Below are 55,155 nucleotides of genomic sequence, written 5' to 3'. Positions count from 1 at the left end.
GGTGTACTTCGGCGGTACGGGGATGTCTAGCCGCTCGCCGGTACGGTCCTCCTCGCGCTGCTGCTCCCAGGCCTTCTCCCACTGAGCGCGCTTGCGCAGGCCGGTGTCCTTGTACCGGTAAGCGGCGAGGTATGGGACGTGCTCGGCGTCCACCACGTCGGTCAGGACCTGGGTGAGGGAGAGGTTCGGCTTGCCGAGGTGGGTGGCGTAGAGGTGGGCTGTGTTGAGGATCGCTTTCGCGTCGGGGAGCCTCTCCAACTCGTCGGCGAGCTGGCCGACGGTGAGGGTGCGGGGCTGCACGAAGTTGTTGAGGACGTGGAACCAGAGTGACTTGTCCTCACAGCGGTCGAGTAACCAGGTGCGGAGCGCGGCCTTTTCGCGCTTCTCCCAGGGGCCGGTGGCCCAGCGTCGCTTGCACTCGGGGCGCTCGATGAGCGCGAGGTCGCGGCGGGCGGAGATGGTGTCGATACGGGCTTGCACGATGGCCTGGTACCAGTGCGGCCAGTGGGTCGGGATCTCGGTGACAGGTGTGGAGTTGTGGCGGTCGAACCAGGCGGTCTCCAGTTCCCCGGCGGCCTGCTTGCGCGCGAGGACGATCTCGAACGCTCGCTCCCCGAGCTTGACTTGGGGAATGGTGGTGGGCGCGGGGGAGGAGGCGGTGAGGCGGGTCTTTTCGGCGTCGGTGAGGAGCTCGTAGGAGTGGTAGACCTCCCAGTCGAGCTCCTCTTGGAGTGCGATCATGCGCTGCCGGGTGTGGGTCCAGGCGTCGTGGGCGGTGTTGAGACGGGCGCGGGTGGGCGGCTCGTCGGCGGCACAGATGGCGGAAGGCTCGTGGGTGGCGAGCTCCTGGGCGAGGGTGTCGAGGGAACGGCCGAGGGGGAGAGGGAGCAGGGCGGGGAGGGGGAACGCCTGGAGCTTGGTGCCGGTGAACTCGTAGAAGCGTTCCCACTCCTGTGACTTGAATCCCTCATTGATTCCCTGGCTTCCCTTGTCATGGCTGACCTGTTTGAGCCAGAAACACGCCGTTGACGAGTTGAGGATCCCGAGCAACGCCAAGTGCTCGTCCTCAGTCGCTCCCTCCGGCAACTTGATCACCGGCGCAGTGCGGTTGAACAGACGCGACTGAGTGTCGAGCGTGAAGTGATTGTGCGTGGAAACAAAGGCGAAGGAGATTCCCTTCGCGGTGGTGAGTTTACTCGAATAGTTTTCGAGATGGCAGTACCAGGGATAGTCGTTCTCGATCACCGTCTTGCCGAAGATGACGCGGTTTGTTAACTGCGTTCGGAACGGCCATAAACTGTGCGTCACAAGGTGACTGTCATGATCAATAGATATTCGGTTATCTTGTCCCGAATAAGGATTCCGTACAGTGACAGACCCAGTGAACCGGAAGTCTCGTACGACGTCACCTGTGATCAGCGTTCGGATGGTGGACTCGTCACCGAGTCGCTGTGCGGTACCAAGGTCTGGGAGGAAGAAAGCGTCGTCAGCTCCAGTTGCAGTGGTCCGCCCGATGCTGACGGCTCTAGAGCCAAGCTTCTCCCGACCTGACGCAATCCCGTCGGCGAGTTCTCCAGCTCCACCTCCACTCAGAGACCACGGGAACTGAGCGAGCTTGCTACGTGGAGAATCGATCGCTGAGACCCATGCGCTCCCGCTGCCAGGGCGATCGTGCTGATCGACGATGGCTGACCAGACGAGCCCCTCAGCCGCGTTCTTCGGCTGAGACGGTTCACCTCGGATTCCGAGAACGGCGCGAATCGGTTCGCCCTGGTAAGCTACTCTATTTCGCCCGACCAGAATGACAGTTGGGGTCCCATGCCCGGGGATGTAGGCTCCAGAGGTGTCGATGACCTGCGTCAGATCGACCTTTTGGTGGAACCAATCGATCAGCTTCCTGCCGAACTCCCGCTTCATGAAGGAGTTGGCCGTGATCTGCCCGGAAAACCCCGCCGCGCGTTCCGACCCGCTTGCACGCACTGCCAGTTCAAAGATGCGCTGTGCGAACGGAACCGACAGTGCGTATGTACCCCCGCACGTGTCGTATCGGTCACGATAGTTCTTGTTCTCCTGCTTGTCCTTGACCGTGATATACGGCGGGTTTCCGACCACCACGTGATACGAGCCTCGGCCAAGGAGATCGCATCGCTCAATGAAGGTGTCGATGTCCTCGGTCCGGTACAGGAACGGCTCGGTGTCTCCATCCTCCGGTAGAGTGTCGTGTTCCCGACCCGCGTCCCGTCCATGCAGCAGCGAATCCCCCACCGCGATGTTGATCGGGAACTCTTTCAGTGCGTTCAGCCGCCGCTTCTCCGGGGCTTCCTCAGCCGCCTTCAATACCGCGACCAGCAGCCGGAACCGGGCGACCGCCACCGCGAACGGGTTCTTGTCGCAGCCGTGGACCGAAGACAGCGCGCGCCGGATCAGGGTCCACTCGTCCGCGACCTTGTCCGTATCCCGCCACTTCTTCAGTAGCCGCTCGAACATCCCCAGCAGGAAGTGTCCTGACCCGCATGCGGGGTCGATTGCTCTCAGGCCCGCCGGGAGTTCGCGCACCCTGTCCCGGCCGTCACGGATCTTCACAACATGCTCTAGCCCGAACTCCGCCACCGCCGGTTCCAGCGTCAGGTCGAGGATGAACTCCTCCACGAACACCGGGGTTTGGAGCAGGGCGTAAGTCTTCCGGGCGTGTTCACTCAGGTCCTGGTACAGGTCTCCCAGGAAGCGTGTGTCCAAGTCCTCGTCCGCGAAACTGTGGACGATCTCACCTTCCGCTCCGACCCGCCGCCAGAACTTCAACAACCCCGTCGCCGCCTCGTACGACGGCTCGATCTCCCACATCGGGTTGTGTGCGCGGTCGAAGAGGCCCGCGACCGTCGGGTTGGTGCCGGCCAAGTGGTCGAATGCCGCGATGATCCAGTCGCGGTCGTTCTTCTCCGGGTTCGCGGCGAAGAACGCCGCGTCGTGGTCCTCCGCGTCCTTGAGGCGTTCGCCGACACCCGCTAACCACGGACGGGCGATGAGCCCGTTGTCCTCGCAGAAGCGTACGAAGACGCAGCCGAGTACCCACGCCGCCGCGACCTGCGTGACCCGCTCGTCCCGCCACGCCTCGTACGTGGCCGCCGTACGCCCTGCGGCGTATGCCCTCCCGTACTCGGCACCCAGCCGCTCCCGGTACTCCTCCACCGAGTCGCTGCGCGCCCGCAGATCGTCCTCCAAGCCCGAGACCTGCTTGCGGAGGTCCTTCAGTAAGCCGTCCTTGCCACTGCCGCGCGTGCTCACTGTGCCAATCCCCCTTGAAATGCAGCCAAGTTCTTGAGGAAGTCCTCCGTCAGCACCACGCGTTCCGCGTCGCCGCCGGTCACCTCCACTGTTCGTCCGTCCAGCTCCGGTGCGCTGTGCGCGTTGTGCGAGGGGGTGAGCAGCCATAGTCCGTGCGGTCGGCCGCCCGGTTTGCGGGCCTCCCGCTGGAGCCCCACCAGCAGCTCGTGCCCGCCCGCCTCGTAGTAGTGGGCGAGCAGTCCGGCCGTGTGGACGAACAGAATCGTCCCCCGCTCCCGACCGGCCGCCTCCTCCAGCCGCTCCGCGACGCGGGGCCATATTCGAACCACGAACGACCGCAGCCCGCCCGGCAGTTCACCGCTCCTGGTGTGCCGGGTGTCCGCGCCCAGCACCCTGGACCAGTCCGTGCCGTGCTCGGTGGCCAGCGCCCGGAACTCCTTCAGGAAGACCCGCGCCAGATTCACCGACACCACCGGAAACGCACTCGCGATCGCCTCCGGCACCGATCCGTTCTCGCTCCGCATCCGCTTGACCGCCACGTTCAGCGCGAGGAAACCGCCGTCCCGTACCGCGGAGTTGAGTTTCGAGGTGAGCAGGGCCACCGGATCCCGCCCGGCCCCCGCCCTCGCCGCCTGTGCGCGGGAGACTGCCGTCACCGTGCCCGTGGAGGACGAGTACAGCCAGCTGCTGCCGCCGCCCACCGGGGCGACCGGCATCGGCGGCTTGAAACGCTGCTCGGCTGTCTCGTACGTCAGAGGGAAGCCGGCCTTCTTCAGCGCGTCCTCGACCTCGACATACGTGGGCTTGCCGAGAGCCATCTCGGGGAAGCGCGAACGCAGCCGGGCCAGCAGCCCGTCCAGGCTGATGCCGACCTCGCGCCGCACACCCGCCGCGGCTTGCGAGATCTGCAGGGCCCGCCATAGCTCCAGCGACTTGGGATACACCTCAAGGCGCGGTGAGGCGGCTGCCTCTGCCGAGGTCGCCGCAGCGAGTGTGACCAGCCGGGCGTCGGGCAGCGGATCCATGCCCTCGGGCGTGCCCACGGCACGCAGGTCGCGCAGCGCCGCGCTGCGGTCGGGAAGGGGATCGGCAGCGGCGATCTTCTCGGCGGCGTCGCCCAACGCTATGGCGTATGCGGCGAGTTCGTCCGACGTCGGGTCGTCGGAGCCGTCAAGCGACTCCAGGGCCACGATCAGCCGCCCCCGGCGCCGGAACTGTGCGAGTCGAGGCTCGTGCTCCTCGTCGCGGCCGGTGAGCAGCGTCTCGGCGGTGACCGCCGCCCGGACGACAGCGAGTGCGACGGCCTCCGTATCCTCGTTCGTCTCGCTCTCCGAGCCGTGGCCGGCGGCGAGTACTCGAGCCAGTTCGCGGGCGGTCATCACGCGGCCCGCATCCCGGACCGCGTCGACCAGTTCACCGCACAGGATGTCCATCCAGCCCGCATCGGCCCAATCGCCGATGGCTGAGCCTAGGTGCCTGGAGACGGTGTATTCAGAGGCTTTGACCGCTGCAGCGACCTGCCGGTTGGTCGGCCAGGCACCGGCTTCCGAGTTGCCGTCGAGCCCGAGCCAGGCCGCGACCACTTGCGGCCGTTTGTTGTCCTTGCGGCCCGTGGGTTCAGGGTTGAGGAGGGATGCGAGTCGTTCCACGTTCTGCCGGGCCTCGTGTTGCGCGCTGAGCTTTTTGTCTGTGACTGGCCCGTCAGTCTCAATCGGCTTTACTGGCACGGCAGTCGTGGTCTTGGACTTCTTCGGACGGAGCGCCGCTGTCCACTGTCTGTGCCGCCGGTTGAGTTCTTTCTTGACCACCGCGCCGATCCCGCGCTTGTTGCGGAAGCGTGGCAACGGCACGTCCAGCAGTTCGCCGACTGTCACCGCGCCGAGTTCCTCGGCCACCGCCGCCGCCCGTTCGGTCAGCCCCGCGTCCCTGAGCGTGGTGGAGAGTTTCGCCTTGTCCGCGTACAAGTCGCGGATGTCGTCCTCGGACAAGCCCTCAGGCAGACCGCCGACCCCGAGGAGCGACACGGTGTCCGTGGTCGGAGGCGGTTGGGTGCGGTCGGCGTCGGTGAAGATCGCCCGCCAAGCATCCCGCATCTGCCGCAGTGTTTCGAAGCGGCGGTTGACGTCCCGGTGCAGTGCCCGCTCGAAGAACGCCTCAAGCCCCGGACGCAGTACGGCTACGAAGGCATCGGAGGCGAGGAGCGGGGTTTCGTCCTTCATGGCGGTCAGCGGGTCGTCGGTGCCATTGCCCCACGTGGGCCGCTCGGCGGCGGCCAGCTCGTGCAGGACGACGGCGGCCGCGTACCGCTCCGCGTAGTCGTCGTACACAGGCCGTCGTGCGTCACCCAGGAACGGGTCGAGGTAGCCGCGGGTGCCCGCCTTGATGTCCCGGTCGGAGACGGCTGCCAGAGAGAAGTCGAACAGCATCAGCTGTTGCTCGCCGTCCTCCCTGACCTTGATCCCGAGGTTGTCGGGTTTGAGGTCGCGGTGGCGCATGCCCCTGGCAGCCAAGTCGTCCAGCGCCGTGAAGAGGTCCTCGCCACAGGTCGCCAACTCCTCGTAGCCCAGCGGCCCGTGGCTGCGCAGCCGCTGGCCCAACGTCTCGGGGCCCGCGTACTCCAGGGCCAGTACGGTTCGGCCGGCGAGGGTGCGAGGACCCTCGTACAGTTTGACGATGCGGCCGCTGCTCACCTGCTGCAGGGCTGCGGCCTCGGAGGCCAGACGCTCGTTCTTCTCCGCGTCCAGAGCGACCTTGAGGACCCGTTCCTCCTCCACCCTCCGCCCACGTTCGTCCTCGCTGGCGCGGGTCACATACAGGGCGCGCGCGGTGGAGCCCGTGCCGAGCACCCGCTCCACCGTCCAGTCGCCGTCGACGGCCTGTCCGGGTGTGGCGTCGAGAGGGTCGGCCTCCACGGCGATGGCCTGGGCGGCACGGGCCTGCTCGGCTTCGTCGAGCCGGGCGAGGAAGGCGTCGGCGGAGTCGAGGCGCTCGTCGACCGAGGCCCGGGTGGCTGCGTACACCAGCTCGTCGAGGCCGGAGTCGACGGCGTCGCTGACCGCGTACATGTGCAGTCCGCCGTCGGCTTGGAGCCGCTCCTTGAGCGCGGTACGGGTTTCGGCGGGCGGCATCCCCGTCAGGATGTGGTGGGCGACCGCGCCGAGGCCGAAGACGTCCAGGTCCACTGGGTCGGGGTAGTCGGCGTCGGTCTCGGGCGCGAGGAAGCACTGGGCGGCGTCCTCGATGTGCTCCCCGGTGAAGGAGGACTCGCCGAGCGAGCGTAGTGAGGTGGTGTCGAAGTCGCGTGCGGACGCTTGCCAGTCGATGATCCGCAGCACTGGATTGCTGCCGTTCTCCCGCGCGCTGACGTACACCGAGCGGGCAGCCAGCGCGCGGTGGTAGAGCGAGCGGCGGTGGGCGTAGCGGACGGCCTCGGCAAGCTGGCGGACCATGTCGCGGCGCACTGCGTCGGTCAGCTTCGCGCCGTACACAGCAAGGTAGTTGTCCAGACGGAGATCGCTCTCACGGTGGCGGAACAGGATCGCCGGACCGCCCTGGTGCTGGCGCAAGGTGACGGCCTGGGCGATGCCGCGGTGAGCGATGCCCTGGAGCACCTGGTACTCGCGCTCCGCGGCCCGGGTGGCGGAGCGGCGCTGCTCTTCGCTCGCTAACTGCTCGACGAGGTAGACCCGGACCCGGCCCTCCTCGTGGATCATCTCCTTGCGCTCCGCGAGCCTGTCCTCCCAGGTGGGGCCCGCGTCCAGGGGGCGGGAGGAGAGCTTCCAACCGTCGCCGAAGTCGAGGTGGGCCGTGGAGGCTCGCACCCCGATCTTCTTCATCAGAGCGGGGAGGTGTCGGGCGAAGTTCTCGGTTATTCGCCAGTTCTCGCGCTCCGGCGGGAGGCTCAGGAAGTCGTCCCAGATGCCGGGCAGCTCTGTCCTGGAACCGTCACGCCCGTACACATGAGTGCGCTGTACCGTGTCCAGCTCGCTGTCGAGCAGCGGATCGGAGAGGAAGACGGCCGGGTCGATGCGCGGGATCCGTTCTCCCGGACAGATCTCGCGGGCGGCTTCCTGGAGACGGGACTTGAGCTCCTTGGACTTGAGGTCGGTGAGGTGCAACGGATTGCGGATCGTGCGGATCCGGCCGTCGGGTGCGTGGAAGCTCCAGGTGTCGCCGCTGTTGACGACCCGGCCCGGGTGCCCCTTCAGCTCGACCAGGTACAAGCCGCGGGGTACGGCGATGAAGAGATCGCACTCATTGATCCGGCCGCTCATGGCAGTGAAGGAAAAGGTCGCCCAGGCGTAGTGCGGGGCGGTGAGCGGCATCCGCTGCTTGATGTGATCGAGGGCCGTCTGCTCCCAGGGAAACGGAGAGGGCCGCGTCTGATACCAGCGTTTCACCTGAGGTGGACCGGGCCTGGGGGTCGCCTGGCCGGCTGCTGCCGCCACCGCCGTTCACCGCACCTTTCGTCTGCCCGATCCACCCGCCTATCGATGTGATCCGTGGGAAGCGTGATGGGATGTGGTGAATCGCGACATGGTCATATCATCAGATAAATGAGTGGGACATCTTGCCAGGTGGGAGGAGGTGTCGCAGGGGCCAGACGCCAAGTTGGGGCGGTTTGGACGTGAACCAGATGAAGATTGTCGCGATCAGGCCATTCTGTGGCCGGTATGCCATGCGTCACGGCGCGTCTGCCTATGATCATGTGGCACTCAATGAGCCGCAGGCGGGGAGACGAATATGGCCGGGGCGGTGCGCCAACGGACCGTGTATTTCTTCGAGGTCGTCGAAGCCAAAGACGGCCAGCCCCGCATGGAACCCCAGCCCTGGCGGGACTTCCTTGACCGTGTCGCGGCCTCGGAGCCGCACGAGCGGATCGTGCGCAGCGCGGACGACCAACTGGTCGGGATCGTGGATACGGCCACCGAGGCGGACCATCTCCAGCTCGCCAAGATCACTGGTGAAGTACCGCACCAACTCGACCACAGCAACGGCACCATTGAAGCCTTACAGCTCGCGGCCGGCACGGATGTCGTCCACGTGACCACGCTCTGCTTCCTGCCCTACGGAAACATCATCGGCGCCCTGCCCGGCGGCTTCTCCGCGCCGCGCGTAAGCGCCATCACCAAGTGGCTGAACGGGATCGGACTCCCGTGCGGCGAGGTCGTACTCAAGCCGGTCATTCACGCGCGAGCCCGTGAGAAACTCAACCGCATCGAGGCGGTGTCGGAGTTCACCGTGCAGCTCGAAGGCGCCCCGGCGGACACGGCCAGTGCCTTGAGCGCGCGAGGCGACCTCGCGGACTCGTTGCGGAGCTTCGGGCAGCGTCATCCCGACACTTCCATCACGCTCTCGTTGAAGGTTCCCAGGCGCGGGGGACGGCTGAGCAAACTCCGCAGGAACCGTGCCGCCACCCAACTGCGCAGTGATGTACTGCAGTTCATTCCCGACCTCGATGAGTGGATGGACGAGTCGGGTGTGGTGCGCTCGGTCAGCGGCCAGGTCGCTATACGGGACGCACACCGGCAGTCCCTGGAGTACGAGCCGCTCGACTTCCTGGCACACCGCATCACAGCGCAGTGCGAAGTGCCGATCGCGTTCACCGACGGCCGATCGGTCGATCTGCATTACGCCGTCGACGCGATCTTCGCCGCGGCCCGTACGCATGAACGTGCGCTCCAGGAAGCCTGTCAGTACCGGCCGCTAACCTGAGCAGCAGCGCAGGAGTTGGGGGCCGACGTGCTGGATTGGCTGTGGCGGCGATGGGTGGGGCGGCCGGCGGTGGACTGGATCCTTGCGCTGACGGTCACTGGCGTGCATGCGGCGGCTGTGCAGATCGCAGGTGGCGGGGATGTGCTGGCCTGGCCCGACAGGGAGCAGAGGATCGCTGTCTACACCGCGACGGCGACCGTCGCCGCCGTCGTCGGCAGCTTCATCACTGCGGCCGTTACCCTGTACGCCGCATCCACCGGGCAACGTATGCGCACGCTGCGCACGCATCCTGTACAGGGGCCGCAGTTCCGCCGGAATTGGATGAGCATCCTCAGTGCGACGCTGGTGATCTCTGGGCTGTGCCTGCTGGCCATCATCCTCGATACGACGCAGAGGGACCCAGGCGGGACACACTGGTTGGCCGAGGCGGCCATGGCGCTGGGGGTGGCACGGGCGACACGGCTGGTGTGGCTGTTCGGCAAAGTCATCGCGGGGGGCGATATCGATCTCGCGGATGTCACGCTCACTCCGTCGGGGCCGGCCCCGACATCGCCGCCGGCGCGGCGGCCGGGAGGGTGAGAGGTGTAGGGGCGGAGCCTCGGTGCATCCGGAAGGGGAATCCGCTGTGCACCGTTTCGGAGCGCGTCTCCCAGTTGAGGGAGACGGCCCCTGGGACGGCCGGGTTTGTCCATCCGGGACGCGTTCTGGACGCAGGTTGGACACAAGGATCGGAAAAGACTGACAAGGGCTGAGAAGGGCTGAGGCGTCAATCCCCGTCTGAGCTGGGGAAACGGCCAGGATTGGCATTGATCGACAAGGGCCGCCAAGATCCTCAAAGGACTCATAATCCGTCGGCCGTGGGTTCGAGTCCCACCCGCCCCACCTGTGCAGGTCGCTGACCTGCGGAAACGTTCACTTTTTGGGGTGGCGGGGCGTCAACTCTGCCTGAACGGACCGAATCCGCGTGCCGACACCGGGAGTGTCACCGGTGCCGCGTCGTGACCAGCTCGTCGGTGTACCGGGCGAGGGTGTCCTCGGCCGTGGGGACGGGGCCGAACAGCTGCTCCTGGCGGCGCGGGTCGGCGACGTAGCGGCCCGTGTCGAACCAGGCGAACATCGCGGTCATGTCCTTGACGAGGGGCATGAAGCGGCCGGCGACGGCTCCTACGGCGCGGGCGACGGCGGAGGGCACGGCCCACACCTTGATCTTCTTTCCGGCCCGGCTGCCCATCAGGTCGGCCATCTCGCGCATGCTGACCGGGCGGTCCCAGCCGATGTCGATGCGCTCGCCGTTGGCGGCGTCGGCGTCGACGGCGGCCGCCAGGTAGGCCGCGAGGTCGGAGGTGTGGACGAAGGTCAGCGGGACGGTGGTCTTGCCGATCCACGTCAGGCGGCCCTTGTCGATCGGGTTGCCCGCCATGGTTCCGATCTGGTCGAGGAAGGCCCCGGGGCGCAGTGCGACGAAGGGGACGCCGAGCTGTTCGAGCTTGTCCTCGGCGATCTTCTTGTGCCAGAAGTGCGGGACCTGGGGCGTCCGGTCGCTGGTGAGGATGCTGGTCAGGACGAACCGCCGGATGCCGGCGCGGTGGGCGGCCTCGGCGAGGTTGGCGTTGCCGACGGTGTCGATGTCGTGCGCGTTCTTGCCGCCGCGGGTGTAGCCGGCGGCGGTGGTGATCATGGCATCGGCGCCGTTCATGGCGGCGACGAGCGAGTCGAGGTCGAGCATGTCGCCGCGGGCGATCTCGACACCCCGCTTTTCGAGCCTGCTCGCGTCGGTGGTCGGCCGGACCAGGGCGCGGACGTTCTTGCCGCGCTTGAGCAGTTCGTCGACGACCTTGCCGCCGAGGGAGCCGGTCGCGCCGACGACGAGGACGGGGAGGGTGGTGGTCATGGGGGGTCTCACTTTCCGTCAGGTCAGTGGTGGGGGATGCGGGGCGGGGCAGTGTCGGCCGCGGGCATGGCGCCGTCGGCCTGCGGGAGCCTGGGGAGGGTGAAGGTGCCCTGGGCGTGGGTGATGCGGCCGTCGTTGAGGTGCGGCCGGCCGGCGAAGCGGTAGGGCTCGCCGGCCCCGCGAGGTGTTGCCCGGCACCCGAACGGGTTCCGTCCTGATGAGCGGGAGGGTTCGCACTCCAGGACGGAACCGGGGCGCTTGCCGAGGGGAGTTACTCGGATTCTTCCCGCGGAACAGCGCGGCTGTTGATCGCGTCGGCGATGACGTAGGCCGTGCGGACGAAGGACTCCGCTTCCTGCGCCGACAGGTTCAGCGCGGAAGTCTCCTCCAGGGCCCGCCACATGGCCGTCAGGGGCTCGCGCATCGCCCGCCCCTTGTCGGTGAGGTGGACGACCATGACGCGCCGGTCGTGTGCGGCCGGCTCGCGCACGAGCAGACCGGCCTCCTGCATGCGGCGCAGGGACTTGGAGACGGTGGAGTGGTCCAGGCCGACGCTCTCGAGCAGTTCGGACTGGGTCTGGCCGTCCCGGTCGAGGAGTTGCATGAGCAGCAGTTCCTGTCCGGGGTGCAGGTCCATCTCGCGGAGCATGACGGCGGCGCGGGCGCGGTGGGCGCGGGCGAGTTGGAAGATCGCGTAGCTCATCGGTCCCTCGCCGGCCGTGGAAGGGGTGCGGTGGGTGGAGGCGGGCATGCGGTTCCTCAGACGGTGTGGGTGGGGTAGTCGGTGTAGCCGGCCACTCCGCCGCCGTAGAAGGTCGCCGGGTCGGGGGTGTTCAGCGGCGCGTCAGAGCGTAGCCGCTCAACCAGGTCCGGGTTGGCGAGCGCGAGGGCGCCGACGGAGACCAGGTCGGCCGTGCCGTTGTCGACGTCCTTGGCGCGGGTGGGCAGGTCGGTGCCGCCCCGGTTGAGGATCAGCGTGGTCGGCCACAGCGCGCGCAGGGTGCCCAGCAGCTCCTCGTCGCCGGCGTGCATCACGTGGAGGTAGGCGAGGCCGAGCGGGCTCAGGGCGCGCAGGAGCGCCGGGTACAGCTCGGCGGTGTCGGACTCGGCGATGTCGTTGAAGGGGTTGCCGGGGGAGATGCGCAGGCCGGTGCGGTCGGCGCCGATCTCTTCGGCCACGGCGGCGGCGACCTCGACGGCGAAGCGGATGCGGTTTTCGATGGAGCCGCCGTAGTGGTCGGTGCGCTGGTTGGTGTTGTCGGCGAGGAACTGGTGCAGGAGGTAGCCGTTGGCACCGTGGATCTCGACGCCGTCGGCGCCGGCCGCGATGGCGGCCGCCGCGGCGCGGCGGAAGTCGTCGACGGTCGCCGCGACCTCCTGTGTCGACAGAGCACGGGGCGTGGGCATCTCCTGGGGCCCGGACATGGTGAACATCGCGCCCTGCGGCTGGATCGCGGAAGGGGCGACCGGCTGACGGCCGTGCGGGGTGTTGTCGGGGTGGGCGATACGTCCGGTGTGCATCAGCTGGATGACGATCCGGCCGTCGGCCTCGTGCACGGCGTCGGTGACCTTGCGCCACCCGGCGATCTGCTCGTCGTTGTGGATGCCGGGGGTCAGGAGGTAGCCCTGGCCGTCCGTGGAGGGCTGGGTGCCCTCGGTGATGATGAGCGCGTGCGAGGCCCGCTGGGCGTAGTACTCGGCGTTCAGCTCGGTCGGTACGCCTTCGGGTGTGGAGCGGTCGCGGGTCATGGGGGCCATGACCAGGCGGTGCGGGAGGGAGATGTCACCGACGGTGGTCGGTGTCCACAGGGCGTTCAGCATGAGGGGTCCTTCGGTGCGGTGATGGCCGAAACAGGGGAGAGGCGGGCGTGGTCAGTCGACGGTGAGGACGAGCTTGCCCCGCACGTGCCCGGCGTCGCTGACCTGCTGGGCCGTGGCGGCCTCGGCGAGCGGGTAGGCGGTGACAGTGGTGACGACCTTGCCGGTCGCGGCGTCCTGCGCCAGCGCGGCCAGGCCGGCGGCGGAGCGTTCCCGGGGACTGCTGGAGAAGGTGATGCCGAGCTGGTGTGCGCGGAAGTCGGAGATGGTGACGATGCGCTCGGTGCCGCCGCGCAGGGTGATGGAGTCCTCCAGGGCGCCCTTCCCGGCCAGGTCGAACACCGCGTCCACGCCGTCGGGGGCGAGCGCCCGGACCCGCTCGACCAGGCCCTCGCCGTAGAGGGTGGCGGTGGCGCCGAGGGAGGTGAGGTAGTCCTGGTTCGCGGCGCCGGCGGTGGCGATGACACGCGCTCCGCGGGCCGTGGCGAGCTGGACCGCCAGGGTGCCGACCGCCCCGGCCGCGCCGTGCATCAGTACGGTCTCCCCGGCGACGACACCCAGCAGGTCCAGAACCCGCTCGGCCGTCGCGCCCGCCACCGGGAGTGCGGCCGCGTGCCGCCAGTCGAGGCCGGCGGGCTTGGGGGCCACGGTGGTGGCCAGCGCGTACTGGGCGTACGAGCCGGTGTCCGACCAGCCCAGCACCTCGTCACCCACCTGCACGTCCCGCACGCCCTCACCCAGGGCGTCCACCACGCCGGCGAGCTCGCCACCGGGGACGGCGGGCAGGGCCGTGGGGAACGCGGCCTCCATGGCCCCGGAGCGGATCTTGCCGTCCAGCGCGTTCAGCCCGGCCGCCCTGACACGGACACGGATCTGCCCGGGGCCGGGCTGCGGGACCTCGACGTCCGCCTCGTGCAGCACTTCCGTGCCTCCGAAACGGTCGAACAGGATGGCTTTCATGACGACTCCTCTCGTGCCGTCACCCATTTAGGTGGCTGGACACATAATTAACGTAGCAGCAAACATGTGGCTAGCCAAGTATTTGCTTCGTGTGGGCCACGCAAGATCGATCGCGGCCGCCTCGACCGGAAGCGCGCGTCGCAGGAAGTCAGGCGCCTTCCCCGAGGAAGTGCCGCGGCGCAGCCGCCCAGTTCATCGAAGCTCTCGCCGTGGGAGATGCCGACGCCGGCGGAGGAGTGCGTGGCCGGTGTGGCGGACCGTCGTGGACGGCGGCCGTGGTCCGGTCGGGAGGCCGGATGTGATTGCCGTGGCGCGGAGTCCGACGGGCTCCAGCCCGGTACTGATCAACGGGCTCCATGCCCGGACAGCGAGTACGGATCCGCATGCCGAGGCGACCGGGAGCCACGTCGGCGCCCCGGTCCGGCTGACGGCTCCGCCGAACTCGACAGCACCGCCCCGGGGCTTGTTCATCGACGGCCACCCGCTTGCACTCGTCGCCCCCTGCCCGCCCTGGTGTCAGTAGCGGGACGAGAAGGATCACACCCCGGACGGGCTGCTCGTCGTCGACGTGGTGTTCGGCCGGGTCGGGGGTGTGAGCGCCGGGAGGGCGACGCTGCCGGTGTGCGGGGGTCGGTGGGGGGTGTTGCCGCAGCTCGTCAGGCGGCACGCCGCACGCTTGGAGCCCCGGGCGGTTTCGGAGCCGCCGACCGGACCGGACTGAGTGCTTCATCAGCACACAGCCGCCGCGGTCGGCCGGTGTGGTTCATCCACCGGTTTCCTGCGGCGGCTGTGCTTCCTGCGAGGAGGGCGGTGTCACCGGCCGGCGGGCGCCGACATGTGCAGCAGTCGTTCGGTGATCTCCCGGTACTGCCTGAGCGCGATCCGTAGCTCCTCGGTCTGCGCGTCGGTGTCCTGGTCCTGCCAGCCCGTACGGAGGACGCGGCGCCGTTCGGTGAGGGTGTCGGTGAACTGGGTGGCGACGTCGTCGAAGAGAGCGTCGGCCTCTTCCACCGCCTGGCGCGGGTTGTCGACGAAGGTGTTGAGGGCCTGTTGGAGGCGCAGCGCGAGCTTGTCCCGTTCGCCCTGCGCGATGAGGTCCGGGCCGGGCGTGCGGCCGGGCCTCGCGGTGCCGGTGCCGGGCTCACGCGGTGCGTGAGCGGATTCGGCGCGGGGTGCCTGCGGAGCGCGCGGGGTCGCGGGATCCGGGGCCGCAGGCTGGTGTTGCGGTGCGTGTTCGGCGTTGTGCGACATCAGGTGCGGCTTCCGTTCGCGTGGCGTCGGCTCAGTGCCCATGGCGCATGGCCGTTGCCGTCGGGGGACCGCGGAGGGCGCCGGTCGGAGGTGGAGCCGGTCGTCTGTTCGGCGACCAGTGCCTCGAAGAGGCTTCGGGCCTCGACCATGGCCTCCCGCATTTCCTCGGTGCCGCTCCGGTCGCGGGCCGCCGTGTGCATGCTGCGGTAGCCCTGGACGGAGTGGGAGTGGTGGACGGAGAGGGCGGCGATCTGGTCGTCGAACTGCTCGCCGTCGGGGAAACCGCGGTCCCTTGCCAGGCGTGCCAGCAGTGCGTCCGCCTCGATGATGGCCTGCTGCGGTGATTCGACGAACTGCTCCTGGATCGCGGCCCATCGCGTCACATAGCGCTCGTGGGCCGCGGGCGACAGCGGTTGCTCGGTGAGGGAGCCGTGCTCCTTCACGCGCGCGCCGAGTTCCTGTTCGGCGGCCTTGGTGTCGCCGTCGTGGGCGGCGACCGTGCGGGCGTACTCGGGGCCGAAGCGGCGCTTGAGCCCTTGCCCGCCGCTGCCCCGGGCCCGTCCACGTCCGGTGTAGAGGATGATGGCCAGGCCGATGACGATCACAGCGATGATCACAATGGTGAGCATGGCTGCCTTCTCCGGCTCTCGGTTCGCGCGTCGATCTGCTTCATTGCCGTCAATTCCTGTCGGCTGATGGGATGTTCGAGCCTGCCGGGTGATGTCCACGTGACGTGGTCACCACCCGGGGCGTATGTGGTCAGGGCCTGAAGGCGTCCTTGGCCTTGTCGCCGGACTGCTTGAGGTTTCCGGCGACCCGGTCGGTCCTGCCTTCGCGCTGCAGTCGCCTGTTGCGGGTGGTCCGGCCGATGCGTTCGGTGAACCGGCCCTTGAACGCCTGGGTCTTGTGCTTGATCGTCTGTCCGACGCTCATGGCTGTCCTCTGTTCGTCGGCTGGGGCGTGGAGTGGACTACCTGCGACCGTGGCTGTACCGGCGGCCGCCACCGCTACGCCTGCCACCGCCGCGGCCGCGCATGGCGAAGCCGACGATCCAGACGACCAGCAGTACGGCGGCGACCCACCAGAGGGCCTGCATGGTGAAGCCGAAGCCGAACACCACCAGGATCAGCAGAAAGAGAAGGATCCACAGGATCATTGCCGGGCCTCCAGATCGCGGAAGTTCCTGAGTTCCGCGGGGTCCGGGCGAAGCGGGGGAGGTGGAATGCCGCCCCCGAACAAGCCGGAGTGGCATGGCCCTACGCCGTGCTGTCAGTCAACGCCCGGCATCCTCCGTTGTCAACGTGGTGTCTGCACGGGCGAGTTCAAGGGGATGGGCCGGGACGGCCGGGGCGAGTGGAGCTTCGGACTGCTCGGCCCGGGGCGCCGGCAGGATGTGGTCCTCCCACCAGGACAGGCCCATCACGGTGGCGAGCAGGACGAAGGGGACCGATGCCGGAACGATGAGTACGTACATGCCTACCACCTGCGGTGGGATGCGTGCGGCGAGGCGGGCAGCGGATCGTTGCCCGTCTGGGGCGCATCGAGGCCGTGCCGGGATCCCATGGCGACGGCGGGTGCGGGAGCAGCCTGTTGGCGGCGAGGCAGGTTCAGGCACCGATGCGTGAGGTGCGCCCTCGAAGGAGCGCGAGAGGTGATCGACGCTGCCGGGGGCTCGGGCCGTACCGCGCACGCTAGCCCTCACCGCGATCCCTGGACAGACGGCAAGTGGCCATCCGGCTTTGGCGGAAGACGCTGACGTGGGCCGCTGTCCGCGACCTCTGGGGAGGGCTACGCTGTGGGTACAGGCCCTGGCCCCCGGCGGTGATGTTCTGTTCCGCTCCGGGGAGGCCCGCCGTGTTCGTTGTGTTTCTCGTTCTCGCCGTGGTCCTGTTCGGTCTCGGTTTCCTCAGCCCTGTGTGGTGGGTGGCCGCGGCCGTGCTGGTCTTCAGTGCCACTCGGCACGGACGCGATCGCGGGGGAGGGTGGATCCGCGGTGACGGCTCCGATCTCGGGGACTACCGGGACTATGAGAACCGCCGGGACCGTCAGGACCGCTGGGACCGCCGCTACAGCCGGCAGAACCGGGCGCGTTGGCGGCGCGAGGACCGTCGGGACCACGAACGGCGGGGGTGAGCGGTGGAGTCGCCCGACGCTTGGAGGTTCCGGGGCGGCTTGTGCCGCACCGGACGCGTGGAGATCGTGGAGAGGTGGATGCCATGCATCGCACAATCCTGCTCCCGGAGAACTGGTGGGACGAGGCGGCTGAGGCCTGGGCGGAGAAGGCAACGGGCCAGGATGCCGCGAAGCTGCGTGCCGAGATCGATCAGCTGCGGCGGGCGCTGGCCGGCCGTATGGTCATCGATCAGGCGTGCGGGATGGTGATGGTCCTGGCCCCCTGCCGCCGTGGGCCGGCCAGGAACCTGCTGGTGGACATCTCGCGACAGTGCAACGCCAGCCTTCCGGACGTGTCCGCGGCCGTGGTCGCGGCCTGGGAGGGGGAGCCGCTCTCCCGGCTGATGCAGCGGGCGCTGCGGCATGCGCTGCGCCGGCTCTACGCGGAGGACCGAGCGTGCGACCCGGCACCGGCGGCCGAGCCGTCCGGAAGAGGCAGGCCATGATTCATGGACACGGTGACTGCTGGTGAGGACTGTGTCGTGAGGTACGCATCCTGGCGTCGTGTTCCTGCGAGCAAGCCCGGGGCCTGCTGGTGGACGTGTCGCGGCACTGCAATGTCACGGTTCGCGACGTGGCTGCGGCCCTGGTCGCCACTACGAAGGGCCAGGAGCTCCCCGAGTGGATACGGCGCGAGTGGTGTCGCACGCTGCGGCGCCCGCACGCGCCGGAGCGGCGGTGACGGGCCGTCGCTCGTCGACCGCTCGCATCAAATGCCCGGCCTCGGGCACTCAGGAGCGGTGGACGCGTACCGCGCGCCCGCGCCATGGGGAGGGCATCGTGACGTTGTTCAACGCACAAGGGCGCGGCCGGGACGTGAAGTCCGCGGCCCGTTCCACCCAGAACGAGACGGTGTCCGCCGCGGGGCGAGCGGGCTTTGTCGCACGAGGCGTGGTGTACGTCCTCATCGGCGCTCTTGCCATGCGGATCGCCCTCGGCGGCGGCGGCGAGTCGGCTGACCGGCAGGGCGCGCTGGCCCAGGTCGCGGAGCAGCCGTTCGGGAAAGTGATGCTGTGGGCGCTGGTGGTCGGCTTCGCCTCCATGGCGCTCTGGCGGGGTACCCGTGCGGCCCTGACCAGGGGACCTCGGCGGAAGGCGGGGGCACGGGTCCTCGACGGCGGGCGGGCGGTCTTCTACGCCTTCGTCTGCTGGACCACCGCGGTGTACGCCGCCGGCGGCGGCCAGGGTTCCAGCGGCAACGAACAGTCGCAGGACTGGACGGCATCGACGCTCAAACTCTCGTACGGCCAAGTGCTGGTGGGAGCCGCGGGGTGCCTCCTGATCGGCATCGGCGCGGTCCTCGCCGTCCGGGCGGCCATGCGGCGCTTCCTCAAGCAGCTGGACACCGGCGCCATGAGCCACCGTACGAAGCAGGTCGTCACCGCCCTGGGCGTGGGCGGAGGCGTGGCGCGTGGCGTGGTGTTCGCGGCAGCCGGGATCTTCATCCTGGTGGCAGCCGTCCGCTTCGACCCGGACGAGGCCAAGGGCGTGGACGCGACGCTCCGCAGCTTCACGCAGACGCCGGTGGGGCCATGGCTCCTGGTCGCCGTCGCGATCGGGCTGATCCTCTTCGGTGTCTTCTCCTTCGCCTCGGCCCGCTGGCGCCGACTGTGAACCGGTGAGCCGAGGTGTCCTCCAGGCTCGCCCATACCTCAATCTCGGGACAGACGCAACCTGTGGCGGTGGCGTGCAGGGCAGAACGGTTCTACCGTGGTGAGAGGAAGCAGATCCCAGGAGCACCTCATGATCATCCTTGGACTCGTCATTCTCGTCGCCGCTGTGGTCATCGGCGTTGCCGGCGTTCTTTCCAACAGTGGCAGCGCCCACGAGTTCACCGGCGGATTCTCCGTCTTCGGAGTCGACGTCACCGGCTCCACCGGCACCCTTTTCCTCTACGGCATCGTCGTCGGGGCGGCCGCTCTGTTCGGGCTGAGCCTGCTCATGACCGGTACCCGCCGTACCGCTCGCCGCGGCCGCACCGCACGTCGTGAGCTCGAGCAGAATCGGCGCGAGACAGCCGCAGCCGAACAGGATCGGGGCGTTCTGATCAACGAACGCGACTCCGCCCGCGCTCAGCCGGCGCAGACGGAAAGGACCGACGAAGACCCTGCCGGACCGGTCGAACGCCCCCGTCACAAGAACCACTGGTTCCACCACCGGTCCGCTCACTGACGATCCAGCGGTCCCGGTGACGGTGTCAGGACCCCAGGCCGGGGAGAGGTTCGGAGTCGTCGATGAAGGCGCGGGCCAGGTCGGACAGGCGGCGGTTGTGGGCGCGGGCGTAACCACGCAGCGCGGTGAACGCCCGCTCCATGTCGATGTTCTGGCGTTCGGCGAGTTTGCCCTTGGCCTGTTCGATCAGTACGCGGCTGTTCAGCGCGGTCTGCAGCTGCTCGTTGAGGACGTTGCTGCGGTGAGCGGTGCGCTGTTGCAGGAGGCTGATGGTGGCGACGTCGGCCAGGGCCTGGGCGACGAGTGTGCCCGCCGGGTCGAAGGGCCCGGGGGCGGCGCGGAACAGGTTCAGGGCGCCGACGACCTCGTCCCGCAGGCGCATGGGCAGCGCCTGCACCGACCCGAAGCCACCGCGGTGGGCCGCCGTGACGAAGCGCGGCCAGCGGTCGGCCTCCCGGGTCAGATCAGGGACGATCACGGGGGCGCCGGTACGGAAGCACTCCAGGCAGGGGCCCTCGTCGTTCTGGAGCTGGAAGAGCTCCACCAGCCGTACCTGTTCGTCGGAGGCTGCCATCACACGGAGTTCGCCGTCGCGGTCCGCGAGCAGCACCCCGGCGGCACTCGCGCCGAGCAGTCCTACACAGCGGTCGGTGAGCAGGCGCAGGAAGTCGATCAGGTCGAAGTCGGCGACCAGGTTGTCCGCCAGTTCGACGAAGGTCTTGGCCAGGAGCTGCTGATTCATCGCGTCACCCTCGATGGAGATTAGGCCCGCCGGGAAGCGGCGGGAAGTATGGGCGCGTCAGTGGGATGGCACCGGTGCATCAGGGCTCCTCGTCGGTCCGTCGGGGTTCCGAGTCCGGGGAGAAGCGAAGCCGGTGGGCCACCACGTCGGCGGCCACGTCGGCGAGCCGGAGTCCCTGCATGAAGGCGTAGGCGCGCAGCCGGACGAAGGCCTCGTCGATGCCGACGCCGAGCTGGACGGTGAGGATGCCGGTCGCCTGGTCGATCTCCGCCCGGTACGCGCCCAGGTCCTCGAGGCCGCGGTCCGACGACGCCCCGTCGGCAGGCGCGCCCGTCTCCTCGATCCGCGCGTCGAGCAGGAGCAGCGTCGCGAGATCGGCGAAGGCCTGCGCGTCGGCCAGTTCCTCGGCGTCCAGCACGGTCGGCACGTCGGCGTACAGGTCCAGGACTCCCGGGCTGATCGCCCCCATCTGCAGGGGGAGCGCGAAGACGGCTCGTACCCCTGCGCCCAGGGCCGCATCCGCGAACACGACCCAGTGGTCCTGCAGCGCACCGGTCCGCAGATCGGGCGTCAGGACGGCCGAGCCCTGGGTGAAGGCGTCCACGCAGGGCCCCTCGCCCAGCATGAGCTGCAACTCCTCCAACTGCTCACTGATGTCGTCGGTGCTGCACAGCGGATGACTCGCCGTGGTCCGGGACATCGCCGACAGCCCGGCCCCGCCGATCGGGAGCGCGGCCACGGCCGCGGTGCACACGTCCACCACACCGACCCGGGCACCGCGTCGCGCCGCCTGCGCGGCGACCAGCGCCTGGATCCGCGCCGAGCGGCTGTCGGACCTCATCCGGGCCACCGCGTCCAGGCATCGTGCGCAAGTCCTTCCAGCCGCGCGGCGGTTCGCTCCCCGACCGGAAGGACCAGCACCCGGAGCAGCGTGGCGCTGACCGGCCTCCAGATCTCTCCCACGTCCAGCCATCCCCAGGCGCGGAGCGCGGCGAGGGCCTGGTGATCGAACCGGTCCACCAGGGTGGCGCCGAGCGCCGCACGCTGGTCGGTCAGCAGCCGCTCCTGCAACCGGTGGGCCACGTCCTGGTCCCGCGGGTGCGGGCGGACCAGGACGTCGGTGATCGCGAAGACTCCGCCCGACTCGGTGAGTCGCTCGATACCGCGCGGCAGCGCCCCGTCGAACCCGAGCCACCAGAAGCCGTCGCTGCGCACCGGGAACCCGAAAGCGCACCCCACCGGACCGTCCCTCTCCGCGATCACCATGGCGAACCCCGGCCGACGGATCTCGGCGGTCAGACGGTGCAGGAAGTCCTGGCGGCCGGGTGGCCGATACGCCTCACGGGGAGACGTCTCGCGGGAGTCCACGTACAGATCCGCGAGCTCCCCGCTCACAGCCTGCGCCTGCCAGCGGTTCACCCGACGCAACAGGACCGCGTCCATCGTGACCGACTCGCTGCCCCGGGGCTCTCGTTGCCGCCCCCGCTCCGATCGGGCTGTCACCGCGCATCACCCGACAGGACGGAGCCCAGCGCAACGGGTCGGCGCGGCGGGGCTTGGGCGACCGGGGCCGGGACGTCCCTGGGAGAACGCGCCGGATGCCCGGGCGGAGGGCCGAGGAGAAGGGCCCCGCAGCCGGTGAGGTCGAGTATCCGGCCCAGTGTCGGTGGCGGGTGGTGCAGTCGCAGGGTCCCGCCGGACTCGACGGTCCGCTGTGCGGCGTACAGGAAGGCATTGAGGCCGGCGCAGTCGCAGAAGGTGACGGGGGTGAGGTCGACATCGACGATGCGGATGCCGTCGCGCAGACACCGCGCCAGTGCTGTGCGCACCAGCGAGGCCGATTCCAGGTCGATCTCACCGGCCAGGGTGATCAGCGCCCGGTTCCGTCGGTCATGGCGGTAGACGGTGAGCTGGGGGAAGGGCATGACGCCTCGGTTCACAGGACCATCCGGCAGCGCACGCGGTGACGCCGGCGTTCCCGGCTCTCTCGGCGTGCTCCTGGCAGGGGCGTACGTTCGACGGAGGCGGAGCATCGGTGGGCCCCGCAGCCTGTGCGACAGGACAGCGGACCCACCCAGTTCCCTCCAGGGATGCGCCGGGTGACGGACAGAAGATCCGCTCCCCGCCGCCATCTGTATCGAGCAACGACAAGCCGCCGGGGTCTGGGACGTCCGTACAAGCAGCATAGTCCCCGACCCGGTCCTGCGGACGGCCGGAAGCCGCCAGTCCCAGGATGCGGACGGCGCCGAAGGCCCTGAGAAGGTGGCTTCGCGTGCGGCCCGGGCCTCAGGAACCGCCGGGGCTCCGGGGCCGGACGACCATCACGGAGGGGATGGTGGAGAAGACGGCCGACACCGCCGCACAGGAGGCCCCCGGAATCCACGTGCTGCGCCGCTGCCTGCCGGCTCCCCGGTCGGCGCCGACCCGAACCGGGGCTCGCGGCCCGTACGGCCGCCGCCACGGTGCGGCGGCGGCCGTACGTGGCGCGAGGCTGGGAGGCCCCCCTCCACCGTGTCCTCGCGCGCTGTCCTCCGCGGCGGCGGGATTCGGTGAGGACACCCCGTCTGGAAATGCCGGGAGGACGGAGGCTGGAGCCGCGCATTGCGACGATGCGGCTCCGGCCGGGCCTGGGTTCCGACTCGGGGGCAGGGAGCCTGGTGAGGAAGACCTGCTGGTACCGACACGGTCGTGGTACGTCTTCCCTGCGTGGAGCGTAGAGCAGATACAGGCGAAGCGGAACAGGGCCGTTCGCAGGCGCCGCCCGCGCACCCGGGACGCCGTCGCGGTCTCCTCCGGCACACTCACCGTCCAGCTGCCCGCGCCCCAACGGCCCCGTGCTCCCAACGGGCCCCGGCACGGCGCCGATCCGGGGCTATGCTGCTGTGGACGTCCCGGACCCAGGCGCCGTACCCCCGTCGGCCACGACGGCACTCCCGTACACCTCCCGGTCTTCTGAACCGAGGCGCCCCATGAGCAGCTCGCGGCATCCGCACGAACCCGAAGGCCCGGAGCGTTCCGTCCTGGACACGGTGCGGTTGCGCCGGCTGAATCGCTGGCAGGCCGAAGGCATGCGGGAGGACCTCGCGGATCTGTACGTGGAGTCGTCCGTCACCCCGCCCGGCGAAGAGTTCCGTGACCGACAGGAGTTCCTGCGCCGGCTGGAGCACGACGTACAACTGCCCGGGTTCGACATGCTGGTCGCCGAGGCGGAGGGCCTGACCGGCTGTGCCTCAGGGGTCCCCGTGCCGCGCGACGGCTCCTGGTGGGAGGGGTTCGACGGGCCGATGCCGCAGAACCTGGAACAACTGACCGCCTCCGGGCATGTCTTCGCGATCCTCGAGACCGTCGTCCATCCGCACCGGCACGCACCCGGTCTCGCCCGCCGGCTCCAGGAGCGTCTGCTCGCCGACCACCAGTCCTCGCTCGGCGTCACCTTGGTGGATCGGTCCGCCCGATCGGTCCGCGCCGCCTACATGGACCGGGGTTGGCAGGAAGCGGGGCGGATCCAGCGCATGCCCGGCCCGACGACCCTCCAGGTGATGGTTCTTCCGCTCGGCGAGCGCACGGAGGACCATCCGGACGGCCTCACCCACAACGACCGCACCCAACGGCCCGAATAGCCACCCGCGACGGCCGGACACAGCGCGTACCGAGGCGTGGAGGAACGGGTGGATCTGTCTCCCGAGCAGGAGGCGCGGCGGATCGCCGCGGTGCGTCGTTACGACATCCTGGACACCCCGCCCGACGGTGCCTTCGACCGGATCGCCGCGCTGGCCGCCCGCCTGTTCGACGCTCCGGCCGCCACGGTGACGATCGTGGACACCGACCGGGTCTGGTTCAAGGCCGTGTACGGCCTGGCGGGGGTCACACAGATCGGCCGGGACCCGGGACTGTGCACCTCGGCGATCCTGACCGGCGGCCCTCTGGTCGTCCCCGACACCCTCGCCGACCCGGTCGCCCGCGCCCACTGTCTGGTGACCGGTCCGGCCCGGGTGCGCTTCTACGCCGCGGCCCCGATCACCACCGGCGACGGCCACCGACTGGGCACCGTGGACGTCCTGGACACCAGACCGCGCCGCGTCACACCTGACCAGGCCACCGCCCTGACCGACCTGGCGGCGCTGGTGATGGACGCACTCGAACTGCGGCTGTCCGCACTGCGCATGCTCCGTGTGGAACGGGAACTGGTGGAGGTCGAGCACGCGGCACGCCGGCGCGCCGAGCGGGACCGGTCGGAGATCGCCGCGTACGCCTCCACCCTGCAACGCACCCTGCTGCCCCCGGCACTGCCGGAAGTACCCGGACTGGAAGCCGCCTGCCACTACACCACCGCCTCGGTCCACGACGTCGGCGGCGACTTCTACGACGTCTTCCCGCTCGGCGCCGGGCGGTGGGCGTTCTTCCTCGGTGACGTCAGCGGCCGGGGCGCACCCGCCGCCGCGCTCACCTCGCTGATCCGCTACACCCTGCGCACCACCGCCCTGCTGGAGCGCGACCCGGGTGCCGTACTGCGGGCGCTGAACTCCGCACTGCTGGCGGCATCGTCCGACGGCAGTGGCTTCTGCACCCTGGTCTTCGGCACCCTCGCCCCCGAGCCCACGGGCGGTTTCGCCCTCACCTTGGCCGGCGGCGGCCATCTCCCGGCCCATCATCTGCGCCCCGCCCGCCGCGACGGGCCCGACCGGGCGGCCGCCCGCACCGAGCCGGTGAGCCTGGCCGGAGGGATGCTCGTCGGCGCGCTGCGCCACGCGGACTTCGTCTCCCGGGACATCCGACTCCTGCCCGGCGAGGCACTCTTCCTCTACAGCAACGGACTCACCGAGGCCCGCACCTCCCGAGGTGCCCGGTTCGGCGAGAGCGGCCTGGCCGCCCACCTCACCCACCACGCCGCCACCAACCGGGCCCTCGGCGCCGCCGCGATCATCAGCGACCTCACCTCGCTGCTGGACACCTTCCCCGCGGGACCCGCCGACGACGTCGCGCTCCTCGCCCTCAGCGCGACCTCGGCGACACCCGCCACGGCACCCTCCGGAGCTTCGGGCACCGCGCACACCAGCCTGCCCTCACGGGCACGCTGACGGCACCGCGTGCGTTCTCCACGGCCAGGCGTGCTCGAACGGGATTCGGCCATGGTGCGAGGGACGGGCGCGGAATGCGTACGCCCTGTTTCCGAGGTCCTTGCGCGTCGGACCCGCGGGGATCTTCCCCCGTCGCCCGGCGAGAGGGGGAGGAGGGACGGGTGGGGTGGCGGGATCTGGTCCCGTGTCCGTCACGGGCCGTGCCGTTGTGGTTCTCTGGCGGGACGTCGACTGCGGCCCGCCACCCGGGGGCCGAGGTACGTGCCCGAGGCGATCCCGCGTACATGATGCGGGGATGCGCCCGACGAACCGACGTGTCCGACGCGCCCTGTCCCCGCGTGCCCCGTGCGAGAGAAGGGTTCCTCCATGCCGGTTCCGCGCGCGCCGATCCCGGCGTTGTCGTCGGCCGCTTCCCGTACCGCCGCCGCTCTCGCCGACAGACTCGCCGAGTGGAGCGGCGGCCGGGTGCCGACAGCGGCGGGCCGGATCACCCGTGCCCTCGCCGGTCCTTTCGCGAGTCCCCTCGCCCCGGACGACTACCTGGGCCTGATCGATCCGCTGCTGTCCGCGCGCCATCCCGCGGGCCGGGTGCTCGCCGTGCGGCCGGAGTGCGCCGCGGCGGCCACGCTGGAGATCCGTCCCGGGCGCGGCTGGGCGGCACACCGGCCCGGACAGTATCTGCCGGTGGGGGTGGAGATCGACGGCGTACGGCACTGGCGTACGTACTCGATCACCTCACCCCCTCAGGTGCCGGGCCGGACGCTGACCATCACGGTCAAGGAGCAGCCCGGCGGGCGGGTCAGCCCGCACCTCGTGCACCGCACCCGGCCCGGCACCGTGCTCCGACTCGGCCCCGCGCAGGGTGAGTTCACGCTGCCGGAGGATCCGCTGCCGGCGCGGCTGCTGATGGTGACGGCGGGCAGCGGCATCACCCCGGTGGCCGGGATGCTGCGCACCCTCGCGCGCCGCGGCTTCTCCGGGCCCGCCCCCGACGTCGTACTCCTGCACAGCGCACCCGGCCCTGACGAGTTCCTCTTCCGGGCCGAACTGGCCGCTCTGGCAGCCCGGTCGCCCTGGCTGAGCGTCCACGCGCGGTACACCCGTACCGCGGGCCGGCTGGTCCCCGAGCACATGGGCGTGCTCTGTCCGGACTGGTACGGCCGGGAGACCTGGGCCTGTGGTCCGGACGGACTGCTCGACGCACTGGAGCGGCACTGGGCGGCGGCCGGCGTCGGTGAGCGGCTGCGCGTGGAGCGGTTCCGGCTGACGCCCGTACGGCCGCGGGGCTCCGACGCGTCGGGCGGCCGGGTCCGGTTCGGGCGCAGCGGCATCGAGGCCGACGCGTCCGCGTCCACACCTCTGCTGGAGACCGGGGAGGCGGCGGGGGTGGCGATGCCCTACGGCTGCCGCCGGGGGATCTGCTTCGGCTGCCTCGTCCCGCTGGTCCACGGCCGGGTCCGCGATCTGCGGACCGGTGAACCGCACGGTGCACCAGGTGAGTTGATCCAGACCTGCGTCAATGGTGCGGCAGGTCCGCTCACCCTCGCTCTCTAGGCCCCTCGAGGAGCCTGCGATGTCCACAACTGCCTTACCTGTCACCCCACTTCATTCCATCGAGGATCAAACAGACCTGCTCGGTGAGGAGTTGGACCGCCTCCGCGCCGAGATCGTCGCGGCGCGCGGCGCGAAGGACGCCCGCTACATCCGTACGGTGATCGCCGCCCAGCGCGGACTGGAGACCGGGGGCCGCGCCGCCCTCGCCGTATCCCTCTTCCCGCCCGCCTGGCTCGCGGGCACCGCGCTGCTGACCACCGCCAAGATCCTGGAGAACATGGAGCTGGGCCACAACATCCTGCACGGCCAGTGGGACTGGATGGGCGACCCGGCGATCCACTCCACCACCTGGGAGTGGGACTTCCTCACCCCCGCCGACGCCTGGAAGCACACCCACAACCACCTGCACCACACGTACACCAACGTCGTCGGCCTCGACCGGGACCTCGGCTACACGATCCTGCGCATGAGCCCGGACCAGCCCTGGCATCCGGCCCACCTCCTCCAGCCGCTGTACACCGCGCTCCTCGCGCCCGTCTTCGAGTGGGGCATCGCCCTCTACGACCTGGAGGCGGACGCCGTCCCGTCCGGCCGCAAGAGCGTGCGGGCCCTCCTCGGCGACCTGGCAGGGCTGGCCCGCAAGGCCGTACGCCAGGTCGCCAAGGACTACGTCCTCTTCCCGCTGCTCGCCGGGCCGTCCGCGCTGCCCTGTCTGCTGGGCAACGTCACCGCGAACGGGCTGCGCAACATCTGGGCGCACACCGTGATCTTCTGCGGGCACTTCCCGGGCGACGTCCGGACCTTCTCGTACGAGGAGGAACAACTGGAGGGCGAGACGCGCGGTCAGTGGTACCTGCGTCAGATCCAGGGCTCGGCGAACATCGAGGGCGGTCCTCTCCTCCACCTGCTCACCGGCAACCTGAGCCACCAGATCGAGCACCACGTCTTCCCCGACCTGCCCAGCAACCGCTACGCCGACCTCGCGCCGCAGGTGCGTGAGATCTGCGCCCGGCACGGGATCACGTATGTGAGCGGTCCGCTGTGGCGCCAGTACGTGTCGATGTGGGGCCGCGTCCTGCGGTACTCGGTGCCGGATGCGCCCCGTCGCCGCCGGGCTCGGGCCGGGTAGCCGCAGTACGATGGGGTGTGGGTCGGCTCACTCTCACGTGCAGCCGCCCGGAAGGGCGACTCCGGCGTGGTTGCGCCGGAGTCGTTGGCACCGCCGCATCGGCGGGTGTCCGGCGCAGGAGGGGCAGCGGATGATCCACGCAGCCGATATCCGAGAGTGGCGCACCCATGACGTCGTGGACCCGAAGGGGCACAGGATCGGTGTGCTCGAAGCGGTGTACGTGGACACCGTCAGCGACGAACCGGCTGTGGTGACCGTGCGGACCGGATTGCCGAGTCGTCGGCGTCTGGTCTTCGTGCCCCTCGACGACGCACTCCTGGGGCCGGGCTACGTGAAGATCGCCTACGACAGGAGCCTGGTCAGAAAGGCACCCTCGATCGGCACGGACGACGTCCTGCCCGCCGAGCAGGAGGAAGCGATCTTCCAGCACTACGGGATGACGTACCAGCCGGGCGCGAACGGCGAACGCAAGCTCGCCCGCCGCTGAGCGACGGCACGGTCCAAAAGGGAGGTGTCCGAGGCGTGGCGTACTTTCTCTTCTTCGCCCTTGTCGCCGTGATCCTGGGAATCATCGGCGCGACGGCCGAAGGCCTGGGCTATCTGCTGATCATCGGCATCGTGGTGCTCGTGGCCGATGTGACCGTCGTCGCCGTGCGGGTGTCCCGGCGTGCTCGTCGGCGTCCTGTGCGCTGACGGCGACGGGCGGTACGTGCGCTTCTCGGCCGAGTTCTGATTACCGCTCGGATTCGCTTTCCCTGGCCAGCGCACTCGATGGGAACGCGTGTGCGGGGTGTGAGTGTTCGGGACGGCCGAAAAGGGTGCCCTCTCACCGTGCGGCGCGGAATCTGACCTAGTGTCAAGAATGTCCGCGTCGGCGCCTGTTGTCCGGTCGGAGCGGCCGCGCAGGAGCGCCGAGGAGGACACGGTGCCTTGGACCGATCCGTACGTGAGGAACGACGGAACGCAAGTCCGGGGGCAGCGGTGAGCCGCCGGCCGCCGGTGCGGCGGACCCGTAAGTCACCGAAGCGTGTCTCGACCCCGACGAAGCCCGGCGAGCCCCAGGCGTCGGCACTGGCCGTCGCGGCCGCCGCGGGTGTCGGGTTCTGCGGCGCCCTGGGGCAGTGGCTGCTGGGCGGCTGGTGGTGGCTCGCCGTGTTCGCCGCTGTCCTGGTGGGGGCCGGCGGTCTCTGGCTCACGCAGTGGGCGGTGAGCGCCCACTGGGAGCGGGTGCACGTGCGGAGGCTGCGCTACGGGCTGCCTCAGCTCGACGGGCTCCACCACGAGGACTTCGAGTTCGCGGTACGGGATCTGATGCGCCGTGACGGCTGTGCCGATGCCGTTCAGGTGGGCGGGGCCGGGGACAACGGGGCGGATGTGACGGCGACCGATCCGCTGGGCAGGCGCTGGGTGATCCAGTGCAAGCACCGGCAGGACGGGGCCTCGGGGACTCCGGTGGGTACCCCGGATCTGCATGTGCTCAACGGCACCGGTCGTCAGCTGCACGGCGGGGACGTGGTGGTCCTGGTGACGAACGGACGCTTCACCGCGGGGTGTGCGCCGCTCGCGAAGTCCCAGAAGCTGCATCTGGTCGACCGGGGAACCCTGGGGAAGTGGGCGGGAGGTTCACAGCCGCTCTGGGAACTGCTTCAGCGGCTGCCTCCGACGGGGAGGCGGGCGGCGCTGTCGCCCTGAACGGACGCGGTGCGCATGGCGAGTTGAGTCCGTACGGCCGCCGGAGGAGTACGGTGGCGTCATCGAGGGTTTTTCGCGCACCGGCCACCAAGCCCGTGTCGTTCTCGGCGATTGATCACGCCGGGCCGGTTCCGACCGGCCCGGAGCAGGGTTCCCCTCATGACCGCGACCGTTCCGTACCCGCCGGGTCCAGAGGACCGGCGCTCCCCTCCCTCTCTCCGCGCGTCGCAGGCTCCCACCGGTTCGACACCGGATCTGCTGGACGGCGCCTGGTGGCCCCGCTCCCTGGCCGTACTCGATCCGCGGACGGTTCCCGTCTCGGCCGCCTGGTTGATGGCTGCCGTGAGCGGCCCGCTGCGCATGTCGGGCACGGGCCGACTGATCGAGGAGGCGGCGCGCCCTGTCGGGCTTCTGGCGGACACCAGCGGTGAGCCGGTGCTTCCCGGCACGGCTGTCCTGCGGATGGAGACGACGGCCAGGCGCACGGGGACGTTCGACGGAGCGTGGTGGCCGCGGACACGCGACCCCAGGAGCGAGCTGCCCGGTCTCCTCGCCGCGCTCACGGCCCGCCTGGGCCCCCTCGCCCGCGTGGGCCTGGGCGCGAGCGACTGGGACGGGTCCCCGGGCCATCTGTTCGTCGACCGGCACATGGTCCGCATCGGCTGGTCCGCCGTGGGCGACCACACCATGATCGTCACCCGTGGCGACCAGGACCACTTCCTGTTCCTCGTGATCCCGCCGGGGACCGGCAGCGGGCCCGCGCACGCCGCGATGGTCATGGCCGTACAGGACGACGACGCCGTCTCGGCCGAGCGGATCCTGGCCGCCGCCGGCATCACCCGGGCCGGCTGAGCAGAGCCCCGTCGGCAGCCCGCGACACCTGTGCGACGAAGGTGGTCAGCGGCGCGCCAGTTGCCGTTCGCCGGCCTCCCCGGGCTGGTAGGGGAGTCCGTAGTGCTTGAAGATCGCTTCCTCCTGCGCCGCGGGCAGGACGTCGTCGGTGCCGATCGAAGGGGCCTGCTTCACCAGCGTTCTGGCATGGTCGACCCGGAGGTAGTCGGGCCCGACGATCGCGTCCTGGAGAGGGACGAAGACCAGCCGGTGCCGGGTCGGCAGTCCGGTCCGTACCGTGGCCATGGCCGGCTCGTCGGTGCTGGTGTCCACATAGACGGACTCCAGGACACCGATCTTGTGCGACTCGGAGTCGATGACATCGCGGTTGCGCCATTCCCGGACGTCGGCTGCGTGAATCATGGCCTCTCCCTGCCTGGACGACTGGCCTGAGGGTGGTGAGCAGTACGGGTCACCTGCGGCGTTCATGGTCCCGACGGTCCTCGCGCCGTCGGCGCGCCCGGTAGTTCCCGAGATCGGAACCGCCGTCACCGCTCCGGCCGCCGCCGCGACCGGGGCCGTGGCGGGTGACGCCGTAGACCGGCACCGCCGCGGCCACCCACCAGAGGGGATCGAGGAAGCCGAAGCCGAACAGAGCCACGATGAGGATGAAGAGCAGGACGAGCACAGCGGGCCTCCCCGGGAGCGGGACAGCTTCGATACCGGGGACCGGGGCCTCACCCCACAGCGTAGTCCCGCCCGAACGCTGCGGATACGGTCCGAGGGCAGTGCGTCCGGCCCTGTACGGATGGCTGTTCGGCATCTGCCGGGGAACCGCTGCGAGGGCTGGCGTGCGCCCTGCCGGAACCCGGCGCGTCACGAGCCGTTCCCGTACACGCCCGTCAGCACGATCCCGGCGTACCCGATGCGTCCCGAGCGGGCACCGATCCGCTGTCCGCCGCGTCGCACGCGTCCCTCAACGGGCGGTACACATGTACGCGCTGATCGTTCCCGCTCCGACCCCCTTCGTCCTGCTCGCCACCGTGCTGGGCCTTTCCTGGTGGGAGGGCCGCATCCTGCCGACACCGCCGACCGGGCCGGTCGCGGTCCTCGCCGAGGCTCCGTCCACTCCGGTGGCCCCGGCGCAACTCCCGGAACCCGTCGGTGCCGACGCCGCGCTCACAGGTGATCCGCCGTTCCACGCCGACGCGCTCACTCCGCCTCGTGCGCCCTCTCGCGTCCGGCGGTGACGTGGGTGACGGCGGCGGACAGCTGTTTGCGGGCCGCCTCGGGCGGGGGTTCGCCGCGGACGGAGTCCACCAACTGCTGTGCCGCGCGGTGGAGTTTGGTGTTGGTGTTCTGCGAGGTCATCACCAGGACGTTCCAGGCCTCCTCCGCGCTGAGGGAGAAGGTGGCCATGAGAATGCCGCGGGCCAGGTCGATGAGTCCCCGGGTCTGCATCGCCCGCCGCAGCTGTACGACCTCGACCCGTGGGTCCGTCGAGGAGTGCGAGGCGTCGTCTTCCTCGTCCATCTCATCCTCGGGGGCGAACAGGGGCAGGGTGCCGGTGAGGGCCAACACCCGTTCGGCGGCCGGGCTGATGGCGCGGATCGTGAGCGTCTTGCACTGGTCGAGGGCCTGCTGCCGGATCCCCAGCAGGGCGTTGAGCCCGGAGCAGTCGCAGAACTCGACGCCGTCGAGGTCCAGGTCGATGCCCTTGCCGGAGTCGGTGAGCGCCGAGCGCAGGGCCTGCTGGAGCTCCTGGTCCGCGGCGAGGTCGAGATCGCCGCGCACGGTGACCATCGTCCGGTCGCCGTCGGGTCGGGCGCAGACCGTCAGCCGTGCCTCGCCGCCGGGACCGGCGAGCCTCGTGCATCCGTTGACCGGCCCTGCACAGCAGAGTGCCGACTTGGACATGGTCCTCTCCCCAGGGCTGGGAACACCCACGTTTCCGACGGCACCAGATTCACCCGTACGCGAACTCACGTCAAGAGATACGTGAAATTTACTTCGTGTATTTTCATGCCTGAATCCCTAGGCGTACGATGCGGTCATGAGTGGAGCGACGGAGCCGCACGCGGGGTGGACGTTCATCACCAACCATGCGCGGGTACTGGCGGCCATTGCCGAGAATCAGAGCGCGCGGGTGCGCGACATCGCAGCCCATTGCAGACTCACCGAGCGCGCTGTCCAGAAGATCATTTCCGATCTGGAGCAGAGCGGATACCTCTCCCACACGCGTGAGGGGCGCAGCAACACCTACCGGATCGCGCAGGGGAAGATTCTGCGCCACCCCGCCGAGGCCGGGCTCACCGTCGCCTCGCTGCTCGCCCTGCTCGCCCAGGTGGACGGCCACCACGAGGCCGCGCCCCGCGCCGGTGCGGTCGCGGTCGAAGAGGTGTGAGCGCACGCACGGCGACGCGGGCCCCGGACGGGACCCGCGTCGCCGTGTGCGGGGAGTGTCAGCCGGTCGTCACGGCCGTGTCGTCCACGACGAAGCTGGTCTGGAGCGAGGAGTCCTCGACACCGGAGAACTTCAGCGTGACGGTGGTTCCCGCGAAGGCCGACAGGCTGAAGGACTTCTGGACGTAGCCGCCGGCCGCGTTCAGGTTGGAGTAGGTGGCCAGGGTGGTCGATCCGGCGGTGACCGTCAGCTTGTCGTACTGGGTGCTGGTGGTGGTCTCGGCCGTGTCGATGTGCAGGTAGAAGGTGAACGTGGTGCCCGTGCAGCCGCTCGGGACGGTCACCGACTGGGAGAGTGTGTCGGTGTGGGTGGAGCCGTAGCCGTCCAGCCAGGCCTTGTAGGAGCCGGTGCGGGCCGCCTGGCTGCTGGAGCTGGTGATGACGCCGCTGCTGGCGGTCCAGGTGGTGTTGCCCGACTCGAAGCCCTGGTTGCCCAGGAGCTGGGCCGAGGTGCAGCTGCCGCCGCCGCTGGAGCTGACCGTCCAGGTGAAGGAGGCGGTCCCGGTCGCGCCCGTGCTGTCGGTCACCGTGACCGTCGTGCTGTACGTGCCCGCGGTCGTCGGGGTGCCGGAGACGGCGCCGGTGGAGCTGCTGATCGACAGGCCGGTCGGCAGGCCGCTCGCCGCGTAGGCCAGTGAGCCGCTGTTGCTGCTGCTCGCGCTGATCTGCAGGCTCACCGCGGTGCCGACGGTCGAGGACTGGCTGCCCGGGTTGGTGACCGTGACGCCGGTCGTCGGGACCGTGATGTGGCTGCCGACGTTGATTCCGGCGAAGGCGTTGCCGACCCCGGCGTACTGCGTCGAGCCGGTGCCGTACAGGTCGGCGGCCGCGCTCAGGGCGGCGGTGCGGGCGCCCGAGTACGAGGTGCTGGACGTCATGTACGTCGTCAGCGCCCGGTACCAGATCTGCAGGGCCGCGGCCCGGCCGATGCCGGCGACCGCGACGCCGTCGGAGGTCGGGCTGTTGTAGGTGACGCCGTTGATGGTCTTGGAGCCGCTGCCCTCGGAGAGCAGGTAGAACATGTGGTTCGCGGGGCCCGAGGAGTAGTGCACGTCGAGGTTGCCGACGCCGGAGTACCAACTGTCCGCGGAGCCGCCGTCCTTGTCGGGCTCGTCCATGTAACGCAGCGGTGTGCCATCACCGTTGATGTCGATCTTCTCGCCGATGAGGTAGTCGCCGACATCGGTCGAGTTGGCCGCGTAGAACTCCACGCCGGTGCCGAAGATATCGGAGGTCGCCTCGTTCAACCCGCCTGATTCGCCGGTGTAGTTGAGGTTCGCGGTGTTGGAGGTGACGCCGTGCGTCATCTCGTGGCCGGCCACGTCGAGCGAGGTCAGCGCGTGGGTGCTGCTGGTGCCGTCGCCGTAGGTCATGCAGAAGCAGTCGTCGTCCCAGAAGGCGTTGACGTACGCCGTGCTGTAGTGGACGCGCGAGTAGGCGGCCACGCCGTCGTTCTTGATGCCGCTGCGGCCGAAGGTGTTCTTGTAGAAATCCCAGGTGGTCTGGGCGCCGAAGTGGGCGTCCACACCGGCGGTCTGGGTGTTGGAGCCGGAGCCGGTGCCCCACACGTCGTCCGAGTCGGTCATCAATGTGCCGGTGCCGGACGTGCCGTTGTTGAGGCTGTACGTCTTGTGGGTGCCGCGCGTGGTGTCGTTCAGCTGGTACGTCGAACCGGACAGCGTGGTGCCGATGGTGACGGTGCCGCTGTACTGGCTGTTGCCGGTGCCGGTCTTGATGGCCTGGTACCGGTAGAGCTCCGCGCCCGTGGCCGCGTCGGTGATGACGTGCAGCTGGCTGGGCGTGCCGTCGTCCTGGAGGCCGCCGACCACCGTCTCCCAGGCGAGCTTCGGCGTTCCGCCGCCCGCCCAGATCACCTTGCGGGCGCTGTCGGTGGTGGGCTTCTCGGCGTCGAGGGCCTTGGCGGCCTTGAGTGCCTTGGTCTCGGCGGCGGACTTGGCGAAGGCCGCGGTGGTGGAGGCGACCTTGATGGTCCGCTTGGTGTTGAAGGTGGTGCTCACCGTGCCGGTGGCCTCGGCGGCCGGCAGGGTGTGCACGACCAGGTCGCCGCCGAGGACCGGCAGACCGGCGTAGGTGCGCTCGTAACGGGTGTGCAGGGTGCCGTCGTTGTCCTTGACGACGTCCTTGACGACCAGCTTCTCCTTCGTGCCCAGGCCGAGCGTGTCGGCCGTCGCCGCGGTCTGCTTGGATGCCTTCTTCAGCAGCGCCGAGTGCTGGGCCGGGGTGAGTTCGGCCTGGAGGCCGCCGGTGCGGAGGGGGCTCGGGTGGGGGGAGCTCTCGGCGGCCGCGGGGACCGTCTGTATGCCGAGGGCCAGCAGCGCGGCGGTGGCGGCCAGGGCTCCGGCTGCGGTCGCCGGGCGGGGGGTACGTCTCACTCTTGCTCCTACTGCGACGGCCGCGCGTCGACGGCCGGTGACAGACCGGGCAGACGGGATGTGCTGTCCGGGTCGAGCTGAGCAGGGCCGTGCGGGGACCTCCGCGCACGGCATGTGCGGCCTGTGCGCGGGGTGGAGGAAGAGTGGCAGATTTGACCGTGGCATGTCATTCGGTCGGGTGTCATTCGAGGGTTATCCCTCTACGACCCCGCTGACCTGTGCGTTTACTGTGGAGCGGCTTAGCGCGCGGCGGCCTCCAGGACGGCTTTCAGCTGCCGGAGCGGCTCGGGGCCGACGAAGCGGAGGACGACGGTGTCGGCGCCGGACGCCCGCAGCGCGCCGATCCTTTCGGCGGCCTGTGCCGCGCTGCCGGAGACGGTGAAGACCTCCTCCTGGGGGCGGCCCAGCCAGGCACCGTGGCCCTCGGTGTGCGGATGCAGGGTCCGGGCGACCTCCTCGGGGTCGTCACCCACGTTGCAGAACGCGAAGACACTGAGCGTGTGGTCCTCGCCCGCACCGCCCTTCGCGAGCAGCGCCCGGATGTTCTCCAGATCCCGCGGTCCGTGCCCCTCGGCGATCAGGGTGCCGTCCGCGACCCGCCCCGACAGTTCCAGGGAGCGCGGCCGCACCACACCGGCGACCAGCGGCGGCGGCTCGGCGGGCGGGTGGACGAGCCGGATGTCGTCGATCCGCACCTCCCGGCCCTCCGACGTGACCCGCTCCCCGTGGAGCAGCGCCCGAACGGAGGTGATCGTCTCCTCCAGCAGGGCCAGCGGAGAGCGCGGCGCGACACCGACCTGCTCCATCCACTCCCGTACGCCATGACCGATCCCGGCCACCAGCCGGCCCGGGAACACCCTTGCCAGCGTGGCCAGTTCCATCGCCAGCAGCGCGGGGCTGCGCAACGGTGCCGGTGCGATCCCGATGCCCACCCGCAACCGCCGGGTCGCTCCCAACGCCACGGCCGCCGCCGACACCCCGCCGCTCCAGCGGAGGTCCTCCACCACCCACAGGTCGTCCGCGCCGAGCGCCTCGGCCTGCCGCGCGAAGTCGGGCAGCCCCTCGGGGGCCCAGTCGCGGTCGTACATCACACCGATCCGGAGATTCGTCATGCGACGGAACCTACGGTCCGGCCGTGCAACCGATCAACGGGCTTTAGCGCCAAGATCCAACAGGGTCGCCTCAGTTCAGACAGCTCCTGACCGCCGTACGCAACGCCGTGCGCACCTCCTCGGGCGGCGGCGGGCCGTCGGACTCCGTGCCGGCGGTGAGGGCCGCGGCGACCGTGCGCAGCTTGGTGTTGGAGAGCTGGGAGGTCGTGCGCAGGATGGTCCAGGCCTCCTCGGACGTACAGGAGTGGGCGGCCATGAGGATGCCGCGGGCCTGGTCGATCACGGGCCGGGAGGCGATCGCCCGGCGGAGCTGCTCGACCTCCGCGCGCAGCAGATGGAGCTGCTCCGCGCGCTCCAGGGCCACCGCGGAGGGGGCCGGGGGAGCGGGCTCGGGGACGGCCCGACGCGGTGCCGCCCGCAGCGGGTCGGCGGTGTCCAGGCCGGCGAGCTCCAGGATCCGGCGCGGCTGGCCGGTCCAGCGTGTGGCGGCCACCGGGATGCGCCGCCGATGACGGTAGGCGTCGAGGACTTCCAGGAACTGGAGACCGCCGGTGTCCATGAACACCACTGCGGCCATGTCCAGTTCGACCCCGCGGACTCCGTCCGGCAGCGCCGTCAGGGTCTCGTCCAGAACCTCCGCACAACCGTGCACGAGCTCGCCGCGCGGCCGCAGCTCCGCCCGGCCCGCGTCCGTACGGCCATCGATGACCAGGGTGTTCAGCCGCCCTGTGAGAGATGTGTGTGCCGCTGGGATCATGTCTCCGCCTCGTCGGTCCCCGGCCGTCGTCGCGCTGATGGGCCTCCTTCGCGCCCACCGGGATCCGGGCGGAGCCGGGGACCCCAGCTCCGCGGGGGCCCGGCGGTGCTGATCGTGCGCCTGCCCGACCCGTCGCGAGCTACACCCAGGAGGCGGGGATTGACAGGCTTCCGTCCGGGGTACGCGCGTTTCGTCGACGAACAGTGGGAAACGGCGCACGAGCAGTGGGAGACGGCGTGCATCTTCACCACCGACCACCTCTGCGGTCCGCCGCCACGGCACCGCGCCTCACGGTGTCCGCGCTGCGCGGGCACAGCGGTCTGCGCGCCGTGGGCGAGGTGGGTCACGCCACGCACGAGATCTGGGAGCGCGCATTGGAGCAGGCGGTGGTCGCGCGTACGGACGTGTACCGGCTCGAGCTGTCGGCGGTGACCTTCGTCGACATCGCGGGCGCCGATGCCCTCGCATCCGCCGCGCGGCGGCTGGAGGAGGGCCGGCTGCTGCAGCTGCACCGCCCACCGACCACACTGAGCCGGACACTGGACATGTTCTGGCCGGGCCTGTCGGGGATCGAGGTGACGCTGCCATGACCGCCGCGTTCCTGCACCCCGCCCTCTTCTACCGGGACGCCCAGGACTACCTCGCCGGCACGGTCCCCTTCGTCCGCGAGGGCCTCGCGGCGGGCGAACCGGTCGCCGTGGCCGTACCGGGCGACAACCTCCGGCTGATCCGCGACGCCCTCGGCGACGCCGCCGACGCCGTACGGCTCCTGGACATGCGGGAGGCCGGCCGCAACCCCGGCCGGATCATCCCCGGCGTGCTGCGCGCCTTCGCCGACACCCAGCCGGCCGGCCGCCGGGTGAGGATCATCGGCGAACCGATCTGGGCCGGCCGCACGGCCGGCGAGTACCCCGCGTGCGTCCAGCACGAGGCGCTGATCAACGCGGCCTTCGAGGGCCGGTTCGCGACCATCCTGTGCCCCTACGACGTCCGACGCCTCGACGAGCGGGTCCTCGCCGACGCCTACGCCACCCACCCCACGGTCATCCCCTCCGGCGGCGGACCGGAACAGGTGAGCGGCCGCTACGCCCCCGACGCCGTCGTGGCCCGCTACAACGAGCCGCTGCCCGCCGTCGCGGACGTGCTGTCCCTCTGCTTCGACGCCGGATCGCTGCCCGAGGTCCGCCATCTCGCGACCGCCGAGGGCGCCCGGCTCGGGCTGACCGGGCTCGCACTGGAGAACCTCACCCTCGTGGCGGCCGAGCTGACCACCAACAGCGTGGTGCACGGCGGCGGTTCGGGGACGCTGCGGGTGTGGGCCGAGGACGGGTACGCGGTGTGCGAGGTACGGGACAAGGGACGGCTCGCCGATCCCCTGGCGGGACGGCGGCCCGCGGCACGCGACCAGCGCGGCGGGCGAGGACTGCTGCTGGTCAACCTGATCGCCGACCTCGTCCGGACCCACACCGGCGAGGAGGGGACGACGGTGCGCTGCTGGTTCGCGCGCTGAGACGGCGTCGAGCCCTTCAGCCCCCTGACCTCAGAGCGGTGCCTGCCAGGTCACCGTCGTCCCCGTGCCCCCGTCGTCGGCCGCCCCGTCGTCGTACACCGTCAGCCGTACGCCCTCCCGGCCGTCCGGCAGGGTCGCCGTCGCGTCGACCGTGACCTCGATGTGCGAGACGCCGGGGCGACGGGACGCGGTGGCGAGGGCACGGCGCAGGGCGGTGAGGAGATGACCGGCCGTCTGCTCGGGGACCCGGCTCTCGACCGCGCCGGTGAACTGTGCGGACGGCGCGAAACCCAGCAGGGCCGCCGCCCCCGCCGTCTCCCGGAGCACCTTGCCCCGGAACGTCGTCGGGGCGTCCGCGGGCGGCTGCTGCAGCGCGAAGATCGTCGTACGGACCTCCTGGATGGTCGACTGGAGCTCGTCGACCGCCTTCCCCAGCGTCTCGTGCACATCGCCCGCCCCACTGCGGCGCTGGGCGGACTCCAGCATCATGCCGGTGGCGAACAGCCGCTGCACGACGAGGTCGTGCAGATCGCGGGCGATACGGTCGCGGTCCTCGAAGACGGCGAGGAGTTCGCGGCTGTGCTGGGCGTCGGCGAGGACCAGGGCGAGCGCGGCCTGCGAGGCGAACTGGACCGCGAGCAGGCGTTCCACGGAGGTGTACGGGCGGTCGCCGCGCCGGCGGGGCAGGGCGAGGGTGCCGATCAGCCGGCCGCCGGCCTGGAGCGGCAGCATCATGCTGGGCCCGAACCGGTGCCGTACCGGCGTCGTCATCCGCGGGTCGGTCGCCGAGTCGTCGACGAACACCGGTTCACCGCCGAGGAGTTGCTCCAGCACCGGACTGCCGGGGGCGATCGTCGTGCCGACGATGTCGCCGGGATCGTCGTACGTCGAGGCGGTCACGATCTCCATGCCGCCCTCCTCGGTGGGCTGGAGGATGACGCCCGCGGAGGCGTCGGCGAGGAGACGGGCGCGCTCGGCGACCGTCGTGAGCGCGTCGGTCGCGGACCCGTCGCCGAGCAGCGCGTTGGTCACGGCCGCCGCGCCCTCGATCCAGCGCTCACGCTGCCGGGCCGCCTCGTACAGCCGGGCATTGCCGATGGCGATACCGGCCTGGGCGGCGAGGACGTGCAGGAGCTGCTCGTCCTCGGCGGTGAAGGGGTCCTTGCCCTTGTCCGCGAGGTGCAGCGTGCCGAACTCCTCGTCCTGCACCCGGATCGGCACGGTGAGCGAGACGGCCGTGCGCGGGGCGGTGCCCGCGGTGCGGAGCTCGATGAGTCCGTCCTGGCCCGGGTCGGCCGTCCCCAGCGCGGCGTACCGGGCGCCGGTGAGGTCGGCGGCGGCGTCCACGATGTGCTGGAGGGTGGTGCGCAGTTCGAGGTCGGTGCCGACGCTGAGGACGGCTTCCAGGAGCGGGGGGAGGGGATCGTCGGCCATGCGGTCGATGAATGCCGGTGCCGGTGTCAGTCGGCCAGCGGGTCCAGTGCCAGCGGCTCGATACGGCCCTCAAGCATCGCGCCGAGACCCTCCACCGCGCACACCTCGGGCCGTTCGGCGATGTGCACCGGCATTCCGGTCGCGTGCCGCAGCATCTGGTCGAAGCCGGGGAGCAGCGCGCTGCCGCCGACCATCATGATCCCGCGGTCGGCGAGGTCGGCCACCAGGTCGGGCGGGCAGTCCCGCAGCACCTTGCCGATGCCGTCGAGCACGGCGGTGAGCGGGGTCTGGATCGCATCGCGGACGGCGGCGGTGTCGACCTGGACGGAGCGGGCGAGGCCGGTGGCGACGTCTCGTCCGTGGATCTCGGTGGAGGCGGGACCCGAGGCGGTGAGGCCGTTGCCGGACAGGGCGAGCTGGAGCGGTCGTACGGACTGACTCGGCAGCATCAGCTCGTGCTGGTGGCGCAGGTGCTGCACGATCGCGTGGTCCACGGCCTCGCCGCCGACGGGGATGCGTACGGCGTTGACGATCGAGCCGAGGGAGAGCACGGCGACCTGGGTGGCCGCGGCCCCGCACACCAGCACCATCGTCGCCTCGGGCCGCTCCACCGGCAGTCCGCAGCCGACGGCGGCGGCGATGAGCGTGTCCACGAGTTCGACGCGGCGGGCACCCAGCCCGACCATGGTCTCGATGCAGGCACGCTGGGCGAGGGGGTCCGCGTCGTGCGGGGTGCAGGCGGCGGCACGCAGGATCGGCTTGCGCCGCAGCGAGCGGCGGATCTTGTCGCCGAGCAGGTGCCGCAGCATGCGCTGGGCCATCTCGATGTCGACGACCGTGCCGCCGGAGACGGGGCGGACGACACGGATGTAGTCGGGCGTACGGCCCGTCATCTTCTCCGCGAACTCACCCACCGCGATCAGCGCACCGGTCCGGGTGTTCACGGCGGCGACGGACGGCTGGTCGACGACGACGCCGGCGCCCTTCACGTACACCCGCGTCCTCGCCGCACCCAGATCGACGGCGAAGTGGCAGCGACGCAGCTGCTCCAGACTGGCGGTGGCGGTCATGGGCAGGTCCTCCCGAGAACACAGACCGTGGCCGCGCCGAATGGCGGGGCTCATTGGCATCGTGTGGGGGGTGGGGGTGGGGCGCCTTTTGTGGGGGGCCGGGTGGGGGGAGGCTGAATGGGGGGTTTTGCGGCTTATGTCCTATGTAGGGGTCAGGTAAAGATTCTGACGTGCGGTCACGCGGAGGGGGCGGTGCGGTCGCGGACCACCCCCAGCTCCACCAGGTCCTGCGGCCGGATACGGAGTTGGTCCGCCGTCACCTCCACCTCCTCCGGGGGCCTCTTCAGGATGGCCGCCGCCGACTCGGGCGCGATGACGGAGAAGTAGCTGTCCGGGGTGGCCCAGGTGTTGCCGGGCGCGGCGAGGGCCAGGGCTCCGCCGGAGCCGCCCTCGCCGATGAGGAGGGTGGTGATCGGGGTCCGGGCGGAGGCCACCGCGCCGAAGACCTCCGCGATCGCCGCTCCCGCCCCCTGCCGCTCCGCCTCCGCGTCGTTGGCGGCGCCCGGGGTGTCCACCAGCGTCAGCACCGGGATGCCGAGCCGGTCCGCGAGCCGGATCAGCCGGGCGGCGGTGCGATAGCCGGCCGGGCGGGTCGCGGTGCCGGCCTGCGCGGCGTACGCGACCGCGCGCCCCGCGTGCTCGCCGAAGCCGCACAGCATGCCCGGGTCCGTGCCGCCGCAGCGGTCGCCGGAGATCGCGAGGCGGCGCGTGAAGTAGCTGTCCAAGTAACTGTCGGCGCCGGGGCGTTGGGGGGAACGGGCACGCTGGACGGCTTCCCAGCCGGTGTGGGGGAGGGGCGAGGCGGGGGGCTCCTGGGTGCCGTCGGCGGGCGGGGTGTCCGGGGTGTCGTCGGCCGACGTGACCACTGCTTCCCGACCGGCGGGAGAGGAGCCGGGGCGGGCGCCGGTGCCGGTCAGGTGCGGGGTGTCCTGGGGGTCGTCCGCCGGTGGAGGTGTCTGCGTGCCGCTGTGTGGAGGCTCGGGGACTTGCGGGGTGTCGTCGGTCGGGGCGAGGTCTGCCTTTCGGTCGGCGGGCAGGGAGGCGGGGCGGGCGTCCGTGTTGGCGGTCGGTGAGGGTGCCTCCGGGCCGGGGTGTCGTGGGAGTGGTGCCTCCGGGGCCGGGGACGTCAGGAGGTGCAGCCAGTGGCCCAGGGTTTCGCGGAGCGACTCGGGGCGTACGAGTGCGTCCACCGCACCCGCCGCCACCTGCGCCTCGGCCGTGTACGCCCTCGGGTCCGCGTCCGGGGGGCGGACGCGGGAGCCCGCGAAGCCGATCTGGGCGCCGGGGAGGGCGAGGATGATGTCGGCGCCCGCGCCCAGGGTGGCCCAGCCGCCGCCTGTGGTCGGGTCCCGTAGCACCGCGATCTGGGGCAGGCCCGCCTCGCGAGTGAGGGCCGACTGGCGCGCCACGCGCTGGAGTTGGGTCAGGGCGAGCATGCCCTCCTGCATACGGCTGCCGCCCGTGGCGACCAGGGGGACGACCGGGAGACGGTGGGCGCGGGCGTAGGTGTACGCCGCCTCCAGCCGGTCGCCGGTGCGTACGCCCAGGGAGCCGCCGAGGTAGCCGAACTCGAAGGCCAGCAGCACTGCCCGGGTTCCCTCGACCTTCCCCGTCCCGCAGACGACGGACTCGTCCTCGCCGGTGCGCTCGGCCGCGCGGGCGCGTGCGGCGTCGTAGCCCTGCCAGGCGAGCGGGCCGTCGGGCGTCGACTCCCGTGCGGGGGCGGGGAGTTCGGTGAAGTCGTCTGTGACGAGGGCGAGGAACTCGCGGGCGGAGAGACGGTCAGTCATGGGCCAGCGACCGCTTCATGATCTTCCCCATGTCGTTGCGGGGGAGGGAGGCGAGGTGGTGGAGGGCGCGCGGCCGCTTGTGGGGGGCGAGGCGGCTCGCCACGTGCTCCGCCAGTTCCTCCAGTCCGGGCGGCGCCCCCGGATCCGCCGGGACGATCCACGCCACGATCCGTTCGCCCAGATCGGCGTCCGGCTCCCCGGTGACCGCCGCCTCCCGCACCCCCGGGTGTTCCAGGAGCGCGTTCTCGATCTCGCCCGCCCCGATCTTGTAACCCCCGCTCTTGATCAGGTCGGTGGCCTTCCGGCCCACGATCCGGACGTAGCCGTCGGACTCGCGCACCGCCATGTCCCCCGTACGGAACCAGCCGTCGGCCGTGAACGCGGCCGCCGTCGCGTCGGGCCGGTTGAGGTACTCGGTGAACAGGTTCGGGCCGCGCACCTGGATCTCGCCCACCGTCTCCCCGTCGTACGAGGTGATCGGCGCCCCGTCCTCCTCCACCAGCCGCAGCTCCACTCCCGGCAGCGGCACCCCCACCGTCCCCGCCCGGGCCTCGCCGTCCGCGCGGACACTGGTGTTCATCAGGGTCTCCGTCATGCCGTACCGCTCGACCACCCGCCGCCCCGTCGCCGCCGTGATCCGCTCGTGGTCGTGCACCGGCAGCGCGGCGGACCCGGAGACCAGCAGCCGAGCCCGCCCCAGCGCCTTCGCCAACTCCGGTTCCCCGGCAAGGGACTGGGCGATCCGGTGGTACATCGTCGGCACCCCGAACAGCATCGTCGCGCCGTCGGACAGCTCCCGCGTGACGCCTTGCGTCGAGAACCGGCCCAGATGGCGCACCGATCCGCCGCGCCGCAGCGGCCCGAGGATGCCCAGGACCAGGCCGTGCACATGGAACAGCGGCAGACCGTGCACCAGTACGTCCTCGCCGGTCCACTGCCAGGCGTCGGCCAGCGCGTCCAGGGTCGAGGTGATGGCCCGGCGGGGGATGACGGCACCCTTCGGGGGGCCGGTGGTGCCGGAGGTGTAGACGACGAGGGCGGGGTCGTCGTCGGTGGCGGTCTCCTCGGTGGCGGTGGCGGTGGCGGTGGCTGTGGTGGCCGTGGTGGCGGTGGTCGTGTCGGGGGTCACGTCGATGCGCGGCAAGTCCCTTATCGCGGCGGGCAGTTCGTCTCCCGGTGCCGCCAGGACCAGCGACGGCGCGCTGTCCGCCAGGATGTGCCCGAGCTCCTTCTCCCCGGACTTCGGGTTCAGCGGCACCGCGGGCACACCGGCCCGCAGTGCCGCCACGACGGCGACGGCGGTCTCCAGCGTCGGGGTCGCCCATACGGCGACGCGGCCGGCGTCCCTGAGGCTGCCGGCCAGCAGACCGGTCGCGGTGGCGAGCTCCGCGTACGTCAGGGACCGGTCGCCGAACCGCAGGGCGGGGCGGTCCGCCGGAGCGTCCGTCAGGGCCGGGAAGAGAGAGGTCACGCGTCGTACTCCTTAGCTGTTGCCGGGTTCGCCGAAGGCGGTTGCCGAAGGTGGTGGTCACCCGATGCCGGGTACGACCAGCACCAGCCACACCACCGCGGGCACCACCGCCACCACGATCCCCCCGTAGACCATCAACTGCCGGAAGAAACGCTCGCGGTCGACATCCGGTGCCGCCGCCAGGACGAGTGCGCCGTTCGTCGAGAACGGGCTCACATCCACCACCGTCGCCGACACCGCCAGCGCCGCCACCATGCCGACCGCCCCGATCTCGCCCTGCGCCAGGAACGGCACGGCCAACGGGATCAGCGCTCCCATGATCCCCACCGAGGAGGCGAACGCCGAGATGATCGCGCCGATGTAGCAGAGCAGCACCGCAGCCAGCAGGGGGACTCCGATGTCGCCGACGCCCTCGCCGGCCCAGGTGATGGTGCCCATCTCGTCCAGAACGCCGACGTAGGTGAGGACACCGCAGATCAGCAGCACCGTCGACCAGGCGATCTGGCCGACCGCCTTACGGCTGTCCTCCGGCCAGAGGGTGCTCAGGACCACGGCGAGGGTGATCGCGGTCAGCCCGGCGTCCAGGTCGAAGGCCAGCACGGCCACGACGAGGGCGACCAGGGCGGTGAGGGTGGCGATACGGGCGGGGGTGAGGCGGGCGGCGGCGGGGGCCTCGGGGGGAGGGGCCACGGTGGCGGTGCCGGTCGCGGTGGGCGCCGGTGCCGGGGTGGCCGTCGCGGATCCGGGGGCGGATCCGGTGCTGGGGGCGGATCCGGTGCCGGGGGCGGGAGTCGGAGCACGGGTGGTGTCGGTGGTGCCTTCGGCCGGGGCCGGCGTGCTGCCCGTCTCCTCCTCCACCGCCCCCATCGCCCACAGCTTCCGTCCCCCGAACAGCAGGAAGACGACGGCCGCGATGATGAGGTTGACGGTGAGGGAGGCGAGGAAGAGGAAGAGCTCGTTGCCCGGGAGCTTCTCGCGCTCCACGATGCCGTTGACGATCGTGCCGTAGATGCTGATCGGCGAGAAGCCGCCGCCCTGGGCACCGTGCACCACCATCGCGCCCATCAGCAGCGGGCTGATCCCGTAGCGGGCGGCGAAGCTCAGCGCGATCGGCGCGACGATCGCCACCGCGGCCGGGCTGACCGCGCCGATCGCCGTGAGCGCGCCGGTGAGGAAGAACATCACCCAGGGGATCAGCGCCACCCGCCCCCGCACGAGCCGGATCGCGGCGTGCACCAGCCAGTCGGTGGTGCCGTTGGCGCGGGCGATCGCGAAGAGATACGTGACGCCGACGAGGACGACGAACAGATCGCCGGGGAAGCCGGCGAAGATGCCGTCCGCGTCGAGGTCGGCGACGAGCTCACCCACCGCGAAGGCGGCGGCGAAGGCGAGCGCGCCCATGTTCACGGAGCGGGTGGTCGCGATGACGAACACCACGACGAGGACGAGGATCGAGATGAGTTCGGGGGACATACGGGCTCCCGTCTCTGGGTCCCGGAGCGGCTGGATGAATGAATGGCAAGAGGGGTCGAGTGGCCGAGTGGCTGGGCCACTTGGGCCGGGCGTTTGGCTAATTGGCTCAGCCACTCGGCCACTTGGGGATGGCTCGTAAGCGTGGTTGCGGTCTGGCGGGGCGTCAAGAGGGCACGTCAAAATTGGCTGAGCCACTTGACCAGTCGGCCACTCAGTCACACGGTCAGTCACCCACCCGGCCACTCCTCCACAGCCCACCCGCCCACCGCCCCACCCGGTGTTAGCCTCCCGACCAGAGAGGGGGGACTCCATGACCGACGCCCTGCGCCCCATGACCAAACAGCGCCTCTATGAGCAGGTGCTCGACCGGCTGCGCCAGTACGTCGCCGAGACCGGCCTGCGAGCCGGTGACCGTCTCCCGCCCGAACGCGATCTGGCCCAGCGTCTCGGTGTCAGCCGGGCCTCCGTGAAACAGGCGATCGTGGTCCTGGAGGTCCAGGGACTGGTGGAGGCGCGGCACGGCGGCGGGACGTATCTCGTACGGGACAGCCTCGACGTGGAACCCGTCGAGCGGATGGTCGAGCGCCGACGCCGGCTCCCCGATGTCCTCGACGCCCGCGAGGCACTGGAGACGAAGCTCGCCGAACTGGCCGCGGAGCGCCGTACGGACGAGGACCTGGGCGCGATGCGGACGGCGCTGGCCCGGATGGCGGGAGAGATCGAGGACGGCGGTCACGGCATCGAGGGCGACCGTCTGTTCCACGCGGCGGTGACGGCGGCCGCACACAGCAGCCTGCTCGCCGAGTTCATGCGCTCCATCGCCGACCAGATCGCCGAGAGCCGCACCGAGTCTCTTCGCCAACCGGGCCGTCCGGACCGCTCGTTGGCCCAGCACCGCGCCATCCTGGAGGCGATCGTTCTCCAGCGCCCCGGCCAGGCGGCCACGGCGATGCGCCGCCATGTCCGTACGGTCGCCAAGGTGCGGTTGCTGGACTGGGAGCCGGAGGAGGACGACGACCGCTAGCGGTCAGCGCGCCGGACGCAGACGGACCCGGCGCAGGACGAGATTGATGTCGGTGACCTCGACCGCGAGCTCGGTGCCGACGTCCGGCAGGGCCGAGCCCCCGAGGTCGTCGCGGTGCACGAGGCCCTCGATGCCCTCGGCGACCCGTACGAACACACCGAACGGGACGACCTCGGTGACCGGCCCCACCAGGGGCCGGCCGAACGCGCCCCGGGCGAACTCGCCCAGCGGGTCGGGTTCCAGAGCCGCCGTCGAGATCCGGACCTGCGGCCGGAACAGCTCGAAGGCGAGGACCTCCGCGGTCACCTCCTGGCCGACGTGGACGACCTCGTCGTAGGAGTCGACGTGGCGCCGGGTGAGCTCGGGGCCGGTGATGAAACCCTCGCTGCCGTCGAGGTCCACGAACACGCCGAAGCGCTCGATGCGGGTGACGACGCCCCGCACGATCTGCCCGTACTCGAACCCCCGCCAGGTCGTCTCCGTCCCGGCGAGCCGGCGCCGGGTCCCGACGAGGGTGGCCAGATCAGGTGCCAGGGGGAGTTCGAGGGTGTTCAGGGCGGGGTGCCGTAGCCAGAACAGTCGAGGGCGGTCCACCATCCCGTCGTGCAGCGGCGGATCGTCGGTCGCCGGTGCGAAGTCGTCGATCACGACCGTGCCGTCCTGCGTGAGCAACCGGGCCGGGTCGGCGGGGTCGTCGTCCGGGGACTTGCCGGTGCCGCCGCCGTCGAGGACGAGGAGGTCGTACGGCCCCCGCTCACCGATCCGCCGCCAGTCGCCGTGGAGGATCTCCACCTCGGGCCGGTCGGCGAAGACCTCGGCGGCGACGCGGGCGCGCTCCGGGTCGCGCTCCACGCCGACGATCCGTACGCCCTCCCGCGCCCCCGACGCCAGCCACGCCAGGCCCACCCCGCAGCCCGCGCCCGTCTCCCCGACCGCCCCCGCCGCGCCGCCCGCCAGGGCGTGCAGCAGGCGGCCCTGTTCGGGGCGGACGGAGTGCGGGAAGGCGTGGGCGCGGGCGGCGGCGAGGGCGCGCTCGACCAGCGGGGGGAGGTGGGTCTCCTTGGCGTAGGCGTCCGTTCCGGAGATCGACATGCGGTGATTGTGCAGGGGCGCTCCGCCCGGCGCCCCCGGATTTCCGGCGGCGCCTAGTCGGTATCCCGTTCCACCGGGATCCACAGCTCCGCGTCCGCCTGTGCCGCGTCCGGTGTCAGCCGGGTCCGCAGCAGCTCGGGGCCCGGGCGGCTGCGGTACGGGTTGGACGGGAACCACTGGGTGAACACGTCCCGCCACAGGTACTGGAGTGCCTGCGGGAACGGCCCGGAGTTCTCGAAGACGGCCCAGGTCCCGGCCGGTACGGTGAGGGCGTCCATGTCGTCGGGCACGGCCGCCGCGCTCACCACCCCGTGGTAGTAGTCGAGTTCGGTGCCCTCCGCACGGCTCGGGTCCAGGTTGTCGCTCACCCCCAGAATCCCCTGCGGCTCCTGGTCGGACAGGTCCTCGATGCGCCGCAGTGTTTCCTTGCCGAGGCCCCGGATGAAGTCGGCGATGGCGGGGTTCATCCCCTCGTGCACGAGGGGGACGCGCACCTTCCTGCCGACCACCCGGAACTCGTCCTTGTCCACGATCCGGTATCGCATACTGCTGCTCCCTTCGACGGTGAGACGGAAGGACAGCCGTGGCTGGGACTCCAGAGCCGCACCGGTCCGCCTGGCCTCGCCGGGACCGACGCCGTGCATGGCGCGGAACGCGCGCGCGAACGCCTCTCCCGAGGTGTAGCCGTAGCGCACCGCGATCTCCAGCAGCGTCCGGTCCCCGGCCAGCACCTCGGCACCGGCGATCGTGAGCCGTCTGCGCCGGATGTACTCCGACAGCGGCATCCCCGCCAGCGCGGAGAACAGCCGCCGCAGGTGGTACTCCGAGGTCAGCGCGGTCCGTGCCACGTCGGCCGCCTCGATCCGCTGGTCGAGGCGGTGCTCGATGTACTCCATGGCCTGGTTCAGCCGCTCCAGCACCCCGGCCTCCTTCCCTTTCGATCACCCACGTTAGGAAGGACCCACCCTGCCCGACCCGACATCCTGTGCCCGATCAGGTCGGGTGCGGCGAGTGGCCGTCCGCCGTCGCCAGGTCCGCGACCGCGCAGCTCACGTTGTCCGGGCCGCCTGCGCTGTTCGCCGTGGCGATCAGGGTGTGGACGGCCGCGTCCGGGCCGGCGGCCGAGACGAGCGTGCGGCGGATGTCGTGCTCCGGCACGACCGAGGACAGGCCGTCGGAGCACAGGAGGTAGCGGTCGCCGGGGCGGGCCTCGTGGAGGCGGAGGTCGGGGGCCGTGGTGCCGAGGGCTTTGAGGAGCAGGGCGCGTTGCGGGTGGGACCTCGCCTCCTCCGGTGTCAGCCGGCCCTCGTCGATCAGCGACTGGACGAGCGTGTGGTCGTGGGTGATGCGGAACAGACCGCCCTCGCGGAGCAGATACGCGCGGGAGTCGCCGATGTGCACCAGGGCCAGCCGGGAACCTGTCCACAGCAGCGCCGTCAGGGTCGTGCCCGACTCGGCCGCGTCCTCGACGGCCTCCGTCGCGTCCCGCACCGCCTCCTCCAGCAGATTGAGCACGTCGCCCGCCGACACGTCCTCGGCGTCCAGGAACTTCAGTGCCTCCACGGCCGCGCTGCTCGCCGGCAGGCCCGCGGGGCCGTAGCCGTCGGCGACCGCGAGCAGCCGGGTGCCCGCGTAGGCCGTGTCCTGGTTGGCGGGGCGGACCCGGCCGGGGTCCGAGTGGGCGGCGTAGCGGAGTTCCAGCACGGGCGGGTCCCTTCGCGCGACGGACGTCAGGTGGTCGACGAGGAACCCGGCCAGGTCACGCCGCTGGGCGGTCTCCGCCTCGACCCGCGACCAGTACGCACGGACCTCCCGGGCCGCCCTCGCGGCGTCGAGGGCGCACACCTCGCGGATCCGGGCCAGCGGCATCCCGATCCGCCGCAGCCACGCCACCAGCCGTGCCCGCTCCAGCTGCTCGACCGCGTAGTACCGGTACCCGGTGTCCGGGTCGACCTTCGCGGGACGCAGCAGGTCCAGCTCGTCGTAGAGCCGCAGGGCCTTGGGCGACAGCCGGCACGCCTTCGCGAAGGCACCGATCGTCAGCATGTACGTCCTCCCCGTCCGGGTCCTGCCTCCGATGCTCGGGCTTCACCGAGGGGGAAGGTCAAACGGGTTGCCGCGGTTGCGGGGGCCCTGCCTAGCCTGTCGATGTACCAGTCATAGAGATGTACACGTCATACGAGAAGGGACCCCCGTCGTGCCCCGAGTCGCCCTCGTCACCTACGACCCCCGGCCGGAGCCCAGCCACGACCGCGATCTGCCCGTGCTCCTGGACGCCCTGCGCGCGGCCGGGGCCGAGGCGGACGCCGTGTTCTGGGACGACGCCGAGGTCGACTGGGGCGGATACGACCTCGCCCTGATCCGGTCCACCTGGGACTACAGCTGGCGGGTGGCGGAGTTCGTGGCGTGGGCCGAGCGGTGCGCCAAGGCCACCCGGCTCGCGAACCCGGCCGAGGTCGTGCGGTGGAACACCGACAAGCGGTATCTGGGCGAGCTGGCGGCGGCGGGGGTGCCCACCGTGCCCACGCGGTATCTCGCGCCCGGCGACGCCGTCGACCTTCCGGACGACCGGGAGTACGTCGTCAAGCCGGCCTCCGGAGCGGGCGCCCGCTATGCCGCGCGGTACACGCCGGAGCAGCACGGGACCGCCGTACGGCAGCTCGCGCGGATGCACGAGGAGGGGCTCACCGCGATGGTGCAGCCGTACATGAGGGGCATCGACGCCGGCGGTGAGCGGGCGCTGCTGTTCTTCGGGGGCCGGTTCCTGCACGCCAGCCGCAAGCGGGCGGTCCTGGCGCCCGGTACGGCCTTCGACGCGGCCAAGGTCGCCCACCCGGGCCTGGAGCCGTGGACGGCGACCCCGGCCGAACTCGCCGTCGCCGAGCGCGCCCTGGCCGCCGTACCGGATGCTCCGGAGCTGCTGTACGCGCGCGTGGACCTCGTCGACGGGGACGACGCTCAGCCGTGGGTGATGGAGCTGGAGCTCGTCGAGCCGAATCTCTTCCTCGACCTGCATCCACGGTCCCTGCCGCTCGTCGTGGCGGCGATCCTGAGGGCGGCCCGGGGGACGGGCGCAACTTTCGCTCACCCTTAGAGGCGGGAATTGCGCGAACCCGGCCTGTCGCGTGCACCCGGTGCCTACCCTGCGGGGAAACAGCGCGTACGGGGACCACTACAGAGGGCGTGACTGGTCGTGGGCGGATCAGAGTCGCGGCGTACTTCGGGCTTTCCTGTGGAGCTGACGAGCTTCGTGGGGCGCAGGGACGAGGCGGCCGAGGTCAGGCGGTTGCTGTCGGTGGGGAGACTGCTGACCCTGACGGGCCCGGGCGGGGTGGGCAAGACCCGGCTCGCCGGGCATGTGGCGCAGCAGGTGGCGCGGGTCTTCCCGGACGGGGTGTGGCTGGTGCCGCTCGCCGCGTTGCAGGACGAGGCGTTCGTCCCGCACGCCGTGATCGACGCGCTCGGGGTGCGCAGCGAGAGCGTACGGCCGCCGCTGGAGGTGCTCGTGGAGTATCTGCGGGAGCGGCGGCTGCTCATCGTGCTCGACAACTGCGAGCATCTGCTGCGCAGTTGTGCGGTGCTCGCGGCCGCTGTGCTGTCGGCGACGCAAGGGGTACGGATCCTCGCCACCAGCCGGCACCGGCTCGGTCCGGTCGGCGAGCGGCTCTTCGAGGTGCCGCCGCTGTCGGCGCCCGCGCCGCACGAGTTCGCCCAGGGCGCGCTCGCCGCCGAACGGTTCCCGGCGCTGCGGCTGTTCGCCGACCGGGCGGCCGCCGTGGTGCCCGGCTTCACCCTCGGCGACAGCAACCAGCAGGCCGTGGCCCGGCTGTGCCGCCGGCTCGACGGGCTGCCGCTCGCCATCGAACTCGCGGCGGTACGGGTGCGGGCGCTCGGGGTGGAGCAGCTCGTCGAACGGCTCGACGACCGCTACCGGTTACTGACCGGCGGCAGCCCCGCCGCCGCGCCCCGGCACCGGACGCTGCGCTCCGCGGTCGACTGGAGCCATGAACTGTGCACCCCGCACGAGCAGTTGGTGTGGGCGTGGCTGTCGGTGTTCGTCGGTGGCTTCGACCTCACGGCCGCGGAGGCGGTCTGCGGCGGGGAGGGTCTCGACGAGGCGGACGTCCTGGACGCGGTGGCGGGGCTGGTCGACAAGTCGGTGCTGGTCCGGGAGGAGCACGGCGGGCAGGTGCGCTACCGGCTGCTCGTCTCCCTGCGGGACTACGGCCTGGAGAAGCTGGCGGACCTCGGTGAGGTGACCACGACCCGGCGCCGGCACCGGGACCACTTCGCGCGGCTGGCCGGCGAGTACGAGCGGAACTGGTTCGGTCCCGACCAGGCGGAGATCACCGAGCGGCTGCGTCTGGACCGGGACAACGTCCGTGCCGCACTGGACTTCTGCCTGACCACACCCGGCGAGGCCCAGCACGGACTGCGGATGGCCTCCTCCCTGTGGTTCCACTGGGTCGCGGGCGGTATCTGGGGCCAGGGCCGGCACTTCATGGACGGCGCGCTGCGCGCCGGGGCGCGTCCGGACGTGGCGCTGACCAGGGCGATGTGGGCGGGCGCGCTGATGTCGCTGGTCCACACCCGCTCGGCCGCCGTCCTGGCGGGCACCGAGACGCCCCGCTCGGCGGCGGACCGGGAGCTGTCGGTGCCCAGCCCGCCGCCGGTGCCGGCCGGCACCCTCGGCCCGGGCCGGGCGCGCACCACGACGGCCAGCTTCGTCGTCCTCACCCGTGTGGAACTGGCCTGCACCCTCGTCAGCCGGGGCCGTCCGGAGGAGGCGGTGCCGCTGTGCGTCGAGGCGATCGCGCTCTGCGAGGCGCACGGTGAACAGTGGGTGCGGGGCTGGGCGTTGCGCACCCTGGCGCTGGCGTACTGGTCGGCCGGGGACTACGAGCGGGCCGCCGAGCATGCGCGTGCGTGTCTGCGGCTGCCGTACACCACCCAGCAGGCCCAGAGTCTTGCCCGCACCCTCGATCTGCTCGCCGCCGCGGAGGCGCTGTCGCTCGCCGGGGCGGCCGAGCGGGCGGGCGTGCTGCGCGGGGCGGTCGACCGGATCTGGCGGGACATCGGCGGCAACCCCGTGGAGCCGCTCCGGCCCGGGCGGCTCAGGATCGCGGAGCGGCACGCGCGGCGGGCGCTCGGGGACGCGGCGTACGAGCGGGCGCACCGCCGCGGCGGCGGGCTGTCGATGGACGAGGCCGTCGCGTACGCGCTGGGCGAGGTGCGGGAACCTTCGGTGATCGGGCCGGTCGTGTCGCCGCCGGGCGAGGTGCTGCTGACGCGGCGGGAGACGCAGGTGGCCGCGCTGATCGCGCAGGGGTGCACGAACAAGCAGATCGCCGACCGTCTGGTGATCGCCCAGCGGACCGCTGAGGGACATGTCGAGCGGATACTCGTGAAGCTGGGGTTCGCGAACCGGAGTCAGGTGGCGGCGTGGTTCAGTACGCGGCGGCCGGAGGAGGAGTAGGCGGGCAGCCGTGTGCGGCCCGTGAACCGGCATCGCAACTCGCCGTCCGCGAGCCGGAGTTCGAGGGTCCCGCGTCCGCCGCCGTGGGCCACGGCAGCAGCCGGTCCTCGTTCACACCGCCACTTCGTCCTCCTCGACGCTGAGCACCAGTTGGGGCACCTCGTCGGCGCCGAGCTGCCGCAGGACGAGCCCGAGCAGTTCGCCGCACCGCACGGTGACCTCGCTGCCGTCCGGCAAGGAGCGAGCGAGGCTGATCAACTGCCAGGCGCAGTGGGCCTCCATGAAGCACAGGTCCCGCAGATCGAGGACGAAACGGGCGGGCCCGGTGGTGTCCCGGCGGTCCAGCGCCTCGCGCAGCGTCTCGACGAACTCCGCGCGCGTGCCGAGCTCCGCGGAGCCGGAGATGCGGCTGCCGTCCTGGGTCGTGTCGGCGTCGATCGAGTCGAGGTTCTCCAGGACCCGTAGCGGGTGGACCTTGGTCATGTCGCTCAGCAGGCCGTCGCCGAAGCGCTCCTGGTCGTACCAGCAGATCGCGGTGAACAACGGGTCGGCGAACAGCGGGGCCACGGAGGCCTCGTAGTCGAGGAGCCGCTCGTGGTCGAGGCCGATCTTCGGTGCCCAGCTCATGTCGGCGGTCAGCCGCAGTCCCGCCCAGCCCTCGCTGTAGCTGCGGTTGACCTCCCGCGTGTACAGCTCGATCGTGCGGTCCTCGCGGAAGCGGCCGTCCGGGATGTACATCTCGGTGTTCCGCTTCAGGGAGAGCTGCCCGCTGTCCCGGGCGTTGGCGACGTGACCGGAGCCGCCGTCGAGGAGGGCGACCACGTCGTCGTCGTTCATGTCGTCCGGGTTCATGACGAGCAGGACCTTCTCCCGGCGGGCGAGACTGGTCCGGGTGTACGCGGTGAAGACCTTCCACGGTGAGTCGGTGTCGCGCAGACTCATACAGGCGTGATCGCCCAGCTTCAGCCGTTCGACGGGCACGGTCCGATCTGACGTCTCGGTCATCGGCACACCGTAGGACTCCATGACGTCTGATCTGCTGGATGACCGGTTTCGGAACGGAATCCGGTGAAGGTTGATCGGGTGAGACGGTTTTGAGTTCGCAGTGCGGCTGGGTGGGTCATCGCACTGCCAGCCGCTGGAGCAGGCCCCAGGTGAACTCCGCCGCGCACTCACGTCGTACGCCCTCCCTGTCCGGGGCCGTGAACGCGAGCCCCCACCTCGTGGGAGCCGTGCCTTCCAAGGGTCGGGCCGGGGGGAAGGCTCGTGCCGCCTCGTCGACCGTGCAGGACCAGGGCGTCAGGTCCTCCAGCGTGCGCGGAGAAGGGGACGCGGCTCCCGGTGCCCTCACCAGCCACTCGTTCCACACCCCGCCGTTCGGTGCCAGCAGCACCTCGAAGCGCAGGTCCGGCCAGAGGGGCAGGGGCCACAGCCAGGCCTCGCAGTCCAGGTCGCCGACCTTCCGGGTGAGTACCGTCTGCGGGGTTCCCAGCACCGAGCGGTAGCGGGACGCGGCGGCACGTGCGCGGGGGGAGCGGATCATCGCCTGCCAGCGTTTGTTCGCCTCGCGCATGTCGGCCAGGGAGGCGCCCAGCTCGCGGCGGGCGTCCTCGACGAGGTCCGGGTTGTGGTCGGCCATGCGACGGAGCAGTACGAGCTGGAAATCAAGGGACATGTGATCCATCGTGGCCCACCGGGCGGCGGCCGTCGGGCAGGAAGAGCACCGAATTGACGTACCGGGGGCCCCGCAGGGGCAGGACGCGGCGGAGCAGGCCGTGGGTGACGACGTAGGAGGCCTCCGCC

General features: G+C 70.9%; 53 protein-coding genes (2 of these 53 only partly in view). 21 read left to right on the top strand and 32 right to left on the bottom strand.

The window, feature by feature from the left end; all coding sequences use genetic code 11:
• Both pglX and pglW read right to left on the bottom strand, forming a co-directional pair.
• Window positions 1–3,282, bottom strand: the 5' portion of a protein-coding gene (pglX, locus tag ACWD3I_RS10980; protein ID WP_365393824.1) for a BREX-2 system adenine-specific DNA-methyltransferase PglX. Its footprint begins 474 nt before the window's first position; 3,282 of the gene's 3,756 nt are visible here — the first part of the coding sequence; it begins with the start codon at window positions 3,280–3,282; its stop codon lies beyond the left edge, outside the window.
• Window positions 3,279–7,682, bottom strand: a complete 4,404-nt coding sequence (gene pglW, locus ACWD3I_RS10975; RefSeq protein WP_365393823.1) for a BREX system serine/threonine kinase PglW — start codon at window positions 7,680–7,682, stop codon at window positions 3,279–3,281. The genes pglX and pglW overlap by 4 nt, the downstream gene beginning before the upstream one ends.
• Window positions 7,683–8,025: 343 nt before the next feature.
• On the opposite strand from pglW, the gene ACWD3I_RS10970 reads away from it, so the two are divergent.
• Together ACWD3I_RS10970 and ACWD3I_RS10965 are read left to right on the top strand one after the other, a co-directional pair.
• A complete protein-coding gene (locus ACWD3I_RS10970; protein ID WP_365393822.1) occupies window positions 8,026–8,997 on the top strand; it encodes a hypothetical protein in 972 nt (323 codons plus the stop codon).
• A gap of 27 nt (window positions 8,998–9,024) precedes the next feature.
• The gene (locus ACWD3I_RS10965; RefSeq protein ID WP_328364929.1) at window positions 9,025–9,576 is read left to right on the top strand and encodes a hypothetical protein; all 552 of its coding nucleotides are present in this window, start codon (window positions 9,025–9,027) and stop codon (window positions 9,574–9,576) included.
• 403 nt (window positions 9,577–9,979) lie between these two features.
• Here the strand turns inward: ACWD3I_RS10965 and ACWD3I_RS10960 are convergent, their stop codons facing one another.
• From ACWD3I_RS10960 to ACWD3I_RS10920, 9 genes are all read right to left on the bottom strand, one after another.
• Window positions 9,980–10,888: an SDR family oxidoreductase gene (locus ACWD3I_RS10960; RefSeq protein WP_365393821.1), complete on the bottom strand. Its 909-nt coding sequence runs from the start codon at window positions 10,886–10,888 to the stop codon at window positions 9,980–9,982.
• Between the two features lie 271 nt (window positions 10,889–11,159).
• Window positions 11,160–11,639 (bottom strand): MarR family winged helix-turn-helix transcriptional regulator, encoded by a 480-nt coding sequence (locus ACWD3I_RS10955; protein WP_365393820.1) that lies wholly within the window; start codon window positions 11,637–11,639, stop codon window positions 11,160–11,162.
• 8 nt (window positions 11,640–11,647) lie between these two features.
• Window positions 11,648–12,709 carry an alkene reductase gene (locus ACWD3I_RS10950; protein WP_365393819.1) on the bottom strand — a complete coding sequence of 354 codons (1,062 nt, stop codon included), beginning with the start codon at window positions 12,707–12,709 and terminating at the stop codon, window positions 11,648–11,650.
• Between the two features lie 51 nt (window positions 12,710–12,760).
• Window positions 12,761–13,666: an NADP-dependent oxidoreductase gene (locus ACWD3I_RS10945; protein ID WP_365393818.1), complete on the bottom strand. Its 906-nt coding sequence runs from the start codon at window positions 13,664–13,666 to the stop codon at window positions 12,761–12,763.
• A gap of 813 nt (window positions 13,667–14,479) precedes the next feature.
• Entirely contained in the window at window positions 14,480–14,917 is a 438-nt protein-coding gene (locus ACWD3I_RS10940) for a hypothetical protein (protein WP_365393817.1), read from the bottom strand.
• On the bottom strand, window positions 14,917–15,546 hold the full coding sequence (locus tag ACWD3I_RS10935) for a hypothetical protein (protein ID WP_365393816.1): 630 nt from the start codon (window positions 15,544–15,546) through the stop codon (window positions 14,917–14,919). Before ACWD3I_RS10935 ends, ACWD3I_RS10940 begins: the two co-directional genes overlap by 1 nt.
• Before the next feature lie 130 nt (window positions 15,547–15,676).
• On the bottom strand, window positions 15,677–15,850 hold the full coding sequence (locus ACWD3I_RS10930) for a CsbD family protein (protein WP_365393815.1): 174 nt from the start codon (window positions 15,848–15,850) through the stop codon (window positions 15,677–15,679).
• A gap of 37 nt (window positions 15,851–15,887) precedes the next feature.
• The gene (locus tag ACWD3I_RS10925; protein WP_365393814.1) at window positions 15,888–16,073 is read right to left on the bottom strand and encodes a hydrophobic protein; all 186 of its coding nucleotides are present in this window, start codon (window positions 16,071–16,073) and stop codon (window positions 15,888–15,890) included.
• Window positions 16,074–16,190: 117 nt separating this feature from the next.
• Window positions 16,191–16,391 (bottom strand): hypothetical protein, encoded by a 201-nt coding sequence (locus ACWD3I_RS10920; RefSeq protein WP_365393813.1) that lies wholly within the window; start codon window positions 16,389–16,391, stop codon window positions 16,191–16,193.
• Between the two features lie 380 nt (window positions 16,392–16,771).
• Here ACWD3I_RS10920 and ACWD3I_RS10915 point away from each other — a divergent pair, with 380 nt between their 5' ends.
• The 4 genes from ACWD3I_RS10915 to ACWD3I_RS10900 all read left to right on the top strand — a co-directional run bounded on the left by ACWD3I_RS10915 (window position 16,772) and on the right by ACWD3I_RS10900 (window position 19,261).
• Entirely contained in the window at window positions 16,772–17,050 is a 279-nt protein-coding gene (locus tag ACWD3I_RS10915; protein WP_365393812.1) for a hypothetical protein, read from the top strand.
• 83 nt (window positions 17,051–17,133) lie between these two features.
• Window positions 17,134–17,535: an ANTAR domain-containing protein gene (locus ACWD3I_RS10910; RefSeq protein ID WP_365393811.1), complete on the top strand. Its 402-nt coding sequence runs from the start codon at window positions 17,134–17,136 to the stop codon at window positions 17,533–17,535.
• Between the two features lie 334 nt (window positions 17,536–17,869).
• On the top strand, window positions 17,870–18,703 hold the full coding sequence (locus ACWD3I_RS10905; RefSeq protein WP_365393810.1) for a DUF1206 domain-containing protein: 834 nt from the start codon (window positions 17,870–17,872) through the stop codon (window positions 18,701–18,703).
• Window positions 18,704–18,832: 129 nt separating this feature from the next.
• On the top strand, window positions 18,833–19,261 hold the full coding sequence (locus ACWD3I_RS10900) for a hypothetical protein (RefSeq protein ID WP_365393809.1): 429 nt from the start codon (window positions 18,833–18,835) through the stop codon (window positions 19,259–19,261).
• A 25-nt stretch (window positions 19,262–19,286) separates the two neighbouring features.
• Here the strand turns inward: ACWD3I_RS10900 and ACWD3I_RS10895 are convergent, their stop codons facing one another.
• The 4 genes from ACWD3I_RS10895 to ACWD3I_RS10880 all read right to left on the bottom strand — a co-directional run bounded on the left by ACWD3I_RS10895 (window position 19,287) and on the right by ACWD3I_RS10880 (window position 21,928).
• Window positions 19,287–20,003 carry a GAF and ANTAR domain-containing protein gene (locus ACWD3I_RS10895; protein ID WP_365393808.1) on the bottom strand — a complete coding sequence of 239 codons (717 nt, stop codon included), beginning with the start codon at window positions 20,001–20,003 and terminating at the stop codon, window positions 19,287–19,289.
• Window positions 20,004–20,082: 79 nt separating this feature from the next.
• Complete coding sequence (locus ACWD3I_RS10890; RefSeq protein WP_365393807.1) at window positions 20,083–20,844, bottom strand: GAF and ANTAR domain-containing protein; 762 nt, start codon at window positions 20,842–20,844, stop codon at window positions 20,083–20,085.
• On the bottom strand, window positions 20,841–21,506 hold the full coding sequence (locus ACWD3I_RS10885; RefSeq protein WP_365393806.1) for a hypothetical protein: 666 nt from the start codon (window positions 21,504–21,506) through the stop codon (window positions 20,841–20,843). Before ACWD3I_RS10885 ends, ACWD3I_RS10890 begins: the two co-directional genes overlap by 4 nt.
• Window positions 21,503–21,928: an STAS domain-containing protein gene (locus ACWD3I_RS10880; RefSeq protein ID WP_365393805.1), complete on the bottom strand. Its 426-nt coding sequence runs from the start codon at window positions 21,926–21,928 to the stop codon at window positions 21,503–21,505. Before ACWD3I_RS10880 ends, ACWD3I_RS10885 begins: the two co-directional genes overlap by 4 nt.
• A gap of 1,044 nt (window positions 21,929–22,972) precedes the next feature.
• Here ACWD3I_RS10880 and ACWD3I_RS10875 point away from each other — a divergent pair.
• The 8 genes from ACWD3I_RS10875 to ACWD3I_RS10840 all read left to right on the top strand — a co-directional run bounded on the left by ACWD3I_RS10875 (window position 22,973) and on the right by ACWD3I_RS10840 (window position 30,308).
• The gene (locus ACWD3I_RS10875; RefSeq protein ID WP_365393804.1) at window positions 22,973–23,623 is read left to right on the top strand and encodes a hypothetical protein; all 651 of its coding nucleotides are present in this window, start codon (window positions 22,973–22,975) and stop codon (window positions 23,621–23,623) included.
• A gap of 48 nt (window positions 23,624–23,671) precedes the next feature.
• Entirely contained in the window at window positions 23,672–25,081 is a 1,410-nt protein-coding gene (locus ACWD3I_RS10870) for a PP2C family protein-serine/threonine phosphatase (RefSeq protein WP_365393803.1), read from the top strand.
• 366 nt (window positions 25,082–25,447) lie between these two features.
• Window positions 25,448–26,635: a ferredoxin reductase gene (locus tag ACWD3I_RS10865; RefSeq protein WP_365393802.1), complete on the top strand. Its 1,188-nt coding sequence runs from the start codon at window positions 25,448–25,450 to the stop codon at window positions 26,633–26,635.
• A 19-nt stretch (window positions 26,636–26,654) separates the two neighbouring features.
• Window positions 26,655–27,764: a fatty acid desaturase family protein gene (locus ACWD3I_RS10860; RefSeq protein ID WP_365393801.1), complete on the top strand. Its 1,110-nt coding sequence runs from the start codon at window positions 26,655–26,657 to the stop codon at window positions 27,762–27,764.
• Between the two features lie 130 nt (window positions 27,765–27,894).
• Entirely contained in the window at window positions 27,895–28,251 is a 357-nt protein-coding gene (locus ACWD3I_RS10855) for a PRC-barrel domain-containing protein (protein WP_365393800.1), read from the top strand.
• A 35-nt stretch (window positions 28,252–28,286) separates the two neighbouring features.
• Window positions 28,287–28,457, top strand: a complete 171-nt coding sequence (locus ACWD3I_RS10850; protein ID WP_365393799.1) for a hypothetical protein — start codon at window positions 28,287–28,289, stop codon at window positions 28,455–28,457.
• 288 nt (window positions 28,458–28,745) lie between these two features.
• The gene (locus ACWD3I_RS10845; RefSeq protein WP_365393798.1) at window positions 28,746–29,456 is read left to right on the top strand and encodes a restriction endonuclease; all 711 of its coding nucleotides are present in this window, start codon (window positions 28,746–28,748) and stop codon (window positions 29,454–29,456) included.
• Between the two features lie 159 nt (window positions 29,457–29,615).
• On the top strand, window positions 29,616–30,308 hold the full coding sequence (locus ACWD3I_RS10840) for a DUF5994 family protein (protein WP_365393797.1): 693 nt from the start codon (window positions 29,616–29,618) through the stop codon (window positions 30,306–30,308).
• 45 nt (window positions 30,309–30,353) lie between these two features.
• Here the strand turns inward: ACWD3I_RS10840 and ACWD3I_RS10835 are convergent, their stop codons facing one another.
• Together ACWD3I_RS10835 and ACWD3I_RS10830 are read right to left on the bottom strand one after the other, a co-directional pair.
• Complete coding sequence (locus ACWD3I_RS10835; RefSeq protein WP_365393796.1) at window positions 30,354–30,710, bottom strand: PRC-barrel domain-containing protein; 357 nt, start codon at window positions 30,708–30,710, stop codon at window positions 30,354–30,356.
• A gap of 49 nt (window positions 30,711–30,759) precedes the next feature.
• The gene (locus ACWD3I_RS10830) at window positions 30,760–30,975 is read right to left on the bottom strand and encodes a hypothetical protein (protein WP_365393795.1); all 216 of its coding nucleotides are present in this window, start codon (window positions 30,973–30,975) and stop codon (window positions 30,760–30,762) included.
• A 304-nt stretch (window positions 30,976–31,279) separates the two neighbouring features.
• Here ACWD3I_RS10830 and ACWD3I_RS10825 point away from each other — a divergent pair, with 304 nt between their 5' ends.
• Window positions 31,280–31,537, top strand: coding sequence for a hypothetical protein (locus ACWD3I_RS10825; protein WP_365393794.1), 258 nt, complete (start codon window positions 31,280–31,282; stop codon window positions 31,535–31,537).
• Here ACWD3I_RS10825 and ACWD3I_RS10820 read toward each other — a convergent pair.
• The gene (locus tag ACWD3I_RS10820; RefSeq protein ID WP_365393793.1) at window positions 31,500–32,204 is read right to left on the bottom strand and encodes an anti-sigma factor antagonist; all 705 of its coding nucleotides are present in this window, start codon (window positions 32,202–32,204) and stop codon (window positions 31,500–31,502) included. The genes ACWD3I_RS10825 and ACWD3I_RS10820 overlap by 38 nt on opposite strands.
• A 136-nt stretch (window positions 32,205–32,340) precedes the next feature.
• On the opposite strand from ACWD3I_RS10820, the gene ACWD3I_RS10815 reads away from it, so the two are divergent.
• Window positions 32,341–32,691 carry a helix-turn-helix transcriptional regulator gene (locus tag ACWD3I_RS10815; RefSeq protein ID WP_365393792.1) on the top strand — a complete coding sequence of 117 codons (351 nt, stop codon included), beginning with the start codon at window positions 32,341–32,343 and terminating at the stop codon, window positions 32,689–32,691.
• Window positions 32,692–32,749: 58 nt separating this feature from the next.
• On the opposite strand, the gene ACWD3I_RS10810 is transcribed toward ACWD3I_RS10815, so the two are convergent.
• From ACWD3I_RS10810 to ACWD3I_RS10800, 3 genes are all read right to left on the bottom strand, one after another.
• Complete coding sequence (locus ACWD3I_RS10810; protein ID WP_365393791.1) at window positions 32,750–35,143, bottom strand: M4 family metallopeptidase; 2,394 nt, start codon at window positions 35,141–35,143, stop codon at window positions 32,750–32,752.
• 239 nt (window positions 35,144–35,382) lie between these two features.
• Window positions 35,383–36,255, bottom strand: a complete 873-nt coding sequence (locus ACWD3I_RS10805; RefSeq protein WP_365393790.1) for an LLM class flavin-dependent oxidoreductase — start codon at window positions 36,253–36,255, stop codon at window positions 35,383–35,385.
• Between the two features lie 70 nt (window positions 36,256–36,325).
• Window positions 36,326–37,012, bottom strand: coding sequence for an ANTAR domain-containing protein (locus ACWD3I_RS10800; RefSeq protein WP_365393789.1), 687 nt, complete (start codon window positions 37,010–37,012; stop codon window positions 36,326–36,328).
• Between the two features lie 236 nt (window positions 37,013–37,248).
• Between ACWD3I_RS10800 and ACWD3I_RS10795 the strand changes: the two genes are divergently transcribed.
• Together ACWD3I_RS10795 and ACWD3I_RS10790 are read left to right on the top strand one after the other, a co-directional pair.
• Complete coding sequence (locus ACWD3I_RS10795; protein WP_365393788.1) at window positions 37,249–37,602, top strand: STAS domain-containing protein; 354 nt, start codon at window positions 37,249–37,251, stop codon at window positions 37,600–37,602.
• Entirely contained in the window at window positions 37,599–38,522 is a 924-nt protein-coding gene (locus tag ACWD3I_RS10790; protein ID WP_365393787.1) for an anti-sigma factor RsbA family regulatory protein, read from the top strand. Before ACWD3I_RS10795 ends, ACWD3I_RS10790 begins: the two co-directional genes overlap by 4 nt.
• 30 nt (window positions 38,523–38,552) lie before the next feature.
• Here the strand turns inward: ACWD3I_RS10790 and ACWD3I_RS10785 are convergent, their stop codons facing one another.
• The 5 genes from ACWD3I_RS10785 to ACWD3I_RS10765 all read right to left on the bottom strand — a co-directional run bounded on the left by ACWD3I_RS10785 (window position 38,553) and on the right by ACWD3I_RS10765 (window position 45,760).
• On the bottom strand, window positions 38,553–39,956 hold the full coding sequence (locus tag ACWD3I_RS10785) for a sensor histidine kinase (protein WP_365393786.1): 1,404 nt from the start codon (window positions 39,954–39,956) through the stop codon (window positions 38,553–38,555).
• A 26-nt stretch (window positions 39,957–39,982) separates the two neighbouring features.
• Window positions 39,983–41,026, bottom strand: coding sequence for a rod shape-determining protein (locus ACWD3I_RS10780; RefSeq protein WP_266892856.1), 1,044 nt, complete (start codon window positions 41,024–41,026; stop codon window positions 39,983–39,985).
• A gap of 176 nt (window positions 41,027–41,202) precedes the next feature.
• Window positions 41,203–42,816: a carboxyl transferase domain-containing protein gene (locus ACWD3I_RS10775; protein WP_365393785.1), complete on the bottom strand. Its 1,614-nt coding sequence runs from the start codon at window positions 42,814–42,816 to the stop codon at window positions 41,203–41,205.
• Entirely contained in the window at window positions 42,809–44,287 is a 1,479-nt protein-coding gene (locus ACWD3I_RS10770) for an acyl-CoA synthetase (protein ID WP_365393784.1), read from the bottom strand. The genes ACWD3I_RS10775 and ACWD3I_RS10770 overlap by 8 nt, the downstream gene beginning before the upstream one ends.
• Before the next feature lie 57 nt (window positions 44,288–44,344).
• The gene (locus ACWD3I_RS10765) at window positions 44,345–45,760 is read right to left on the bottom strand and encodes an SLC13 family permease (RefSeq protein ID WP_365393783.1); all 1,416 of its coding nucleotides are present in this window, start codon (window positions 45,758–45,760) and stop codon (window positions 44,345–44,347) included.
• A gap of 310 nt (window positions 45,761–46,070) precedes the next feature.
• Here ACWD3I_RS10765 and ACWD3I_RS10760 point away from each other — a divergent pair, with 310 nt between their 5' ends.
• On the top strand, window positions 46,071–46,784 hold the full coding sequence (locus ACWD3I_RS10760) for a FadR/GntR family transcriptional regulator (protein ID WP_365393782.1): 714 nt from the start codon (window positions 46,071–46,073) through the stop codon (window positions 46,782–46,784).
• Window positions 46,785–46,787: 3 nt separating this feature from the next.
• Here ACWD3I_RS10760 and ACWD3I_RS10755 read toward each other — a convergent pair whose 3' ends face one another.
• The 3 genes from ACWD3I_RS10755 to ACWD3I_RS10745 form a co-directional block, all read right to left on the bottom strand.
• Complete coding sequence (locus ACWD3I_RS10755; RefSeq protein ID WP_365393781.1) at window positions 46,788–47,876, bottom strand: S1 RNA-binding domain-containing protein; 1,089 nt, start codon at window positions 47,874–47,876, stop codon at window positions 46,788–46,790.
• 53 nt (window positions 47,877–47,929) lie between these two features.
• Complete coding sequence (locus tag ACWD3I_RS10750) at window positions 47,930–48,796, bottom strand: AraC family transcriptional regulator (RefSeq protein ID WP_365393780.1); 867 nt, start codon at window positions 48,794–48,796, stop codon at window positions 47,930–47,932.
• 73 nt (window positions 48,797–48,869) lie between these two features.
• A complete protein-coding gene (locus tag ACWD3I_RS10745; protein WP_365393779.1) occupies window positions 48,870–49,922 on the bottom strand; it encodes a MerR family transcriptional regulator in 1,053 nt (350 codons plus the stop codon).
• A 151-nt stretch (window positions 49,923–50,073) separates the two neighbouring features.
• Here ACWD3I_RS10745 and ACWD3I_RS10740 point away from each other — a divergent pair, with 151 nt between their 5' ends.
• Both ACWD3I_RS10740 and ACWD3I_RS10735 read left to right on the top strand, forming a co-directional pair.
• Entirely contained in the window at window positions 50,074–50,970 is an 897-nt protein-coding gene (locus tag ACWD3I_RS10740) for an ATP-grasp domain-containing protein (RefSeq protein WP_365393778.1), read from the top strand.
• A gap of 156 nt (window positions 50,971–51,126) precedes the next feature.
• Window positions 51,127–53,352 carry an ATP-binding protein gene (locus tag ACWD3I_RS10735; protein WP_365393777.1) on the top strand — a complete coding sequence of 742 codons (2,226 nt, stop codon included), beginning with the start codon at window positions 51,127–51,129 and terminating at the stop codon, window positions 53,350–53,352.
• A 111-nt stretch (window positions 53,353–53,463) separates the two neighbouring features.
• Here ACWD3I_RS10735 and ACWD3I_RS10730 read toward each other — a convergent pair whose 3' ends face one another.
• The 3 genes from ACWD3I_RS10730 to ACWD3I_RS10720 form a co-directional block, all read right to left on the bottom strand.
• Window positions 53,464–54,357, bottom strand: a complete 894-nt coding sequence (locus ACWD3I_RS10730; protein WP_365393776.1) for an MEDS domain-containing protein — start codon at window positions 54,355–54,357, stop codon at window positions 53,464–53,466.
• Window positions 54,358–54,472: 115 nt separating this feature from the next.
• Window positions 54,473–55,036, bottom strand: coding sequence for a hypothetical protein (locus tag ACWD3I_RS10725; protein ID WP_451084065.1), 564 nt, complete (start codon window positions 55,034–55,036; stop codon window positions 54,473–54,475).
• Window positions 55,017–55,155 carry the end of an FkbM family methyltransferase gene (locus tag ACWD3I_RS10720; protein WP_365393774.1) on the bottom strand. It continues 650 nt past the right edge of the window, so 139 of the gene's 789 nt are visible here — the last part of the coding sequence; its start codon lies off the right edge, out of view; it ends in the stop codon at window positions 55,017–55,019. The genes ACWD3I_RS10725 and ACWD3I_RS10720 overlap by 20 nt, the downstream gene beginning before the upstream one ends.

Source organism: Streptomyces sp. NPDC002817 (assembly GCF_053592055.1).
Note: the sequence above shows the minus strand (reverse complement) of the source record. Positions and strands in the feature narration are given on the sequence as shown.

What these genes read in the sequence shown, in the direction of transcription:
- ACWD3I_RS10970 (WP_365393822.1), top strand. Translation starts at nt 8,026, where the DNA reads ATGGCCGGGGCGGTGCGCCAACGGACCGTGTATTTCTTCGAGGTCGTC.
- ACWD3I_RS10960 (WP_365393821.1), bottom strand. Translation starts at nt 10,888, where the DNA reads ATGACCACCACCCTCCCCGTCCTCGTCGTCGGCGCGACCGGCTCCCTC.
- ACWD3I_RS10955 (WP_365393820.1), bottom strand. Translation starts at nt 11,639, where the DNA reads ATGCCCGCCTCCACCCACCGCACCCCTTCCACGGCCGGCGAGGGACCG.
- ACWD3I_RS10950 (WP_365393819.1), bottom strand. Translation starts at nt 12,709, where the DNA reads ATGCTGAACGCCCTGTGGACACCGACCACCGTCGGTGACATCTCCCTC.
- ACWD3I_RS10945 (WP_365393818.1), bottom strand. Translation starts at nt 13,666, where the DNA reads ATGAAAGCCATCCTGTTCGACCGTTTCGGAGGCACGGAAGTGCTGCAC.
- ACWD3I_RS10940 (WP_365393817.1), bottom strand. Translation starts at nt 14,917, where the DNA reads ATGTCGCACAACGCCGAACACGCACCGCAACACCAGCCTGCGGCCCCG.
- ACWD3I_RS10935 (WP_365393816.1), bottom strand. Translation starts at nt 15,546, where the DNA reads ATGCTCACCATTGTGATCATCGCTGTGATCGTCATCGGCCTGGCCATC.
- ACWD3I_RS10930 (WP_365393815.1), bottom strand. Translation starts at nt 15,850, where the DNA reads ATGAGCGTCGGACAGACGATCAAGCACAAGACCCAGGCGTTCAAGGGC.
- ACWD3I_RS10925 (WP_365393814.1), bottom strand. Translation starts at nt 16,073, where the DNA reads ATGATCCTGTGGATCCTTCTCTTTCTGCTGATCCTGGTGGTGTTCGGC.
- ACWD3I_RS10920 (WP_365393813.1), bottom strand. Translation starts at nt 16,391, where the DNA reads ATGTACGTACTCATCGTTCCGGCATCGGTCCCCTTCGTCCTGCTCGCC.
- ACWD3I_RS10910 (WP_365393811.1), top strand. Translation starts at nt 17,134, where the DNA reads ATGCATCGCACAATCCTGCTCCCGGAGAACTGGTGGGACGAGGCGGCT.
- ACWD3I_RS10900 (WP_365393809.1), top strand. Translation starts at nt 18,833, where the DNA reads ATGATCATCCTTGGACTCGTCATTCTCGTCGCCGCTGTGGTCATCGGC.
- ACWD3I_RS10895 (WP_365393808.1), bottom strand. Translation starts at nt 20,003, where the DNA reads ATGAATCAGCAGCTCCTGGCCAAGACCTTCGTCGAACTGGCGGACAAC.
- ACWD3I_RS10890 (WP_365393807.1), bottom strand. Translation starts at nt 20,844, where the DNA reads ATGAGGTCCGACAGCCGCTCGGCGCGGATCCAGGCGCTGGTCGCCGCG.
- ACWD3I_RS10880 (WP_365393805.1), bottom strand. Translation starts at nt 21,928, where the DNA reads ATGCCCTTCCCCCAGCTCACCGTCTACCGCCATGACCGACGGAACCGG.
- ACWD3I_RS10875 (WP_365393804.1), top strand. Translation starts at nt 22,973, where the DNA reads ATGAGCAGCTCGCGGCATCCGCACGAACCCGAAGGCCCGGAGCGTTCC.
- ACWD3I_RS10865 (WP_365393802.1), top strand. Translation starts at nt 25,448, where the DNA reads ATGCCGGTTCCGCGCGCGCCGATCCCGGCGTTGTCGTCGGCCGCTTCC.
- ACWD3I_RS10860 (WP_365393801.1), top strand. Translation starts at nt 26,655, where the DNA reads ATGTCCACAACTGCCTTACCTGTCACCCCACTTCATTCCATCGAGGAT.
- ACWD3I_RS10855 (WP_365393800.1), top strand. Translation starts at nt 27,895, where the DNA reads ATGATCCACGCAGCCGATATCCGAGAGTGGCGCACCCATGACGTCGTG.
- ACWD3I_RS10840 (WP_365393797.1), top strand. Translation starts at nt 29,616, where the DNA reads ATGACCGCGACCGTTCCGTACCCGCCGGGTCCAGAGGACCGGCGCTCC.
- ACWD3I_RS10835 (WP_365393796.1), bottom strand. Translation starts at nt 30,710, where the DNA reads ATGATTCACGCAGCCGACGTCCGGGAATGGCGCAACCGCGATGTCATC.
- ACWD3I_RS10825 (WP_365393794.1), top strand. Translation starts at nt 31,280, where the DNA reads ATGTACGCGCTGATCGTTCCCGCTCCGACCCCCTTCGTCCTGCTCGCC.
- ACWD3I_RS10820 (WP_365393793.1), bottom strand. Translation starts at nt 32,204, where the DNA reads ATGTCCAAGTCGGCACTCTGCTGTGCAGGGCCGGTCAACGGATGCACG.
- ACWD3I_RS10815 (WP_365393792.1), top strand. Translation starts at nt 32,341, where the DNA reads ATGAGTGGAGCGACGGAGCCGCACGCGGGGTGGACGTTCATCACCAAC.
- ACWD3I_RS10805 (WP_365393790.1), bottom strand. Translation starts at nt 36,255, where the DNA reads ATGACGAATCTCCGGATCGGTGTGATGTACGACCGCGACTGGGCCCCC.
- ACWD3I_RS10800 (WP_365393789.1), bottom strand. Translation starts at nt 37,012, where the DNA reads ATGATCCCAGCGGCACACACATCTCTCACAGGGCGGCTGAACACCCTG.
- ACWD3I_RS10790 (WP_365393787.1), top strand. Translation starts at nt 37,599, where the DNA reads ATGACCGCCGCGTTCCTGCACCCCGCCCTCTTCTACCGGGACGCCCAG.
- ACWD3I_RS10785 (WP_365393786.1), bottom strand. Translation starts at nt 39,956, where the DNA reads ATGGCCGACGATCCCCTCCCCCCGCTCCTGGAAGCCGTCCTCAGCGTC.
- ACWD3I_RS10780 (WP_266892856.1), bottom strand. Translation starts at nt 41,026, where the DNA reads ATGACCGCCACCGCCAGTCTGGAGCAGCTGCGTCGCTGCCACTTCGCC.
- ACWD3I_RS10775 (WP_365393785.1), bottom strand. Translation starts at nt 42,816, where the DNA reads ATGACTGACCGTCTCTCCGCCCGCGAGTTCCTCGCCCTCGTCACAGAC.
- ACWD3I_RS10765 (WP_365393783.1), bottom strand. Translation starts at nt 45,760, where the DNA reads ATGTCCCCCGAACTCATCTCGATCCTCGTCCTCGTCGTGGTGTTCGTC.
- ACWD3I_RS10760 (WP_365393782.1), top strand. Translation starts at nt 46,071, where the DNA reads ATGACCGACGCCCTGCGCCCCATGACCAAACAGCGCCTCTATGAGCAG.
- ACWD3I_RS10755 (WP_365393781.1), bottom strand. Translation starts at nt 47,876, where the DNA reads ATGTCGATCTCCGGAACGGACGCCTACGCCAAGGAGACCCACCTCCCC.
- ACWD3I_RS10745 (WP_365393779.1), bottom strand. Translation starts at nt 49,922, where the DNA reads ATGCTGACGATCGGTGCCTTCGCGAAGGCGTGCCGGCTGTCGCCCAAG.
- ACWD3I_RS10730 (WP_365393776.1), bottom strand. Translation starts at nt 54,357, where the DNA reads ATGACCGAGACGTCAGATCGGACCGTGCCCGTCGAACGGCTGAAGCTG.
- ACWD3I_RS10725 (WP_451084065.1), bottom strand. Translation starts at nt 55,036, where the DNA reads ATGGATCACATGTCCCTTGATTTCCAGCTCGTACTGCTCCGTCGCATG.